Below are 51,591 nucleotides of genomic sequence, written 5' to 3' on the forward strand. Positions count from 1 at the left end.
AGTAAGCGAGAGCGGAGTGACAGTGAAGAGGATCACCGTTATCAAATAATCATCGAGTATGATTAAGAAGAGAAAGGGGACGCAACAGCGTCCCCTTTTTTGATGTCGTTAAAAAAGAAAATTTCTTATTTGAGATAAAAATCCATATCTTTGCATCATGATTTCAATACAGAATCTTAGCATACATTATACTGGAAAAGACCTTTTTAGCGATATCAGCTTTATGATACGTGAGAAAGACAGAATAGGTCTTGTCGGTAAAAATGGAGCGGGAAAAACAACACTCATTCGTCTTATTTGTGGTCTTGAGAAACCTACTAAAGGTGATGTCGTGATGTCGGATGATGTAAGTATAGGATATTTGCCGCAAGAAAAAAATATATATAGTTCCATGACCGTCATGGAAGAAGTGATGACAGCTTTCGATGAGTATCATGTAATAGAGAAGAAATTATTTGATATTCAACAGGATATAATAAGCCGTACTGATTATGAATCACAGTCTTATCAAAAACAGATTGAGATGATGAGCAGCTTGAACGAGCGTCTCGCTCTATTGGGAGGTCATTCCATTGAGGGGGAGGCGGAACGTATCCTTGTGGGTCTCGGCTTTGAACATGATGATATGACAAGATCAATGACGGAATTCAGCAATGGTTGGCAGATGCGTGTAGAACTTGCCAAGATACTGTTGAAGAAACCTAAATTGTTACTGTTGGATGAACCGACAAATCATCTTGATATAGAATCAATACAATGGCTCGAGTCGTTTTTGAAGTCTTATTATGGTGCAGTACTTATGGTATCACACGACCGTGCTTTCCTTGACCATATTACTATAAGGACAATAGAAATATCAGGGGCCAAGATATATGATTATAAATGTTCTTATTCGGAATTTGTAGAGCGTCGGGAGGAGCGTATAGATCTTCAAAAGGCAGCTCTTGACAATCAGATGAAGGAAATAAAAAATATTGAAGCTTTCATTGAACGGTTTCGTTATAAGGCAACAAAAGCAAAACAGGTGCAATCTCGTGTGAAATATTTGGAACGCATGGATATGGTTCAAGTTGACGATAGAGATAAATCTGCAATACATTTTCGTTTTCCACCTGCACCTCATTCCGGTAAGATAACATTGGAATTACAGCATGTCTCAAAGCGTTATGGAGAGAAACAGGTCCTTGATGATATTAATCTTATTGTTACAAGAGGTGAAAAGATTGCTTTTGTTGGACGTAATGGTGAAGGAAAATCAACTTTGTCGAAGATTATTGCCGGTGTTTTGGATCATGATGGCGAGGTTAAATTGGGACACTTAGTTTCTATAGGTTATTATTCTCAAAATCAGCATGAGATGCTTGACCCGGAGAAAACTGTTTTTGAGACACTCGACGATGTGGCAAAAGGTGATATGCGTGTCAAGGTAAAGTCCTTGCTCGGGGCTTTTCTCTTTAGTGGTGAGGATATTGACAAGAAAGTCAAAGTGCTTTCCGGAGGCGAGAAAGCTCGTTTGTCACTTGCCAAAATGTTGTTATTTCCAACAAATCTGTTGATTCTCGATGAGCCTACCAATCATCTTGATATGCTGTCGAAAGATATTCTGAAATCTGCACTTATTCAATATGACGGAACATTGATAGTAGTGTCGCACGACCGTGATTTTCTTCAAGGACTTACCAATAAAGTATATGAGTTTAAGAAACCTCATATAAAACAATATATTGGTGATGTTTATGACTTTATGGAGGCAAAGAAAATTTCAGAGTTGGAAGAGTTGAATAAAAGAAATAACATACCCAAGCAGTCTCCTCAGTCAATATCGCAGAATAGAATTGATTACGAAGCTAATAAACAAATTAACAAAGAGAAAAAACGACTTGGAAGAGAGGTTAAAAAAATAGAGGAAGAGATCGAGTCTATTGAAAAAGAGTTGGCGGAAATGGAGATGGTTTTATTAAATCCTCACTCTCATCCGGATATTATAACAGATGATAAATGGTATTTGAGATATTCTCAAAAGAAAGAATTTCTGCAGGAACTTATTGATAAGTGGAGCGAGAAGCAGGAAGAGTTTGAAAAATTCTGAGTTTATAGTGTCTCAGATAATATTTCTAAAAATTGTATCCAGTTAAAGTGACTGAAAGAGTCGCCGGTACGAACAATTACGATATTTTTTGATGGGACGATGAAAATGTATTGTCCTAAAAGACCGGTAGCTGCATAGTTACCTTTATCTGTAATTCTCCAACTGTAAGAATAATGATAGCCGTTGTTGTCTTTGGAATCGTTATGAATGGTCATGCATTCGGTTAACCAATTGTACGGAATCAGTTGTTGTCCGTTATACACGCCATTTTTCAAAATAAGATTGCCAAAACGTATTAGATCCATAGGAGAGGCGTTTAATCCTGTAAACCCTTTGATTTGTCCGGTGTCATCGACATTCCAAGTAGCCGGATTTGCCATTCCGAGAGGTTTCCAAATTTTAGCTTCCAAATAGTTTGCAGTATTTGTCGAAGTGGCGTTTTCTAATGCAATGGTTAATAATAATGTATTTATATTCAAGTAATTAAACTCAGAACCGGGTTTGTTTCTGAGATAATAATTATTTATATCTTTATTAAGGTCTTTGCTGAAATATATTCTTGGCACACCATTGATAAATCCGTGACAATCAAGCCCGGAACGCATGTCAAGTAGCATTTGTAAGGTGATATTCCTGTAATTGCTGTCTAATTCCGGAACGTAATATGTAATAGGTTCATTCAAACTATTAAAAAAAACTTCATCTAAAGCTATACCGATTAATGTGGAAACAAAACTTTTTGATATTGAGAAAGTTGGAATGACCGGATATTGAACGGTATCATAGTAATAACGTTCGAAAATTAAAGTGTCATTACGTAAAATCAAGAAGGAGAGGGTTCTTTTTTTTACCAAAAAAGATTCTAATGTATTGTTACTTGTTGCTTTGTGGTATATTTTGGGTAATAATGGCAAAGAATTTGTATCTTATGGAAAATATGAAGGGTTTTCACTGCAATCAATGTTGATTTTATCGAAATAAAATTGATCTTCTATGCTCGGTATTTTATATGAAAGAATGTTTTCTAAATAACAAGATGATAATAATAAGGGAATGAATATAAGAAATGATAAAGATCTCATAATGTATTATTCATTTTTCTGACAATTGTGGGTTTAACAACTTAAAATCACAAATTGAAAGAGAAATAAATCGTTTTAACATTAAAATTGCATGAAAAAAGACGCGTTAATGCGTCTTAAATGTTTGATTATATTGTAATGTAATATATTAATGTTTTTTAAATCTTTCACAATTATCGACGGGTGTAGCGTAAATCTTTAAAAATATTTGTTCCAGTTCATCATAATCTCCGTTAAGTTGGCTTAATCCATTGTTTTTATATTGTATGAAAGATTCTTTATCTTCTTTTGAATAATGATTTTCATAGCGATAGGATTTATTTAGCAGGTCATGTGCTATATAATTGTTCTTGAATAATTTATAATCTCTGTATATTCGATCGTCTATTATCTTTGCAAGTTGTATGAATTTTTCGTTTTTATCGAATCTGTCACAGTATTCAAGTTCTTCTATTATGATGGGAGGGCATATTGAAAGATGTATTTCGCCTTTTTTCTGACTGATGCCATTTAGGATGCTTTTCATATCTTCTCCGGGTTCTTTTTCATATTTTTGGTATTTTGTGATAAAAAGTTCTTGCGTTTTCATGAAATCGCATGGCTCATATTCGTATGATATTGAGATTGGCAAAATATTAATTTCATTGAAATTTTCAACGAAGTTGCTTTTACTACCAAGAGATAGCATTTTCAGTACGCCAAGTTCTGTTTTGTCGTCGCCGTCTTTGGTACGACCATTGCGTTGAGCGATCCAGATAGATTGTTTTTTCTCCAAGATGGTATAACGAATATATTGAGATACCTCGATTGACTGTTTGTAGAAGTCATGAGCATTGCCGCCTCGCATGATACGAAACATTTTGTTTATTTTACCAAAATCAATTATGAAATCACCTTGCATCAAATTGTTTCCGAATGTTATTTCGCAAGTATCGATGTTGTTCTCATAAAGGACACAATCGAACAATGCGGCATCGAGTGCTATGTCTCTGTGATTGCTTATATAAACATGACAGTCGTCTTTATCGATATTGTTTGCTCCTGAATAATGAAATCCTGTTGATGTATTTTTAATAATGGATTTCATTGCAGAATATACGAATTTTACTTGAAACTCTTTAACAGTTTTTATATTGATAAATTCATTGCGATATTCTTCAAAGTTCCTATCAGGGAAAAGATAATGGATTATTGCAGGAAACAGTTCATTATCAGCTAATCTTTTGATTGCGGCAGGGACATCTTTGTCGGAATATGGTTTTATGTTGTCAAATTCATTCATATATAATGATATTATTTGCGGTTATCAATTAGTTTCACAGGTTTACGACTTGTTGCCGGAAAGTTAATTTTTTGTATTATTTCAGCTGGGGTTATTTCTATCTCAGGAGCCACTCTTATACGAGCACGGAAACGGTCCTTGAGTTCTTTCACCACATCGAATTCAGGTGTATGACGTAATCCTATTTTTACTAATACTTCATCGGTACCGGTAGAATTATAGTCTATATAAACTACATAATTCTCAACATATTCGGTATTGTCGAGTACATCGAATATTGCAGGAGGATACAATGTGGTACCTTTCAATTTTATCATATTGTTCTTACGTCCTACCAAAGGGCTGATACGGAAAGACTTGCGACCACAGCGACAAGGTTCGGTATGAATGCTTGCCATGTCTCCGGTCCTGAAACGCAACAGTGGCATGGTTTCAACACCGAGAGTCGTTATTACCACTTCACCTACTTCGCCATCTTTGACGGGAGCATCGTTTTCGCCAATTATTTCTACTATTATTAGTTCTGGATGATGATGACCACCGCAGCCATATTCACATTCCGGGAAAGTGGCTGACATCTCTGTAGATGAATATGTGGCGAAGAGTTGTACATCCCATTTCTCTTTTATCTTCTTGCCGAGAAGATTGAGGTTGAAGTTCTGGTCTCGTAATCCTTCACCAATGCCTATGATACGACGGATAGTAGAGTTTTTATAATCTATGCCGTGTTCTTCAGCGTATTGTATCAGTCGTAATATAAATGACGGCACACATAATATGGTGTCCGGTTTGATACGACGTATGGTGTCCCATTGTAGTTCAGGTATTCCGTTACCGACGCGTATAATACTTGCTCCCAAATCCCTGATACCCAGGAAATAAGCCAATCCTGCCATAAATCTTTTGTCTATGGTAGTCATGAGTTGCATAATGTTGCCGGGTCTCAATCCTGCGCAAATAAATGATATTTTCTCATTATATGCCAATCGTTGTAAGTCTTTTTCACTACATGCAAAGGTAACAGGATCTCCCAAAGTACCGGAGGTGGTTATATAATCGATTATTTTTTCCTTTTGAACGCAAATAAAATCTTCGTTATATAGTTGCAGGTCTTTTTTTTCAGTGAAAGGTATTTCTTGTAACGATTCTATGGTTTTTATTTTTTCAATATCTATATGATTATCATTAAACATTTTGGAATAAAACGGTGATTTTGCGTTAAGATATTCCATTGTCTCACATAATCTTACTTCCTGATATTTCTTTATTACATCAAGAGGTTGATATTCAATAAGGGGATATTTGTTTGTCATAATAATTTTATTTCAAAACATTAATGGAAATCAACCATTCATAAAGTTTTTCTCTCCATTGTGAAGAAACGGTAAAATCGGTGTCTTTCATCCCATAACCATGTCCTCCGGTATCTAAGAGTAGAAAAGAATGACATATATTTTTGTTCGTTAAAGCTTTATCTAATGCCATGCTGTTGCGGTAATCTACCACGTCATCATCTTTGGAAGCCAATATAAAAGTTGGGGGCATATTATCAGGTATTTGTAATTCCATAGAGAAAAGGTCTTTATTCTTTTTTGTTATATTTTCTTTTCCTAATAATGATTTTCGAGACCATTGATGAGCAATGCTGTCTTGCATGGAAACAACAGGATAGATGGCAGCTATCCAATTGGGTCGAAGATTTGTTTCTGTTTGTATTCCAATGTCAGACAAATAGTTGTGATTGGAAAATGCTCCTGACATAGTGACAAGGTGACCGCCGGCAGAGAATCCTATTGCACCAATTTTATCGGTGTCAATACCATGTTTGTCGGCGTTGTCTCTAATCAATTGTATGGCACGCTGAATGTCTTCCATCATAGCAGGATAATGGTAACCTTTTCCTGCAGTACGGTAACACAGCACAAAGGCAGATACCCCTTTTTTGTTGAACCATTCGGCAACCATTTTACCTTCTCGAGTTATTCCGAGATGATGATAACTGCCACCGGGACATATCACAACTGCAGCACCAGTATTGTTGTTTGCTGCTGCCGGATATACCAACATCATTGTTTTATTGCCTTTCATGTTTTCAATATCTTTCCAAATGTCAATTTTAGATTGAGCATTAAGGCTGAAACATACGGTAAAGAATATCGATAATATTATAAATCTTTTCATTTTCATTCTTTTGGGAATAAGAATAATACTTCCTCCGGTGTTAGTTGATGGTAAGTTGGAATATCTCCGTCAAATGATACCAGAAAATATTCTTCATCATAGAAAGAAAGCTTTGAATTAGTGTCAGGGTTACATTCAACATAAACTATTTCGTTTATGTTCAAGTTTTTAGCTTTACATATCTGTTCTGCCAAAGATTTCCCTGCGTATGTCACCGAAGTTCCAGGATTATCTTGATATAATTCTGTTACAATGACATAAGTCTTGCCATTGATATTACGAATTTTCAATCCGCATGATGACGGCATGTCCCATTGTCCGTTAAAAGGAAAAATCTCATCATAATATGTAGGTGAAACTTTCATATTATTAATTTTTTTTAATATTTCTTATCACTTCTTTACCAAAAGACTTGTTGGCGAGTTGTCTGTTACGAGGATGATAAGTGCCGTCTTCCATTTCACGCAACATTACTTTGGTAAAAAGTTTAAACATTTTTTGTTCCTGAGACTCATTTTTATAAAATGTATCCCATGCATAGTCATACAATTCCTGCAATTTTTCTGCAGTCATGTTTTTAGGATGATAAACAACCTGACCGGCATTATAGTGATCCCAATCGAAATCAAAGATACGGCCCTGCCTTAACAGGTCGTCGTATGCTTTGGTATGAGGGAATGGAGATAGTATGGTAAATTCTGCCAAGTCGAGGTCAATTTCCAATAGGAAGTCTATCAAGTGTTTTATGTCATCTTCTGTCTGATTATCAAGCCCCAATAAAATAGTACCTTCCACACCTATGCCATAATCATGATAGCGTTTGACACGTTCTTTTATATAATCTGAGGTATCATATATTGCTTGATATACGTACCATGCACCGGCTTGAGCGGCAAGGTCGAGCACTTGAGAATCGTCTTCTATGGTGTGGCTGATCCATTTTTTCTTGAATGGAATCATCTCTCTAAAAAGTTCCATTTCCCATTCTTTATTTTGAGCTAATGAGTTATCGACGACAAAAAGTCTGTTATTGTCTATTGTTGCTAATTCTTCTATTATTTTATCCATAGGACGGGGACGAAAACATCTGCCTCCGAGATAAGAAACGGCACAAGGATAGCAACTGAAACGGCAACCTCTGGAAGCATGGAAAAGGTCAACCATTTGAACACCTTTGTGATTATACAGGTCTTTTTTATACAGGTCTCTGCGAGCAGGACCGACGAGTTCAATAGGAGGCTGTTTGCCCATGAAATTGTAAACTTTTTTCAATCTGCCATTACGTAAGTCGGCCATCACTTCATCCATACGACCTTCGCTTTCTCCTAAGAAAATAGAATCGGCATATTGAAGTGTTTCTTCTGCATGCAACATTGTGGATATTCCGCCAAACAATACCTTCTTACCTCTATTATGGTATTCTGTTGCTATTGCCCAGCCTCGTTTTACTTGTGTTGACAGCATCATGGAGATGCAAACAAAATCGCATTCTTCTTCAAAGTTAATAACTTCCACGTTTTCGTCGGTAAAAGATACTTCCACATAATCCGGTAGTGTTGCTGCAAAAACAACAGGTCCATGAGGTGGGAGGTTAAATGTCGTTTGTCCGGGAAGTTTATTCCATTTAGGATAAATAAGTTTACATTTCATTTTTTGATATTTTATGCAAATATATAAAAAAATAACACATTTTTTTAACAAGTCAGTCTGTATTGGCAAAGATAAAAATATGACAAAAAAAATCAGTAAATATTTTTTAATTCATTAATAAGAGTATTACGCCCGACAAGTTCTCCGGCAGTTATTATGGCGCTTATGATGACGCCGAGAATGCCATGTGAGTTGGTGTTTTGTCCGGTGAGAAACAAGTTGGGAATTTTAGTACGTTGTGAAATAAATGTTTGCATAGGAGATGTGACATCACGCAAGACACCGTATGTAGAACCTTCTTTTGTGGCAGTATAGTCTTGATACGTCAAAGGAGTTGATGTCCAATAGTTCTCTATGTTGTTTCTGATGCCCGGGAAATCTTCCTCCAATGCAGCCAATAATTTATCGGCTTTAATTGTTTTGAACGTTTCGTATTCGGTACCGCGTCTGCCTACAGTAGTGCCTTGCCATCGTAATACATCGGAGTATTTCATAAATGCAAATAATATAGCTCCTTTTGCCCATTTCTGATTTTTTTCATAACACTGGTGCATGTATAGATAATTTTTTGGCCAGATGTTGTCACTGTATGTTTCGCAATCCCAAACATTTCTGCTCCTATATTTGAAAAAATTACTGTTAAGATAAGGTACTGTGTTGTCTTTGAATTTTATATATACTGTAAAAGTGGATACAGTTTGTTGCATGTTGCAAATTCTTTGACGGTATGCTTTTCTGATAAGATGGGAATCAATCATGTCAAGTAATGTTTCAGGATGTATATCAGAAATAATGTATTTAGAATCAATTAGTTCGCCATTATTTAATCGTATCGCCACTGCTTTTTCGTCATCGCATATTATTTTATTTACAGTAGCATTGTTGTATAGGTCTGCACCCATCTTTTTCAACGATATTATCAATGATTTTGCAATAGTATCGCTGCTGTTGACTATTCTGTAGGCACTGTTGATATAAAAATCGCTGATAAGGGCATGAATATATAAAGGTGTCTTGTTTTTTACTCCGGCATAAAGAGGTGAGTTGCCGGCCAAAATGTTGTTAAGTGTTTCATTGTTGGATATTCCGTCTAAATAATTATTTACGCTTATCTTTACGTGTTCAGGGTCAATCAGGTTTATGTTGTCGAAATCTTTGAATGAGTAATATGGAGAATTATAGGTGATTTTGTGTAAAGTATCCACATAATTTTCTATGTCTTTTCTGTTTTGGGGAAATTTTTTTGAAAGAGTGTCTATGAAATTGCAATGACCATTGGCAAAATGATACAAGTCATCACGAAAAGATATGATATCATATCCTGTCGGGTCCAATGGAGACAATTCTATGTCATTGAGCAAAGAAAGATAATTAAAGTAGCGGTGCAATATCTGACCTTCTTTCATGCTGCCGATATAATGCATTCCCGTCTCAAATTTAACTCCCTGACGGACAAAAGATTGCAAGCATCCTCCAAATTGAGTGTTTTTTTCGAAGACTGCAACTTTGTATCCATGTTTTGCTAATATATATGCAGTGGATAATCCTCCAAGTCCACTGCCGATGATGACAACTTCGTATTTATTCTCCATGACAGTCAATGATATAATCGTATGTAACGTTTTCTTCTTTCCTTATATAATGTAAGTTATTAGGTACTGAGGCACAGTTTAGAGCTGTAAAGTAATATTCTTCCTCTTCTATCAAAGCATTGATGATGGTGTCTTTACAAACTAATGCGGCCAACAGTGACGCAGCTCCTATACCGCAGTTTGTCAACAGGACATTGCATTTTGGGGGTATCATGGCAATCTCCGTTTTATAATTGTCATGTTTCTTTAATGCTGTGATTACACGTTTTTCTATTTCCTTACCTTTATATAAATAATTATTTATCACTTCGTCGGCAAAGTAATCTGCTGTTTCAATCTCCTTGCATAAGAGAGAATACTTTTGGACATATAATTTACGGGTTTCTTTGCAAACATTTTGATATTCTTTACCTTTTAGTGATATTTTTTTCATTATCACAGTATTAAGGGGACCTTTTTTTAAAAGTAAATTTGTTTTTGGCAGATTATATCCAAACCCGTGCAACATGATTGGCTGAATGTCAAGGCCAAGTTGTTCTGCCAAATAGAAAGCACCTTTATGAAAGCGTAAAACAGACCTGTCTTCCGAACGTGTTCCTTCCGGAAAGATGAAAATGGAATATCCTTTGTTTACCATCTCTTTAAGATAATCAAGGTTCTCATAATCAAAGTCTTCTGTGGGTATGAATCCTGCATGGCGAATTACCCATCCGTAAAAAGGACAGTTCCATACCCAATGGTTTGTGAATACTATCACTTTAGGAGTCAGAGATAATATTGCCATCAAATCGATATGAGACTGATGGTTGCTTATTATTATGGACGGTTTGTCAAAAGGTTTTTCTTCTCCTGATTCATTTCTCAGAGAGAAGGAACTCATGGGTATTCTGTTAAGGACGAAATGACAAATATGTTGAAGATGAATACGATATGTTAGAAGATGCTTATCGGTTCTTCTTCCGATAGTGAGAAGAATGAATCCCAATATGTCGAGGTATAATGTGCCGATAATAAATACTGTGAAAGAATAAACGGTAAGGGACAGGTTCTTTAAGGTAATGGGATTTTTGCGAGGAACGCCTTTTTTTGTTGTCAACCATTTGAAGAAAAAAGGAGGTATCACAAAGGCTGTCATCACCACGGCAAACATGCCTAATATCACGACTTCTCCCAATTGTCTCATGGCCGGGTGTTTTGCCAAGATCAACACTCCTATTCCAATAAACATTATCAATGCTGATAATGCCACTGTGCTTTTATATGTGCTGAGCATTTTTTTGCCATAACGAAATTCGTACATGCAGCCTTCAGTCATGAATATCGTATAGTCGTCTCCCATGCCGAAAATAAAGGTTGCCAAGATGATGTTGACGATATTAAACTGCATGTTGAAGACAGGCATTAACGCAAGTATCCATATCCAACTGATTGCCAATGGTAAGAATGATAATAAGGTGAGCTCGATACGTCCGAACGACAGCCACAGGAAGAAAAATACTATACAACTGCAAATAATTAATACCAAATCGAAATCTTCTGATAAAGATTCTATTATTTGCGTCATAATGGATTGCTGATTAAATAAAAACACCTTGTCGGAAGAAAAACGGGTGTCGTTTTTCAGACTGTCCATAATTGCGGCACATTGTTCCGGTTTTACATGTAATACACTGAAAACCATAGCTCTATCTGCTTCGTTTAAAATGTAGTTTTCGGCAAGGTCATCGTATAATGGTGCAAAATAGTCCATATCCTTTACTTCGTAATCCTTGTCGATAAGTTGTTTGAAACCTGTAAATGCATCTTTTTTAAAGCCTTGTTGTACAGCAGCTTCTTCAATAATAGGATATATATTTTTATCATTCCAATATTCTTTCCATAATGCAAGTCGTTCTTTCTGTTTTTCTTTTGAAGGTATGTAAGACCCTATTGAAGTGAGTCTGATGTCTTTGTGTGTTGTTGTAAGTTCTTGTAAATCATTATATATAGATTCATATTCGCATAATGCCGAGTTTATGTCGTTACCTTCTGCAACAATAAACAAGGACATGTCGGAATCTTCAGTATCTTTTGTAAGTTTTTGCATCATGACACGTTGTTCATCAGTCATATAGTTTATTTTACTCATGTCGGCGTCAAATTTTGCTTTATCAAAGAATAGAAAAATAATTGTTAAAACAAAAATTATGAATATCAATGGTTTATAGTTTTCAAAAGATATATTTGTGAATCTTTTGAACAAACGTTTGGGATTTTTTGAATAGCATTTATGGTTTTCCGGTACTATGTGTGGAATGACGATAAGAACGAATAATATTGCTCCGGCAAGTAATAATGCAGAAAACAAGCCGAGATTCTTCATTGCAGGAGAACTGATGAACAGAAGACTGAGAAAAGCTCCTACCGTTGTGATGTTGCCTATAGTAAGAGGTTCTATTATATCGTTGATAGTCTGACGTGTAGAATAAAGATGATATTTATGGTCGAGAAAATGCAGCGGATAGTTGGCGGCAATGCCAATGATTACTGAGGAAATGCCGATAGCAATGAGAGATACTTCGTGATATACCAAAGAGGTTATCCCTAAAGCGAAAAGCATGGCAAAGCATATTGTCAAAGGCAAAGAGATGATGATTTTCAAGGAACGGAATGAATAAAACAAGATGATGACAATAAAAATTATGGCAATACTGACAGTTACTATACTGTCATGTTTGATTTGATCGGCATTGCCGACTGATATATATGCCGCTCCAAATGGCTTGACAGTGACATCATTGTAAACATCTTCAGTGTCTTTTGCACTTTTGTCGATAATATTGATGAGAACCTTGTTGTTGGCAGTCTCGCTCAATGGGAATCCGGATTCTATTCTTACAATAGCTTCTTTTCCATCGGCAGTATAAATATATCCATCTGATACTGTGAACTGTTCATTCATGCGGAAACTGTTTAATCCTGCAAGTAACTCCGACGATATGAGCAACGGGTCATTGCTTATGACACCTTTCATAATGCTTCCTTGTATGCTGCCAAGTATATTTCTGTCGTATCCTAATTGTTTAATAATGTTTTCTTTGATGATAATACTGTCAATACGTTCATAATCTGTTCTGTCGAGAAAATATGGAATGTTTTTTGAAAGAAAATTCATCTTTTCTATTATTGCAGATTCATCGACAGTGTATTGAATCTTTTTGCTATATTTATTTATGTCATTGTTGTTCAAGGTGTTGATGAAATATTCTATTGCTTCTGGTATAACATCGATTCCGTCTGTAAGACTGTCGCGCATGGAAAAATAAACTATTATTGTATTTGATGCACCAATATGTGTGTAAGCATAGTTGATTTGCTCGTTTTGTTTGTCTTTTGGAAGGAAACCTGATATGTCTTCATTGAAATTCATATTGAGTGCGCTTACAGTCAACAGAACAATAAGTGTTGTTACCAAACTAAAAAGCAGGACTTTTCTTGTCTTGAAGAAGTCAAAAAGACGAAGGAAGAATTTATTCATGGCGACCTCCGTTGAAAATATATCTGATTAATCTTGACGGATAACCGTAAACAATAGACAGCAGGCATAACACGGTATTCATCATAGAGATTCTTATGAAATCAGCACCTTTGCGAAAATGTGTCACTCTCTCGCCGGCAGGAGCGTAATAAACTTGTATTGGAATATTTACGAATTTGACATTTTGCCATGCCAAACGTACCAAATATTCCAATTCTGCCTCATAACGGCTTGTAAACAAATGCATGGAAGCAATCATATTAAGAGGATAGGCTCTGAAACCTGATTGAGTATCAGGAAGATATATGCCTGTCTGTAAAGCAAACCAAAAATTCGAGAATTTGTTGGCGAAAGTGTTTCCTTCCGGCATGTTTTCCTGTTTTAGGAAACGGTTTCCGATAATCATGGCACCATTGTTGTTTTTTATTGATTTTATGAATAGAGGTATGTCTGACGCAAAATGTTGTCCGTCAGCGTCAATGGTAATCATATAGTCGAAATTGTGTTGTATGGCGTATAGCACTCCGGTTTTTATGGCATGACCTTTACCTTTGTTCGGGGTGTATGAGATGCAAGTTACCTTGTCTTGAATCTTTAACACTTCAGCATCGCTGCCATCGGTACAACCATCGCAGACGACAACAACATCATCAAGGTATTGCTTAACAGCCAAGGCTACTTCGGCTATTGTCCCGACATTATTGTAACAGGGTATGACAATACATATTTTAGGCTCACGCAACATCTTTCAACGTTAATGATAATTTCGCAAATAATTGTTTGTTTTCCGTATCTGTTATTTGCACTTTACTTTCGGTTGTGTCATCTTTACAGTTTGAAATGTCAAAGTGAAACAGTATGTCGGGATTATTGACCGGCGTCACCATATTGGCAAATTTAAGATTTTTTATCTTTATGATATATAATGGTCTGCCTGTTATCGTTTCCATTAGTTTGCGTGTGATTTCGACCATACAAGCTCCCGGCAACACCGGATTGCCTTCAAAATGGACTTTGAAGATGATATTGTCTCGATTCAGATGGACTTTGAATACCGTTTCGCTCTCTTTTGTATATGTATATAAGGAATTCAACATGACATTTAAAATTTAAAATACCGCTCGTTTTCAGGAGCGTTGAATACAACATCCGACAAGATGATTTTCGCCATGTCTCCGTAAACGTCGGTTATTTCGATACTTTGGATTGTCATTGTATCATTGTCGATAATTATCAGGATGCTGTTAAACAATGATTTAAGGCGTTTCTTTTTAGGTGTCATTTGTACTGTGACGGCATCGGTATCTTTAGAGAAGACTGTTTCGAATGTGTTTTTGTCAAAAACAAAACCGTTTTCTTCACCTGACGATACTATTTTTGCTATTTCTTTAAATAACGGATGATTTTCTGTTGTTGTAACGTTACAGTTATCTTTATTTACAATCTTAATACTGTCATTTATCAAAAGAAAAGATGAGTTGTTGTTCTCAGAATTCCAGTAAAGTTTACCTTTTTTCATATATGCTACAGTGCCGGAACTTTGTATTGTCTCTTCAAGCATGGAAACGGATTTTTCATATTGATAATGACAAAGCATATTATCTATGTTATTGATATTTTCTGAGAATAGTGTTATGATATTTTCTATTTCAGAAACATCGGTAACAGTTTGATTTTGGGCAGACAATGTCAAGGATAAAAGCATAATCATCATTGAAAGTGATAATGTTTTCTTCATAATTTATTGTTTTACAAGGAAAAATACACCAAAAACTATTAAAACAACACCAATCCAGCGTGTGGCGGGAATGGATTCGTGAAACACTAAGGCTGCAGCTATCATGCCAAAGACATAACTTATGCTTGTGATGGGATAAGCAAGCGAGAAATCGAAATGACGCAACATGTAAAGCCATAATACGGTGGCGCCACCAAATCCTAAACCACATGCTGCAAGTGGCCAGTTGAGAAGTAAATTTTTAAAAAACACCCATGACCATTCAAAAACGTCGATTCTTTTCATTGCAAGTTTTAGAAAGACTTGTCCCGATGACAAAAATATGCTTTGCAATATCGCTATGACAATAAATCTTAACATCTTGATAATAGAATTAAAGAATGGTCAATGTTTTTATAATGATTGTAAATCAATATATTATTTGCATCTTTGCCTTGTGGAGACCTGCCTTTTCTAAGACATGCAAAGGCATAGTAAAAACCGTAGGCAGAAGATGTAAAAGACTCTCCGAATATATTTTTATATGTCTCAGATTTGTTTTCCAAACCGATTGACTTTTCAAAAGCTTCGTAAACGGCATTGTTTTCTTTGTTGTTGTTCTTGCCTGTTACTAACAAATCAATATTTTCTGTTGATATTCCTTTTTTATTGCATAACAAGTTTGTTCTATCGATTAGTAGTTGTTTTTCAGGTTTATATAAAATATCCAAATCTACAAGTTCGATGTCTCCATTCTTTTTCAACACAATGGCGACCGCTGTTTCAGATGCGAAAGTTCCATCCCACATATTTATCTTATCGAGTAGATGATAATAATCTTGAGTCATTTCGTCATAAGCTCCGACGAGAGCGTTTTCAATTTTGCCAAGTTCGAATTGAAGCATGGCATCGAGCAGGGCACTCTCGAAAGAAATGCCTTTGTGCACGTGAGTATTGTTGTATCCATGGCATTTTTTATGCAAGGCGATGGAAGAGCCTATGGTGTTGTGTGTTGAGTTGATGAAATAAGTAGGTTGAAGGCAGGATTCTCCTTCATAACACAAAGTCTTAAGAAATTTTTCCGTATTTTCTATGCAGCCGAGTCCTGTAGCTGTGACTATGGCATCAGGCTGTACCAAAGAAGCATCGGCGAGTGCTGTCATAGATGTAGCGATGGCACGTTTCATTATCAACCCCATACGACGACCTGCTATGGGATTGATAAAAGGTTTATAATCGGGGTCTATGGCTCTGACAAAAGGTTCATCATAATGTACAGGCATGTAGAACCACTCGTCACTGAGAGGTTTTTGTATCGATATTTGAGCACATGATGCTATGAATACACTCATTATTGTTCCTCCTTTAATTTGGAAAAAATACAAGAAGTGTCGTTGCCTCCGAAACCGAAAGAGTTGGACATTAAATGACGCAAAGGTCTGTGAGTCATGGTGTCGTCGTGCCAAGGCGTAAACGACAACTCATCTATCTTTTCTTTAAAGTTAAGATTAACAGGTAGATAGTTTTCAATGAGAGATAATATCGATATCACTCCTTCTATGCTGCCTGCGGCACTTGTTGTATGACCGATAAAAGCTTTTATAGATGCAGTAGGCGGAATCTTTTCACCGAATACCCTCATTATGGCAATGCCTTCACTTAAATCATTATGTATGGTACCGGTCCCATGTGCATTTATATAGTCTATATCGCCGGGTGACAACATGGCATCTTTAAGGGCATCAGTCATGGCGAGATAAGGACCTTCTCCGTCGGGTGCTGATGCTGTCTGATGGAAAGCGTCGCAATGGTTTGCTACACCGGAGAGCAGACATAGAGGCTTGACATTGCGTCTTTTGACAGATTCTTCCGATTCGAGTACCAAATATGCAGCACCCTCTCCGAGATTCAGTCCGGTACGACTTTTGTCGAAAGGGCGACAGTTGTTTTTATCCAATATCATCAGGGTGTTGAAGCCGTTGAGGTGAAACTTGGTGATACATTCGCTGCCTCCTACTATTGCAACATCTACACGTCCGGTCTCTATCAATTCTTTACCTATCAAGATGGCATTGGCGGCAGAACTGCATGCTGTTGACAATGTCGTCATCATATAAAAACCATTATATTGTCCGGCAATCATCTCGGTACATGTTCCGCAGTCATGAGTGCTGATATACATATTCTTACTGTCATTGGAGAGGAAGTCGGGATAATATTTCTCGCTTTTGTCCATTCCTCCAACTGTGGTGCCGGACACCAGGGCTGTTTTTTGTTTTTGAGGGTCGAGACTTGCCTCTTCCATGGCTTCTTTTAATGCCAACCTGCCCATCAATGCTGTTCGAGTCATTGGTATATTGTCGTTTATACCGAGAATATGCATCATCTCATCATTGCTGAAAGGCACCTCACTGACGGGCAATTCATGATGTATGGTATCGAGATATTTAATCTCGCAGACAGCACTTTGATGTTTGCGCAATGCCTCCATGGTGACACGTTTCCCGTATCCTAATCCGGTGACTATACCGGTCCCTGTGACATAGACTGCTGCCATTTTTATTTAGTCCTGTTTTTATTAATATAATCAGCCATTACGGCAATAGATTTGAAAATCTCTTTACCTTGATTCGGGTCTTGTAACTTGATACCGTAGTTTTTCTCCATTAATACTATGAGTTCCAATGCATCTATGGAGTCAAGACCTAATCCTTCTCCGAAAAGTGCAGCATTTTCATCGATATCTTCAGGTTTTACTTCTTCAAGATTCAGGACTTCGATGATTTCATTTTTTAATTTAAGAATTAATTCTTCCATATAAATTTATTTTTAAAAATTTAACGATAAACCACGACATCTATTTTTCGTCATTATTACGTTCAATGTCATTGATGTTGACTTGATGCAATGGTAATTATTATGTTCGTAACTGTATTTTATTTGTCTTTTTTCTATACAGTAGAAAAATATTGACGTTAATATCGAGACAGTAATATAATAAAACAGACATATCGAACTTATTAAAAATATAATGTTGTAATCGATGTCAATAAGATTGTTATTTAAAATGAAAGTGAATAATACTGGAGATGAAACTAAATATGAACCAAAAGTTGCCAAAATGTTAGCTGCTTTGATTCTTTTAAATCCGTATTTATATGAATCATACGATTTCAAACAGTCGCCGGTTTGGAATAAACCATACAATTCATATATACTTGATTGTTTATCTCCTTGATATGCATCAATTCCTTTCGTTCTTAATGGTAATGTCAAGATTTCGACATCCTGAGATTTTACCGTCAAACAGAATAATGTTGCAAATAATATTAGTATTGATTTCTTAATTTTCATAATATATTATTTGTGTTAAACAATATTCCTTTTTCTGAATCTTTTGTTACAATCATGAGTCTTACGTCATAATGTCCTTTAAAATATTCACACCAGCCGCATAGAATATATTTTGTTGACGGTTTTGACATTATGTTGCATACCTGTTGATATATCATCTGAGGATTATAGTTTTTTGAGATGAAAAACGAAGTTTCTCCGAGAATTTTGTTGCGTATTGCGATTTCTCCGGCCACAATATTGGGGAGCGTATAGACGAAAATTGACGGACTCGGATAATATGAATCTTTATCTTTGATACTTTCAAGATACGCTATGTCATCATCTGATGAGGCACTACTATTGAATAGAGCTATAGCCATTTCTTTTTTCTTTGTTTCGATATCGAATCCGGCATCTCTCAACATTAGTTCCGATACAATGAATCCTACTTTACTCAGCATGTCCATCTTGAAATATTTTGGATAAGAAATCTTCATGCTGCGGTAAATGCTGTCAGGAATATTGGGCGCCAAATTTTCTATATGTATTTCTTTATCATTGATAATCAATTTATTGTCAGATAATATTCCTGTTGATATTATTCTTAGATTCTGACAACGGCAGTTTTTGATTACCGGTTGATTGTCTTTATCTCTTACGTTTTCGAACAACAGAGCGGCGTTACTGCCGCCGAAGCCGGATATCATTTTGATAAAATATCGTTTGCTGCATTGAATTGTTGTCAAGACCGGGTGTATTTCATGTTTTGCACCGGTATTTATACAACCTTCGCTTTTCAATATTGTGCCTTTGTCTAAAGCCATTGCCGACAATATGGATTCTACAATGCCGGCAGCACCGAGAGTATGACCGAAGTAGGCTTTCAACGAATTGACGGGTATATGCTGCATTCCTGTCCTGTTGAGTGCCAATGCTTCCATCTCGTCATTGTATATTGTGGCTGTTCCGTGTGCGTTAATAAAGGAAATGTCGTTTATATCGATGTCTTCTGTTATGTCTGACAAGGCATTATATAAACCTTCAGCTTCTATTGACGGTGCCGAGATATGGCGAGCATCGTTACGTACAGAGGCTTTTCTCAAAGCTGTCGTTGCAGTCGGTGTCTTTTTTGCAGAAAATATCATTGTAGCTGAAGCCTCTCCGAGATTAAGTCCTTTTCTGTCGCGGTCGAAAGGTTGACAGCGTTCGGAAGATAAGGCTTTAAATGACTGAAACCCGGAAATTATGAATTTTGACAATACATCAGCACCTGTGACAACGACATTGTCATAAATGCCATTCTCTATCAGCCGTAGTGCTTCCATTTGTGCTGCTGCTCCGGAAATACAGGCATTGGATATCACAAGCGGTTCGTTGCAGTTTCCGAAAAATCTGCATACCATTTCGGCAGTATGCCATAAAAATATCTTGTCATCATTATTATTTTCAGAGAGATATGATACATTGCCTTTTGTTGTTGATATAACGAAAGCTGTACGTTTATCACACAAATCAATGTTCGCATTGTCATTGGCTTTTATTACCGACAATATCAACATCTTTTCTATTTTGGTAAGAGGAAAGATATTATTTTTCAGATAAGGAGCAATGGCATTTTCAAGACTGTCATCATCAATGACAGAACCGAAAAACGGTTCGGGCAAATCAAATGTACCTTCATGAAGTCTCAGTGCACTGTGCCCGTTTACGACAGCCTCATAGTTGGCTTCACTCGTGAATCCCAATGGCGATATGATGTTATGTCCAATGCAATATATCATTGTTCTATCAGTTTATTCTTGATTTTCCACTCCATGAAAAAATTTGGAGGATATAACACTAAATTATAATCTTTGTCTAAAAACACCTGTGTAGTACTGCCTTTCGCCACGAGTTTGTCGTTTCTGGCATTGAAAATTTCATATTCGAACTGTAACTTGGCAGCTTCACAATCTTTGTATGTTATCTTTATAATACCTTGATCACCATAAATGAGAGGACTTTTATACTCAATATGAATGTCAACCAATGGTGCATAATATCCGTTGCCAAATATGGTAAGATAGTCTATGCCGTATTCTTTGCCGAAAGCTTCTCGTGCATCTTCAAAAAAACTGACATACGAGCCATGCCATGTAATGTTCATGGAATCAACCTCGCTGAATCGTACTGTAAAACGAGTCGTTGTTTTCAACTCCTTCATAAAACCTCCTTGTCTGTTAACGATATCTTCATCTCACAATGTGCAATGACACCATCGTTGTCAGTTACTTCAGCTTCAATAAGTGTGATAGCGAACACCTCGCTCATTACTCTTATCTTGGTAAAGATGGTGCTGTTTGCAGCAGGCATTCTGTTGACGACAAAGTCTTTGACAGAGCCTATCAAGCCTATTTTGATTTTTTCATGTTTCTCATATTTGTTGATATATCCTATTCGTGCAGCGCATGTTTGTGCAATATTTTCCAGGATGCCTCCTTCTCTGAGCAATTCGTTTTCGCAAAAAATATTATCTTTCTTGATAAAAAAACTTGATGAGGTCTCAGTGTCGTTGTGATACTGCAATCGGTCTATCATCACGAAAGGATGACGTTGAGGAATAATAGTTAATATGTCTATATCTTTGATATTCATTATATTATACATTTAATTAAGGAATGACCCTTACCAAGACCGTCGGATATGTGTTCAATTTTCAGTCCGGATTTTTCTATGCAGGCAAAAAGGTCATCTGAATGGAACATCTTACTGTTGCCGTTTGCCAAAGCGGTGAAGTATAATGATATTTGAGTAAGACAATATGCGGCTGTTTCAAAACGCTGTCTGTCCCACAGTGTTTCCATAATATAAAGTGAAGATCTTTTTGACATTGACTTAGCTGCTCGGCTCAATATGCTTATAACCTGTTCTTCTGAGAAACAATCGAGGAATTGACTCATCCAGATGGCGTCGAAGCCGGTAGGGAAAGGTACTTTCTCATCGAGCAAGTCAACTCCATGTCCATTGATGCGTTCTGCACCTTCATGACCTTTTATATTGTTTTTCATCATCTCAAGTTGTTGAGGCAAATCCATTATAGTGACATTGACTTCTTTGTTGAATGCCACACATCGTAAGGCAAAACGTCCGGTATTACCTCCCACGTCAAGCAGTGTTTTAATATTGTCGTTAAATATAATCTTTAAAGCTTCGTCAAAAGAGTTGTCTGAATAATAATGGTCGAATCCGAACCAGCTTTTACGGATCTGTTCCGGCAGTTGTGACAAGCCTTCGTATATAGTCGGCCATGGGCCAAATACTTTAAGTCCCTCAGGTTTACCATTGAGTAATGATTCTTCGAGTTTAAACCATCCAAGATAATTTACATCGTGGTTAAAATCCATGTCAACACGTACCAATGGGTCGTTCTGCAGAAACCAACCGGCCTTCGATATTATGAAACGTCCGTCCTTATATAAAATAGTACCAATAGTCAGTGATGACTCCACTAAAACTTTGACGGCATATTCCGATAATCCGCTTTTGTCAGTAATTTCATTCATTGTCAACCCGTTCTCACTATCGATAAGCATTTGCAATATTCCAAATTTAACCATTAATCGTGACACCTGAAATATAATGGGACCGAAAGAAATCTCATGTGCAAGATGTTGAGCCTTCAAAGCACTCTGTTGGTCTTTGCCATATTTTTTTTCTAATGCAGGGAATAAATTCATCGTTCTACTCATAATCATTACCAATGTTTGGGTGATTAATACAGTACAAAAGTAACAAATATTTCTTAAGATTAGAAGAAATATCGGATTTTTATTACTGAGTATGATTTTTTATTTTATTGGACTTTATTGAATTGAATACATTAAATTATAAATGTAATAATTAGTATCTGCGACAATATAAATAATGTTTAATATTCATGATGACAAAACAATTATATTCAGATATATGATATCATTGTTATATTTTCCATATATCGAAGAAATTAAACCATTGGTCTGGATATTTATATAATATTTTTTCTAATTTAGAAGCATACGATAATGCTAATGAAGTGGCTTTTTCGCGAATATTATTACATTCATTATTTGGATTAATATTACATATATAAAGTTTGTAATTACGGTAACCATCGCGCATGGTGAATAATGCCAGCATATCGACCTCTGCCTGAGCGGCTATGATAAAAGGTCCTAATGGTAATGTTATTTTGTCATTGAGAAATGGGACTTTGGTGCTTTTATTGCTTCCGAAGATCCTATCACAGTGAATACTTACTATCTCGTCATTGTCCAAAGCGTTTTTTATTTTGAATATATGAGTCATATCGTTGTGAGCCGATATAATTTTTATATTACGTTGTTTTAGTATTTCTGCTCTTTTTTCTATTATTTTAGGATTTTCGTTACCGAAAATGACACTATTAATAGTTTTTTTATTTTGATGAAGTAAGAAGCCTGTCAATTCCGAGTTCCCTACATGAGAATGGCATAACATGAATCCCTTTTCATTGTTGATATGTTGTTCAAATACTTCATTGTTGATGATTTCAATATTGAAATTGTCGTCACCATTCATGACAGCGAGTCTGTCGAACATCATTTGAGAAAAGATGAAATTGTTTTTAAAAACTTTTAAGAATGAACATACAACAGAATTACCGCGTTTGCGGTAGTATTTCATTATGGCCCTTGTCTCTTTGTTGTTAACAATAACAAAAAAAGGTATGGACAGAGCACTGAAGAAATACATTGTGCGCAAGCCTAAAACACGGATAAGCAACCATAGATAACGTTGACCATTGTAGCCGCCTATTGTTGTTCCTTTCCATTCTTGTTTGTTATCTTTCATCAGTTGACTTTCGTGCCTATATAATCGTAAAACTGGTCAAGAGTTTTTACTTCCTTCATCTCTTCCGGTTTGATTTTGAAGCCGAAAGTGCGTTCGACTATTACCACTATGTCAACAAAGTCGAGACTGTCGATACCAAGGTCTTTGGTGAGTAAGGCATCGCCTTTGAGGTCGTTTTCGTCGATTTCAATTTCTTCAATAAGAAAAGCGTTAACTTTTTCAATGATTTCTTCCCTTGTCATAATGATTATTTTAATGATTTAATAACTAATGCACTGTTCGTCCCTCCAAAACCGAAAGAATTGGATAAATATGTATTAATTTCTTTCTCCACTGTAACAGGTGTGATATTCAACAGTCTGGAATATTCATCTCCTTCTTCGAAGTTTATGTTGGGTGCAACAAAAGAATGTTGCATCATGAGTGTGGAATAGACTATTTCACTGGCACCTGCCATCCAACATTCATGTCCTGTCATGGATTTTGTGGAAGTAATTAATGTCTTGGTTTCTGCGAACAATTTTGCCAATGCCATTGCTTCGAAGAAGTCTCCCTGTGGAGTAGATGTGGCATGGGCATTCACATAATCAATATCTTTTGGTGTCACTTCAGCTTCTGTCATGGCTTTTATTATTGCACGGTAACAACCTTCGTCGCTTGGCTGAGAGATATTGCCACCGTTTGAAGAGAAACCGTAACCGGCAATTTCGGCATATATCCCGGCTCCTCGTGCCACGGCATGGTCATAATCTTCTATTATGAGTGTTGCAGCACCTCCGGAGGGTACAAGTCCGTCTCTGTTTTTGTCAAAAGGACGTGATGCCCTTGTAGGGTCATCGATTCTTGTGGAAAAAGCACTGATGCCATCGAAACTGCCCATGGAGAGATAATTGGTTTCTTGTGCACCTCCACATATTATCATGTCTTGTAAACCATTGCGTATCAATAAAGTCCCTATCCCAATGGCATGAGAGCCGCTCGCACAGGCAGCACTGATAGTCATGTTGACACCACGAAGTTTGAATATTGTGGATAGATTCATTGTAACGGTAGAGTTCATAGACTGAAATATGGCAGATGAACCTATCAGAGTAGTATCTTTTTTCTCTTTTGCTACTTCGTGAGAATGTATAACTGCCTCAGCAGATGAGTCATTGCCGAACAATATTCCGACTTCGTTATTTTCAAAATATTGTTCATCGATGCCTGCATCTGCTATAGCTTCTTTAGTTGACATGTAGGCATATTCTCCCTCTTCGGCAAGATACATGCGCAGTTTTCTGTCCAAAAGACCTTTCAATTGAGGTTTTTCTACTATTCCCGTAAGTGGAGACCTGTATCCGTATTCTATTCTTTTAGAGTCAATACCTATTCCCGACCTGCCTTCTTTCAAAGATTGCAAAACCTCTTCCTTGTTCTTTCCCAAACAAGAGTAAATACCCATTCCTGTTATTACTACTCTTCTCATAATCAAGTATATAATCCTCCGTTAACTGATATTACCTCACCATTTATGTATGATGCTTTTTCTGAAGCAAGGAATGACACAACGGCAGCTACTTCTTCAGGTTTGCCAAAACGTCCTGCCGGTATCATGGATTTCAAACTGTCTTCGTCGAGGTCCTTTGTCATATCTGTGGCAATGAATCCGGGAGCCACGGCGTTGACTGTCACTTTACGTATTGCTACTTCCTGGGCAAGTGCTTTGGTGGCACCGATGAGAGCTGCTTTTGCTGCAGAATAATTGGTTTGTCCAGGCAATCCTTTTAGTCCTGACAACGAAGCAATGTTGATGATTCTACCATAACGTTTTGTCATCATGTATTTTACTATATGGCGCGTCACATTATAGAATCCTCCTATGTTTGTTTCCATTACTTTGTCCCATTGGTTTTTGTCCATAAAGACAAGGACAGAGTCCATACGTATGCCGGCGTTGTTGACAAGGACAGAGATATAATCGTCTTTATGACTGTCTTGCCATTGTGTGATGGCATTTTCTGTTGCTTGGGCATCAGCAACATCGAAAGGGAGGAGCTCGGCTTGCCCGCCTTTTGCTTCTATTTCTTTCTTTACTGTCTCAGCAGCTTTCCGGCTGTTGTTGTAATTGATAATTACGAAAAAGCCGTCGTCTGCAAGGGCTTTGCATATAGCACTGCCTATGCCTCTCGATCCTCCTGTCACTAATGCATATCTCATTGTTTGTTGGTTTTAAGGTATTCAATGACTTTTTCTATTTCTTCGTACTTGGGAGTATCCTCAACAAACAGAGGAACTATATTTCTCAGATCTTCATAAAGTTTCCTTGTGGCAGACGACATGGCGTTTTGTATCTTTAAGCAGTCCACAGCCTGTATTATGGTAATGAAATGTATGGCGAGTACCTGAAAACTGTTTTCTATGACTTTGCCCGCAAGTAGAGCCGAATTGGTGCCCATACTTACAATATCCTGATTATCATTGTTATTTGGTATGGAATGTATGGAATTGGGCATGGACAATGTCTGACATTCTGCTGTTGTTGAAGTAGCAGTGAATTGACAAGCCTGAACTCCATAGTTAAGACCTAATGTTCCCATATTGACAAAAGGAGGCAATATTTCGTTGATGCGGTCATGGCATAAATAATTCAATTGTCGTTCTGCCAACATTGTCAATTTAGTGATGCCGGTTTTCAATTTATCCATTTCGTATGAGATATAATCGCCGTGGAAGTTGCCGCCATGATATACGTTGTTGGTTCTGTAATCCACTATAGGATTATCACAGGCAGAGGAAAACTCTTTTTCAGTGACATCTATGGCATGTTGAATCTCTTCATATATCGGACCTAACACCTGAGGCACACAACGCAATGAGTAATAAGGCTGCACTTTGTGGTGGAAGGTCTTTTCTTCTGAATGCCCTCCGTCGTATAATGCTGTTTCTCTGTTTAAAACACAATGGCTGTCTTTCAATATCTCTTTCATCTTTTCGGCAACGATCTGTTGTCCTTCATGAAGTCTTGCTCCATTGAGTTCTTTTGACATGAAGTCATCGTACGAGGATGCTATTTCGTTTATCATAGATGATGCCATTATGCTGAAGTGCATGATGTTACGGCAATAAATCAGGTTTACAGCAGCAATTCCCGACATTACTGAGGTGCCGTTGGTGATGCACAATCCTTCCCTGACATACATTTGTATCGGCTGTAAGTTGTTTTCTTTCAACACTTCTGCTGTAGATCTCCATACTTTGTTATAATGTACTTCACCTTCTCCTATGAGAGCGAGGGCAATATGGGCAAGTTGCACGAGGTCGCCGCTCGCACCTACACTGCCATGGCATGGTATTTTGGGATATATGCCTCTGTTGATAAATTCCACTATGAGTTCTGCCACGCTGAGGTGAATCCCGGAATAACCTTGTATCAGGGTGCCAAGACGTGCTATCATGGCAGATTTTACATATTCGTCGCAAAGTGGTTCTCCGGCTCCGGTGGAATGACTCCTTATAATATTGTATTGCAGTTCTTTAAGAAAACGGTCATCGACACGGTATTGTGCCATGGGACCGAATCCGGTGTTGATACCATAAATCACTTTCTCTGTAGAGAATGTCTTTAAAAACTCATAACTCTTTGTTATTCTTTCTTTTGCCTCTTCAGACAATACCAATGTGGCATCATCATAAAGTAAGGCTTTTATATCATCAAGAGTTATTGTCTGATTTATTGTTATATTCATAATAGTATTGTTTCCTATTCTATATGGAAATTAAATGGCATGAGTGCATAAATGCCACTTAATCTGCTGAATTTTCCAATGCTTTCCAAATATGGATATGTCTCACCCAAAGTGGTTTTCATTATTTCTTTGGTATATTTTTCCTGGTATGGAGAATTTAACAGCAGTTCTTCATATAGAGACTTTGTCTTTGGATATTCTTTTATTGAATATGAGTCTGTTATATTGGCTTTATCGGCAGCGTAGGCTATTGCTTCTTCTATACCGCCTATTTCATCGACAAGACCTAATTCTTTGGCATCAATACCGCTCCACACTCTTCCTTGTCCTATGCTGTCAACGAAACTTTTTCTCAGTTTGCGTGAATCCGCCACCAAGGTGGTAAACTTGTCGTATGTCTTGCCAACACTTTGCTGTAGCATTTCTTTTTGATAAGGTGTCAAAGGCTGTGTCACAGTGCCGAAGTCGGAGTTCTCGTTTGTTTTTACGACATCAAAAGTGATGCCTATTTTGTCGTTGAACAGACCTTCCAAGTTAGGTATCATGGCGAATACTCCAATAGAACCTGTCAATGTCGTGGCGTCAGCGAAAATATAGTCCGAATCCGCAGAGATCCAATAACCGCCTGATGCTGCATAATTGCCCATTGACACTATGAACGGTTTGGCGTTGGCGGCGAGTTCTACTTCGCGACGTATCACTTCAGAAGCAAGAGCGCTGCCTCCGGGAGAGTTGACACGCATTACTATAGCCTTGACATTTTTGTCTTCTCTGGCTTCACGTATGGCCTTTGATAAGGTGATGGAGCCAATAGTGCTTTCATCTCCTTCTCCGTCTATTATAGAACCGGAAGCATAAACAATGGCTATCTTGTCGGATGATGCTTTCGTCTTTGGTCTGGAACTTGCGTATTGTTGATTGAATATCAGATTGATATCGTCATCAGCCGCAGAACCTGTCAGTTTGTGCAGTTCGTCAATGATTTGGTCTCTGTATAATAATCCGTCAACAAAATTATTGTTATACGCGGTTTCATCATCAAATACGAGTGTCAGATTATCAGCAAATTCATTTATCTTGGTAATATCGATATTTCTTGCGACACTTATGTCTTCGGTTATTTGTCCCCACACGGAGCCGAGCAGTTCATCGTATTGTTCACGATTGGCCTCACTCATCTTGTCAAGAAAATAAGGTTCTACGGCACTTTTAAATTTGTTGTTTGGACCTCTGATGATTTGTGGCTCTATATCGAGTTTGTCGAACAGATGTTTATAAAACATTATTTGTGATGCCATGCCGTGAATGTCGAGCATCCCGGAAGGGGTGAGGTAGATTTTGTCACCTGCTGTGGCAAGGTAATATGCACTTTGTGAGTAAGAGTCTGAATAGCTGATGACAAACTTACCTGATTTTCTGAATTCTATGAGTTGTTCTCTGATCTCTTGTATGTTGGCTGTCGATGTCATCATTGTCGATGTTTCAATGAAAATGCCGCTGATATTGGGATCAGTTGCAGCAGCCTTTATGTTATTTAAAATGTCGTTCATACCGGCTCTGTCACTGTTGCTGATATTGACATTGCTTAGACTTAATTCTAAATTCAATCCCAAATCATTTTTGTTGGTGCGTTCAGGTATATCGTAACTTAAATCCATGTACAATACCGATTTTGGCTTTATTTTCATGGTATTGTTTGCTGCATTGGATACGGCTGAACCAATTAACGATATTATTACTATCGTTACAACTATCAACATTAGGGCAGATCCCAAACATGATGCGAATAAAAACTTAAAAAATTGTTTCATTTCTATAATTTTATGGTTACAATTCAAATTTACAACTGCAAAGATATGTCTTATTACATTATTTTCCAACTGAAAGAGGAAAAATGATGTAGTAAATGAGAAAAATTTAATAAAGCCTTAGCAATAATAAGAAATGTAACAAATCTTTAACATTAGATCTGTAATATCTGACAATTTTTTTGACGTCATTAATATGTTTATTGATGTTTACAATGATATTATCATCATGCTATTGTTCTATTGAGGAATTCATGTATATTATCAATAAGATATCATGATTCGGAGATATGATGATGCTCTTAAACCTTTAATATTTAAGCCGTTCTTTTGAAATGGGGGAGGGAGATGTTTTTAATATTTACTTAATCTGTTTTTTAAATAGTGTTTGATAATTTTAGATTATTTTTATACGTGTTAATCATCGGAATATGTATTGTTCCCATTTATTGACGGTTCTGTTGTGATATTGTCGAAAATACTGTCCATCCTGGCTTTCACAATCTTGAATTCATCCATATACTCTTTTTTGACGGGTTCAGCGGCTGGGGACTTGAATTTCAGTGGGTTGATATATTTACCGTTTTTTATCATCCTATAGTCCAAATGCGGACCTGTTGACAATCCGGTACTGCCGACGTAACCTATCACTTGACCTTGTTTTACCCGTGTTCCTTTGTTGATTCCTTTGGCAAAACTGTTGAGGTGCATATATACTGTTGTATATGTGCTGTTGTGTCTTATTTTAAGGTAATTGCCTCCTCCGTTTTTCTGATATCCTTTTTCTATCACTGTGCCGTCGGCTACAGATTGCACCGGTGTTCCTGTTGGAGCTGCATAATCGACTCCATGATGAGGGCGAACTATCTTGGTGACGGGATGACGTCTTGCTTCGGAGAAAGTAGAACTTATTCTTCTGTAATTCAGTGGTGCTTTCAGAAATGTCTTACGAAGGTTTTCTCCGTCAGTGTCATAATAGTCTTCTTCATCATCATGACAGAAAAGATATGCGTAATATTCAACATTATTGTTGCTTAGATATGCAGCGAGTATTTTCCCCGTTTCTGTTATTCCTCCTTCAATATGTTTTTTTTCGTAAATGACTCTGTATTCATCCCCGGGTTGGATACCGAAAAAATCTATTGTCCACGCATAAATGTCGGATAACATCATTGTAAGATTGGGGTCCGCACCCTCTTCGGCAATGGCATTCCACAGTGATGATGTTATCACATTTCCGGATGTCTCTATTGTCGTTGTTATTTGTTTCTGATCGCGCCATGCCTGCAGGCTGTCAGTGAGACAGAATACTACAAAGTCTTTCTTGTTGATTTCATAAATCCAGTATTTTGCTTGTGGAATGCTGTCTCGTGTCATCATAAAGGTATATTTGTTGCCTCTTTTTATCTTTCTTACATCGAAAACTTTTTTATGATGACGGGCAATATAGTCAATTACATTGTATGAGACGTCTTTTTCCAATAATATGTTGGATAAGAACTCATTTTTTTTAACAACTCCATGTTCTACATCCAATGAATCTATACATATACCATACATATATTGTGGTTCTGTGATTTCTGTCTCCTCTTCGGCATTATTTTTGACTTTATCGTCATTAGAGCATGATATAAATAATAATGTGACAAAAAATAAACAGAAAAAATGTTTCATTGATGTAATTAGACTTTGTTATGTAAATTAAAAAATAATCCTGTTGAAGGGATTCATTAAAGATATGTACCAATAGCAGAATTTCGAGTTGTCATAAATTCACGGTTTGATGGTGCATTGTATGTTTATACATGAATCTCAATGTCATTTTTTGTATTATTACATATCTTAAAGAGGTGTCAATTTTTATGCTTGACACCTCTTTGAAAGATAAAACTATCTTTGCATGGCTTTCTCGTAGCCGGCTTTAACAGCTTTGAGGTTCAGGTCTATAACATCCTGACCTTTGTTGCCGAATTGTGTACGTATGCTGTTTTCCACAGTTTCCATGTCGAGACCGAGGAAAGGCACTGCAGCGCCAAATATCACCATGTTGGCAGCTCTCACATTACCACATTCTTTTGCTATTTTTTCAGCATCGACGACAATTGCGTTGTGTTTTTTCAACTCTGCATATATATCGTCAATGGCAGGATAGTTGGGAATGTTGATGAAAGGTTCCGATGCCGTTATTATGACTCCGTCTTTGGCGAGCATTGGAAGATAACGCAATGCTTCCATCGGTTCTATAGAGATGATGAGGTCGGCTTTGCCTTCAGGTATAAGGTCTGATGCTATTTCTTTTGATGACAGACGGAGGTGAGACTGTACGTCTCCTCCACGTTGACTCATGCCGTGTACCTCTGCCTGTTTGAGAAACAAGTTCTTTTCAACGGCAGCAATACCTATACATGATGCTATACTGAGAATTCCCTGTCCTCCGACACCTGCCAAAATAATATCTTTTTTCATGACTTTTCTGTATTATGTTATATTATTTCTTTTCTGCTGCTTTCTTGGCACGCATTCTTCTGTTAAGTGTTTGGATACATTCACGACGCGGAACAATGACGGACACACCCTTATAAGCAAGCTCTTCTTTTATCACATTCACGTTCTCTTCATGTTGATTCATCAGAGGTTTGATGACTCTGATATGGTCCGGGTCAACTCCTAATCCCTTGCAGATGCTTTCAATACGTCCTTCTGCAGATGATTTCTGTCCTCCTGTCATGCCGGTTGTAGAGTTGTCGAGTATCATCACGGTGATATTGTTGTTGTTGTTAACAGCATCCAAAAGACCTGTCATACCTGAATGTGTGAATGTAGAATCGCCTATCACAGCCACCACAGGGTCCAATCCGGCTTCTGAAGCACCAATGGCCATGGTTATACTCGCTCCCATGTCAACAGTACTGTTGATGGATTCCAATGGAGGTGTCGCGCTAAGAGTATAACAGCCGATATCACCGAATACTCTGCCTTTGCTGTAGCCTTCCAATGCCTCGTTCAAGGCTTTGAAAGAATCCCAGTGAGGACATCCGTCACAAAGTTTCGGAGGACGCGCTTTAACCAACTCTGGGATTGGCTCTCCTATTTCTACAGGTAAGCCTAATGCTTTGGCGACAAGGTTGGGGTTAAGTTCACCATCTCTCGGTAAAGTGCCGTCAAGACGTCCTTTAACTATTTTGCCTTCTGCCAACAATCCCTTGAGGAGTTCTTCTACAACAGGATATCCTTCTTCCATGACTAAGATTTCTTCACATTCGTCATAAATCTTTCTAATCATGTCAACAGGTAACGGATATTGACTTATCTTCAATACAGGATAAGGTATCACAGTATCGTTATAATTTTCTTTAAGGTAATTGTATGCCAATCCACAAGCTATGATGCCCAACTTCTTGTCGGTTCCTTCAAAATAGCGGTTATATCCACTCTCATGACTTTCTCTTAAGAAAACAGGTTGCTTTGCCAATAATTCTTTGTATTGTTTCTTGGCGATGGCGGGAAGCAACACGAATTGACGCAGATTTGAAGGCAGATGCAATTCATTTTGAGGCAATATCTCACTGCGGCATACGCCTGAACGCGAGTGTGCTAAACGTGTCGTTACTCTTAACAATACCGGCGTACCCATCTTCTCCGACAATTCGAAAGCATAACGTGTCATGTCGTATGCTTCCTGTTGATTTGATGGTTCAAGAATGGGGATGAGAGCAAACTTGCCATAAACACGAGAGTCTTGTTCATTCTGTGAAGAGTGCATCGAAGGGTCATCGGCAGATAATACCACCATACCTCCGTTGGTACCGGTAATGGCTGAGTTGAGGAACGGGTCTGCTGCTACATTCAAGCCTACATGTTTCATGCATACCATCGCTCTCTTGCCGGAATATGACATGCCTATGGCACATTCCATCGCTGTCTTTTCATTGGCCGACCATAATGCTCTAATACCTGATTCTCTTGCTTGCTTAGAGCCTTGAATAAATTCCATGATCTCGGTGGATGGAGTACCAGGATATGCATAAACACCTGACAAACCGGCATCTATAGCACTCTGAGCAATAGCTTCATCTCCAAGTAATAAGATTTTTTTCATCTCAATATTTTTATTATGTTTATAATTCTTTGAAAGATTCTATTTTCTGAAAATGCAAATTTACATTTTTTTTAAATCTGTCAGTAATTATTATGAAAATTATTTGCTTTTGATATGTCTTTTTAAACAGACCTTATTCTTTCGTTAAAGAAAAAATATTTTTTTATCTTGAAAAATACTGTAATTTTGCCACGGATATTGAGAAATATGAAAAAACTTGTCACTAAGTCTCAGATTTGTGATTTTTTAAAAGTCAGGAATCCATTGATGAAACCTTTTGTGGGTCTTGTAATGGGATTACTTGGAGTTAATAAAATCAACAGGTTATATTCTCCTTCAGCGGATCTTCATGGTGGAGAGTTTATTACTCACATGCTTGGAGTTTATAATGTTACCTATGATGATGTGCATGCCGAGTTGGCTTCGTTGCCTGATACAGGAGGTTTTATCGTAGTCAGCAATCATCCTTTTGGTGCCATAGAGGGCATCATCTTGTATGATGCCATTTCCAAGGTGCGTCCTGATGTCCGTATAATGGCGAATTTTCTGCTTTCATATATCCCTAATCTTAAAGGTATTTTTATTCCTGTAAATCCTTTTACTGAGAATCCCGAGTGGAGCAGTAGTGTGGGTGGCGTTAAGACAGTCATACGTCATCTCTCGGAAGGTAAGCCTCTTGGAGTGTTTCCTGCCGGTGAGGTGTCCCGTTATCATGGGCATGACTATCCTGAAGATATAGAATGGTCTGAATCTGTTTGTAAGATAATACGGAAGTTCAATGTCCCTGTCATACCTGTTTTTTTCGATGGTACCAACTCACGCAAGTTTTATTTGTGTTCTAAGATAAGTTCTATGCTTGCTACGGCACTTCTTCCGCGGGAATTGCTAAACAAACGTAATAAACATTTTACCTTTAAGATAGGTAAACCTGTTACTGCTGCGGAGTTGGAGGCTTTCGATAATCCTAAAGACCTCGCTGCTTTTCTTCGTAGCCGCAGTTATGCCCTTGAAGCCAATATTCTTGTAGGCAATGCAAAATACAGAAATAGTACACCTCAGTTGATTGACCATCCTCGACGATCTTCTTTGATGGTGAACGAACTCCGAAGGATACGAAAATCGTCATTGTTGTTTTCCTATGGAGATTACGAATGTTATCTCGCTGATTATGATAAGATACCTAATATTATTCATGAGATAGGTCGGCGTAGAGAAGAGTCTTTTAGGTCTATAGGCGAGGGTAGTGGAAAAAAACTCGACATCGATGATTATGATACCTATTATAAACATCTGATACTTTGGAATATTAAAGACAACACTCTTGCCGGTGGATATCGTCTCGGATTTGGGGATATGATAATGAGGGAAAAAGGCATGTCAGGTTTTTATGTCAATACACTTTTTGATATGGACGACATAATGTCAGAATACCTTAAATATACCATAGAATTAGGTCGCTCTTTCATATCTGTGGATTATCAGAAAGATGTATTTCCACTTATGTTGCTTTTTAAAGGTTTGATGATAATAGTGACACGATATGATAAGATGAAGTATTTCTTGGGACCTGTCAGCATTAGCAGTTGGTATCCTAAATTTTACCAGAGTCTTATGGTTCATTATACAGAGAAATACCATTCTTTCTCGGATATGGAAAATCTTATAAATCCTCATAATCCTTTTGTTAAAGATTTTCTGAAAGTCGATATCGATGCTCTGATGCCTAAATCCATCGTTGATACTGTCGATAAATTCGACCGTTATATGATGCGTCTCAGCAATGGTGATTATCGTATGCCTACATTGTTTAAAAAATATCTTAAATACAATGCCAAATTGATGTGTTTCAATATAGACCCCGATTTTAATGATACACTCGATGGTCTGTTCCTTCTTCGTTTTGACGACTTCCCTGCCGATGAGTTGCTTATGCTTATGCGGGATTGTAATGATGAAGAAAAAGAAAGATTTTTAAAACGTTTTGGAAAATCTTTAGATGATATTAAATAATCATTGTATTGATTTTTAGATATTTATATTGTAATTTTCAGAGAATATAGATTTTTTTGAACAAAATGCTAAATAGTATGTACTATTATAGTATGTTATTTTACTATTTTTTGTATATTTGCAAACTGTTAATATAAAAAATGAATTAAAATGTTTGAACCCACAGAATATGAGATAAAGTCTGTTGCTACAGGTAAAGTATGCAAAGATTTAGGTTGGATGCTTGATTTTCCGGAAGAGAAAAATCCGGGCATGATACGTACGCTATATGCCAAGAAACAGTTGAATGTTAAGAGTGATGTAGAATTGGGAATTTATCGTTATTCCGATTGGCTGCCTATAAATAATATTTTGAACAAAGCTTCTGCGCCTGTGACGTATAAAAGTAAAGCATTGGCAGAGAAATTGGGTTTAAGCAACTTGTATATTACTTTCAACGGATATTTTCCGGAGATAGGAGCGATGATGTGTACTTGTTCTTTTAAGGAGATGGAAGCATTCTCTGTATGTGCCAGACTTCCTGAAAACAAGAAAAATGAAGTTTTGGTAGTTTCGTCTGCAGGCAATACGGCAAGGGCTTTTGCTCAGGTGTGTTCAGATAACAATATTAAGTTATTGCTCACGGTGCCTCAAGACAATATTTCATCATTATGGTTTGAAAAGCCGTTGAATCCTTGTGTCAAACTGCTTACAACGGAACAAGGAAGTGATTATTTCGATGCAATAAGTCTTGGTAATGTGGTGTGTGAGATGGATGGCTTTTTTGCTGAGGGCGGAGCTAAAAATATTGCTCGTCGTGATGGCATGGGGACTACCATGTTGTCTGCCACCACGTTTATTGGACGTCTTCCCGATTATTATTTCCAGGCTGTGGGCAGCGGAACCGGTGCTATTGCCGCATGGGAAGCAAATTTACGTTTTATTGAGGATGGTCGTTTCGGCAGTAATAAAACACGTTTGTTCGTGTCACAAAACAGACCTTTCGTTCCTATGTATGAAGCATGGCGACAAAAATCACGTGCCATGCTGCCTTATGATCCTGATGCGGCCCGTCATGATGCCAATAGCATTTTCGCTTGTGTATTGTCGAATCGTAAACCGCCTTATTCTATTGTTGGAGGTTTGTTCGATGCTCTTGTTGATACCGATGGTGATATTCTCGCTGTCGATAATGAAGATGCTGTCAAGGCTGCAGCATTATTCGAGAATCTTGAAGGTATTGATATTCATCCGGCTGCCGCTGTGGCTACAGCTTCTTTGATTCAGGCTTTGAAAGATAACCGTATCGAGAAAGATGCTGTCATTATGCTTAATATCACCGGAGGAGGAGAACGCCGTTTTAAGGCAAATCATGATATCTGGTATCTGAAACCGTCTTTTACTTTCGATGTTAATGCTGATAAAGAAGAAGTGTTCAGAGCAGTCAGAAGTCTTCGCTTTTGAATGATTTGATTGTTCTATAATGATATAGACGTGTATGATTCTTGTTTATACACGTCTTTTTTCATAATGTGTGTCTGAAATAGGATAAAAACTTTATGATTTTTTTATGTTTAAAAAAGAGTATCCGGAAAGTATTTTGTTAAACTTCCCGGATACATATTGATATTGAATACTTTCAATATAGTTGTTTGTTTACTGTCCGATCTTATTCTGAAGTAATGGACAGATTTATATTAGTGGGTAATGACTAATTTCTTACTTGAGCTATATCCGTTTGTATTCACTATGTTCATGAAATAAACACCCGTGTCGTATTTTGAAGTGTTCAGTTCAATATTGTTTCCTCTTACTTGAATACGGTCAACTAAAACTCCTACACAATTGAATATGCTGATAGAACGTATTTCGGTATTGTTGACGATATTTACATGGTTGTTTGCTGGATTGGGATAGATGCTGCAATGGTTTTCAACCATATTGTCTTCCAAACTCAATGTGTTGAGTACTCCTACAACCGACCTTACGGATGTCATGTCATCTTCGTAAATTGCACATACTTCGGCTACGTAAAAAATACCGCTTTCCGAAGGGAATGTGTATTCAAGTTCAGTAGTGTTTTCTGCTACTAATTCAGAGTCGAGATATACATTATAACCTATAGGATTTCCTGATTCCGGAGCATCCCAGTGGATGGTCATAGTATTGTCATCGTTTTCAGCCATCTGCAGATTCTGAACAGGATGAGGATGTTCGGTGTATTCATACAGGAAGTGGCTGTTGTACATCTCTTTTGTTACATAATTTTGAAGCCATACGGAAACTTCGAGATCCTCCATCTCTTCCACATTTGTTGTTGACATGTCATAAGTAAATTCCAATCTTGTATATTCACCTGCATTGATGTCGATTGTACTGCCTTGGGCATCAGGCAACATCTTCATCATAATATGATGGAACTCGGTCTCTCCATTGCTTCCGACATTGTCATAAGTGGTTTTTTCATTGACAGAAACAAATGCTCTTACATCGTTCATTTCAACGTATGACATGATATCAGCAGTAATTGTAATAATGGAGCCTTCAACGGTAAATGCACCTCTGATATCAGCATAAGCCGGAGTATTGTACTGTTGGTCAAATGCATTTTGTGAAACTGCAGTATATCCCTGATCCATTCCATCGAGGAAAGTTTGAGGAACTGCCGATACTCCATAATAGGTTCTTCTTATTCCACCTTCGTTTGTGTAGTAAGGGTCTCCGCTGCCCGGCCAGTTCATAGGATATTTTGTATAAGTGAATTTGCCGGGATTGTTGCTGGTAAGAGTTGACATTAAGTTATTTGTATTTACGCATGGTCCACAAGTAGAACTGGAGAAATGCTCTATCATCGGTATTCTTTGTGTGGTGCCGAGAGATGTTGATAAAGTTTTAGTTAAAGTATTGTTGCTCATATCGTCATCCTCTTCACCATTTACCAAGGAGATGTTTAATGTAAGAGAATATGTTCCTGGATCAAGTCTCTGAGGAATTTCAAAACTGAGAGATTGGGATTCAAGACTTGCAATGTTTACATCGAAATTTTCTGTAACCATGTCGAATCCTTCAAATTGATAGTTTGCTTCAATTGAAGTTATCGGAGTTAATCCGTAATTGAAGACTTTGAAATTGATATCGACATTACCGGCTTCGATAATGTTGCCAATATCAATAGATCTGAGCGAGATGTCAAGATCTTCTTGTGTGAATATTTGTATGTCGTCGAAATACCAGTTATCCATATTGTAACTGTAACCACTGTAAAAAATACAGAACATTACATTAGGTTGTCCGATGTCTTCAGTACTGATGTTTTGAGATACTGTGTATTGACCGTCTTGAGAATATATTTCCGACCATGCTTCATTCCATGTTGTACCGTTATCTGATGATGTTGCTATACCTAAGGTGTGTGAACCGGAATAATTGTCTAAGTAGTGGTTGAACATGAAAACAACATTTGAAACACCGCTAAGGTCAACGGCTGGTGTTACTAATCTGGAAATGCCATTGAATGCTGGATCATACTCGAATTTCATTTCATTAGCAGTACCTCCTGCATAGTTGGATGGTGATACCGACCAGTTGGATGTCCCGTTTTCCATAATGCGCCATCCTACTGGCATTGTAGAATTGTCGAATGATTCTGAAATGAAGATCGCTCTGTTTTGTGCCATCATTGTTATTGAAAATAAAATGGCAAATGTTAATAGTAATGATTTCTTCATAGACTTTTATTTTAGATTATTTGTTCACAAATATAATATAAATTAATGGATTGTCAATAGACAATATTAAAAAAACTGCCGGAAAAATAAATTTCCGGCAGTTTTTTTATGACATATATCGATGTTTATTTTTCTATATAAGCTATAGTATCGCCTTTTTCTATGAGTTTACCTTGTTCGGCGACGGCTTCTACTATTTTACCCTGCCATGGCGTAATCACAGGTTCCATGCCGTAAGGTGCTTGTATATGGCAGATTGTGTCTCCTTCTTTATAGCTTTTACCGGAGTATGGTGCTATGGATTTGTCGTTGAAATCCACTTCCCACAACACTCTGCCGCTTACCGGAGCGACAATGGCTTCTGCATTCGGATGACGTAATGCTCTCAAATCAGGGATCTTGACTTCACCGCCGGCTTTCTCGAATTTTTCTTTCATCTTGGCTTCCAATTCTTGATTGAAACGACGTTTTGCCTCTCCTGATTTGTATTCGCGATATTGTTTTTCATGCATGGCGAACTCGAATAATTCCTCTTCGTCTTGTCCTAAGTCCCATCCGTTTTCCTGCATTTCTTTGCGGAAACGTGGCAATTCGTCCGGATAGTTATCTTGAGGGTTGCCTGTAAAGAAACTATAACCTTTTTTCTTTGCCAGTTCCACAATCTCCGGGTCTAAGGTACCTGGCAACTTGCCGGCCTTGCCCAAGATCATGTTCCATGCAGCAGGATCTATTGAGTTTTCGTAACGTGGTTCCCCTTTACTTAATGAATAAAGATTCATCAAGGCGATATTTTTTGTGTATTGGCTGAATGGAGTCACTAATGGCGGGTTGCCGAGTTTGGGCCATATATTTTGTACTTCTTCAAACAACTCGACTAAAAGTTCATCTTCGCTTAGCTCTGCTTTGCCTTGGTTTTTAAGATTCATGTTGATAGCGGCATGTACACTCTTGAGGTCTGCCATCAAAGAACCCATCATGCCTCCGGGTAGTCCACAACCAATCAGCAATGAATTGAGGAAACGGTTACGCGGGTCTATCCAATAACCGAGGAAGTCGTCTATGAAGCTTTGCGTCATGGAACGTGCTTCCATATAAGCCTTCATGTTGATGTCTTTTACAAGGAATCCAGCATCTTTCAACATTGCTTGTACTGCTATGACATCGGGATGTACCATACCCCATGACAACGGTTCCATGGCGACATCGAGATAATCTGCTCCTGCTTCAGCGACTTCTATCATGGATGCCATGGATAATCCGGGACCGGAATGCCCGTGATACTGTACCATGATGTCAGGGTGATTCGTCTTGATGCTCTTTACTATTTTATATAAGGATACCGGACGTCCTACTCCTGCCATGTCTTTCAATGCTATCTCTTTGGCTCCTGCTTCTATTAGCTTCTCCGCCATTTCAATGTAATAGTCGGAGGTGTGTATGGGAGAATAGGTGATGCTCATGGCTGCCTGCGATATCATGCCGGCTTCATTTGCCCATTGTATTGAAGGTATTATGTTGCGAACATCGTTGAGTCCGCAGAATATTCTTGTGATATCGACACCTTGTGCTTTCTTGACTTTATACATTAGTTTGCGAACGTCAGCAGGTACAGGATTCATCCTCAATGCATTAAGAGCTCTATCCAACATGTGGCATTCTATGCCTCCTTTGTGGAGTGCAGCAGTAAAGGCTCTTACTGAGGTGTTTGGGTTTTCACCGTATAACAGATTGACCTGCTCGGCAGCTCCTCCGTTGGTCTCTACTCTGTCGAAACAACCCATCTCGATGATGATAGGTGCTATCTTTTCTAACTGATCTTTGCGAGGCACGTATTTTCCGGAACTTTGCCACATGTCCCTGTAAACTAAACTGAATTTAATCTCTTTTTTCATGGTAGAATTAGAATTGGTTGTTAAATGAAACTTCTTCCACTAATACAAATTTATTTTGCAAAAATCGTAAATTTTTCTAAATGTTTTTTGTTTTTTGTAAAAAAATATTTTTTTGTAATTATACTTGTATGTCTTTGTGTATCTTTATATTGAATGATTTCTGCACTTTTTTTCTCTTCATCTCATCATATTGACTGTAAAAAATATGTGCAAATTGTTTACTTTTGCACAAATTGATTGAGATGATACGACAAAGACTGTTTCGCCTTGCCGATTCCTTCATCGATACGGTGAGGGAAATACGTCGTGACATTCACCGATTCCCCGAGTTGAGTTTTTGTGAATATCGGACCTCTGAAATTGTGAGGCGATTTTTGACTTCTCATAAGATAGATCATGTTACTGTTGATGGGTGTACTGCTGTCATTGCAGTCATCAAAGGTAAGCAGCCAGGCAGCCGTTGTGTGGCTTTGCGTGCAGATATGGATGCCCTCCCTGTCAAGGAGACTGCCTCGCATCCTTATGTTTCTGTTAATGACGGTGTGATGCATGCTTGTGGCCATGATGCACATACAGCTATGTTGCTCGGAGTTGCCGCCATACTAAATGAGATGAGGGATTGTTTTCGCGGTACAGTGAAACTGATATTTCAGCATGCTGAAGAGAAATTGCCGGGAGGTGCAGTAGCAGTGTTGTCGTCTCATCTTGTGGATGATGTGGATGTCTTTTTGGCTCAACATGTATATCCTGACCTGCCTTGCGGCAAAGTGGGCTTCTGTGAGGGACCTTATATGGCTTCCGGCGATGAGATAAATATCGATATTATCGGCAGAGGAGGTCATGCAGCTAAGCCGTGGGAACGTGATAATACCGTAATCGCTTCTGCTTCATTGTTGAAAGACCTGTATTCTCGTTTCCCTGAACCTGTTTGTGCAGAAGAGACATCATGTCTGTTGGCTTTTGGTGCTGTCAACGCCGATGGTAGTTATAACGTCATACCGGATAAGGTGTCTATGCTTGGCACTCTGAGGACATTCTCTCCTTCTTGCCGCAGCGATGCTAAGAATATCATAGAGTCGTTGTCTGATTCTGTTGCATCGAACTATGGATGTAAAGCACAGGTGCATATCAGTCAGGGATATCCTCCTCTTATTAATAATGTGGCCCTTACATGTACGTGTGCTTCTGTTGCTCGTTCTTTACTCGGTGATGATAATGTTGTGTCTTTGTCACCGTTGTTGACTGCAGAAGACTTTGCCGTGTATTCTCAGAGAAAACCTTCATGTTTCTATCGATTGGGGACCTCCAATCCTGAGAAAGGTGTAATTGGTAAACAGCATACGGGAAATTTCAATATAGATGAAGATGCCCTTGCTATAGGCGTGCGTCTTATGTCTTTCATTACTTTCAGTATCATGAATGACTGATGAAATCGTGAAAGTGTTTTTTTAGTGATTGTTGACAGAGAAGACAACGGAAAATGATGAGAAGGGAATAAGTGCGATATGGTTGTTAAGTAAATGATATTGTGTGGTTATGTTATATGGTGATATGTTGAACTGCTGTTTTGGCATACAGAGTCTTAAAATTGAGTGAGATGAATCTTTTGGAATGGCTTCCGATAACGAAGAAAGAAACGGATTTGCGCGGTTGGAGTGAACTTGACATTGTCATTGTTACCGGCGATGCTTATGTGGATCATCCGGCTTTTGGTGCTGCAGTGATAGGTCGTGTTCTTGAAAGGGAAGGCTTCAAAGTCGCTTTGATACCTCAACCTAACTGGCGTGATGATTTGCGTGACTTCAAGAAGTTCGGCAAACCACGTCTTTTCTTTGGTATTTCTGCCGGCGCCATGGATTCCATGGTTAACCATTACACTGCCAACAAACGTCTTAGGTCTAATGATGCCTATACTCCAGGCGGAGTCGCAGGTTTCCGTCCCGATTATGCCACAGTGGTGTATTCCAAAATATTGAAAACTCTTTACCCGGATATGCCCGTTGTAATAGGCGGTATTGAGGCTTCTTTGCGTCGCGTCACACATTATGACTATTGGTCTGATGCCTTGAAACCTACCATATTGCTTGATGCAGGTGCAGATATTGGCGTTTATGGCATGGGAGAACTCGCTGTTGTTGAAATAGCAAAAGCTCTCGACAATGGCATGTCTGTTTCTGAAATTACCGGTGTCCCGCAGACGTTCTTCTTGCGTCATAAAAACAATAAATTACATGATGGTCAAAATGATATAATACTCGCTTCTCATGAATGCTGTCTGAATGACAAAAAAGTTTATGCCTCCAACTTCCGTCATGTGGAGGAGGAGTCCAACAGAAAACATTCTGCCCGTCTTCTTCAAGAGGTGGAAGATTATATTTTGTATGTCAATCCGCCATATCCTACATTAACTTCACAGCAGATCGATGCATCTTTTGACTTGCCATATACGCGTCTTCCGCATCCCAAGTATTCCAAACGCGGTGTTATCCCTGCATACGAGATGATACGTCATTCTGTAAATATTCATCGAGGCTGTTTTGGCGGTTGTGCATTCTGCACCATTTCTGCACATCAGGGCAAATTCGTTGCTTCCCGCAGTAAGGAGTCCATAATGCGTGAGGTTAAGAAAGTAACAGAAATGCCTGACTTTAAAGGTTATATCAGCGACCTCGGCGGACCTTCTGCCAATATGTACATGATGAAAGGATATGATGAATCTTTATGTGACAAATGTTCGAGACCGAGTTGTATCCGGCCTTCTTTGTGCAAAAATCTCGATACAGACCACCATCCTCTTATAGATTTGTATAAAACTGTCGATGCCTTGCCGGATGTGAAAAAGGTGACTATAGGCTCAGGTGTACGTTATGATTTGTTTCTTTCTAAAGAAGATAAGGATGGAAAACTTGGATATGATGCCTATTTTGAACAACTTGTGCGTCGTCATGTCAGTGGTCGTCTTAAGGTGGCTCCGGAACACTGTAGCGATACAGTGTTGAAACTTATGCGTAAGCCTCCTTTCTCGATGTTCCTGAAATTGAAAGATAAATTCGATGCTATTAATAACAAATATCATCTTAATCAACAGTTGATACCGTATTTCATTTCAAGCCATCCCGCCTGTTCTTTGCTCGATATGGCAGAACTCGCCGTGAAAACCAAAGAACTAGGTTATCATCTTGAACAGGTACAAGATTTTACGCCGACCCCTATGACACTTGCAACAGAGATATATTACTCCGGATATGACCCTTATACCCTGAAACAGATATTCGTGGCGACAGGTAAAGATGAAAAACTTAATCAACAGAGGTTCTTTTTCTGGTATAAACCGGAAAACAGGGCATGGGTGAAATCGATGTTGCGTAAATTGGGTAAAAAAGACTGGATAGATATTTTGTATGGCAGAGATTCTTACAGAAGATGACTCGTTTTTATATTTAAAACATTATTCGTTCTTGTGTTGTTTTGATTTTTGTGTTGCAGATTCTGTTTTTGATAGCGAAAAAATAAATGAATTATTGCAGATGTTCAGTGTAAAATATTGATTGTCAATATAAAACAAATTATGCAAACTAAAATACTTGACACGAATTGTTATTTTGACTATTTTTGCACCGGATTTTATGATGAAAAATCGCATAATTTTGAAAACGAGATGCCGAATTTGTTTATCATAGCAGGTTGCAACGGAGCAGGGAAGACTACGGCTTCATATACTGTGTTGCCGGAAGTTTTGCATTGCGCTGAGTTCGTCAATGCTGATGAAATAGCAAAAGGCTTGTCTCCTTTTAATCCCGAATCTATGGCTATTCCGGCAGGTAAAATAATGCTTTCTCGCATTAAAGACTTGCTGTCCGAGAAACTCGATTTTGCCATAGAGACAACCTTGACAACAAAATCATACAGGAATTTTATTAAAAAGGCTCATTCTAAAGATTATAGGGTCAGCATAGTGTTTTTCTGGCTCAATAGTCCGGAACTCGCCATTAATCGTATTGCTGAACGTGTACGTAACGGCGGTCATTTCGTACCTGAAGATGTTGTAAGACGTCGTTATGTTGAGGGTATCCATAACCTTTTTGATATTTTCTGTAAAATAGTAGATGAATATATTATCATTGACAATTCGGCTGTACCTAGTGAGGTGATCGCTGAGTTTAAGGATAATACTTTAAAAATTTTTAATCAGGGAAAATATGAGAAGATTCAGAAAATATAAAAATAACAAACAGTCAACTACAATGAATGCTAATATTTCGGAAATGTCAGACTTCGGTCAAAAAGTGATGTTCGGAGTACAACTCTCTTGTGAGAGACTCGTTCGTAAAAGAAGTATTGAAGGTGCTTTGATGTGCTTCGGCGATGATAAGGGAAGAGTTTATAAAATGCCTGCAAAAGAAGTGGAAAAAACGTTGATAAGATAAATTCTTTTAATTTAAAATAGAAAAACACCTCGTTGATATTCAATATGAAGAGATTATCAACGGGGTGTTTGTCTTTTTATACTATCTTGCTTATACTTTATGTGATTTTATTTTTTCATAACATCAAAACCTTTTCCGTAAACACCCATTACAGTGTTAACCGATACAAAAGCTTTCTCGTCTTCTTGTTTTACTATTCTTATAAGTTGTTGTGACTCTGTCTTTCTAACTACTACCATCAAAATGTCGGATTCTGTCTTGTTGTACCAGCCTACTCCTTTGATGAATGTAGCACCTCGTTGCATCTCATTGCCTATGCGGTCTGCAATGACATGAGCCTTACTTGAAAAAATAAACATCTGTACCGATTGTTTGTTGCCGGTCATCGTGAGATCCATGGTATAGCTGCTTATCATTAAAACCACATAACTGTATATCAGAGTCTCAATGTCTTTGAATACGAGATATGAACATGATACCACTACTACATTTATAAGTAATGTAAGACGTCCTAATGTTATGTTCCTGTATTTGTTGATGAGCATGATAATGATATCGGTGCCTCCTGTGCTGCTGCCCTGTAAAAAGATGATTCCTATGGAAACACCCGACAATCCTGCTCCTAATGTGGCAGATAGAAATTTGTCTGCTATTAGTGGCGTATCACCGAAATAATTTTGTAAAACAGAGAAAAATATTGACATGACTACAATGGAATATATTGTCCTTATACTGAATTTCCACCCTAAAGACTTTATGGACAATAAGATAAGTATTCCATTTAGAGCAAATATCATGACACCAGTAGAAATACCGGTAAGCCAGTATATTATTGTCGCTATTCCATTGACACCTCCTCCTAACATGTGATTGGGAATAAGAAATCCTGTCCAGCCTAATGAGAAGAAAAACAGAGATATCGTGACAATGACATAACTCCTGAAATCTCTCCAAAATGATTTGGTCTGTTTCATAGTACTTGATTTTTAATAAGTTGATTTAAAAGAATCTTTGTTCTTAACTGTTGCAAAATTATAAAAAATAATTTAGTTTTGAAATATAAAATATATGTAACAGAGTTGTTGTTATGTAGGTTTGATTTACAGCGAAATTTTATTATTGCTTACAGCAAATCATTTGATGCTATAATAATATAAAAATTGTAAAATATTGATGATCATGTATTTTGATAATATTTTATTTTTTGAGATTTTTTAAAAAAAATTGACATTGTTCTGAAAAAGGTTTAAATTTGAAGCGACTAATGAATGCGACTATGACAATAATGTGAATCATGAAGAAAAGTAAATAAAAGACATATAAAATCTGATTAAAGAAATCTAAAAATCAATGTTATGAAAAAATTTTATACAACTAAGAAAGTGATAATGCTATTGATAATGGCAATGACAGCAACTTCGGTTTTGCAGGCACAGACAATGAAAGTAAAAAAGATTGTCAGTGAAGCAAAAGATGAAAAGAAAGAAGTTTATGAAGATGTAAATCAGCAGAGAGACAGGAATCCCGTCACGGATTTGGAGTTGGAGAGGAAGGAGAACAATGCTGTATTGTTGACATGGAACTATCCCGAGGGATTTATTCCCAAGGAGAGGGCAACATTGTCGTGGAGCGGAGATTTTAGCAGTATGGTTGCAGCAGGACAGTCAGAGGGAGATATAGCCCACAGATATGAAGTCTCGGATTTGCAGGACTATATAGGATGGAAAGTAAAATACATAGGGATTGTGCCAATAAGTGACGGACATTATCATTCGGTGAGGATATGGGAAGGACCGGAGGGAGACAGTCTGGAACAGGTGGCGGACAACCTGACACTGATATACGAAAAATCAGCAGAGAATCTGTCGTATAATGTAAGAAACTACATTCCGATAGATAGTGAAATAACGATAGAGGAAGGGAAAGAGTTTTGGTTTGGAATACGGACAGTACCTATTTACATGACTTTTCAATATACATGGCCTATTGATGGAGGTCCTGTAGTGTCAGAAAAAGGAGATCTTTATCGGTATGTTGATGGATATTATGAGTATGAATGGGAATCTTTGTTACTATATGGTGGTATTAATTCCAATTTCTGCATAGAAGTTATATTGGAGAATCCTGATGGCAAGATGGTAAGAATGGGATACGGGAATGGAGACGATGAGACGGAAGAGCTTGAGGGTTATGAGATATATGCCGATGAAGAACAGATAGCAGTAATAACGGACCCTCATTTTCTGGAATATGAGGACTATCGTTTTGTGAGAGGAGAAGTAAACTATTGTGTGGAGGCGGTATATACGACAGGCAATGCGGAGGCTGTATGTGGAGGCATAGAGATATTGACAGTTGAAGAAGGAGGGACAGAGGGAGGAGAGATAAAGATATATCCGAATCCTGCAAGAGAATCGTTTAAGATAAGATATGAAAAGGGGGACAGTGAAGAAAAATCCGAGATAATGATAACAGACATGATGGGAAGAACGATAAAGAGAGTAGAGATGGAAGGAGAGGGAGAAATAGTGATTGGGACGGAAGGAATGCCGAGTGGAATGTATTTTTATACGATAAGCATAGGAGAAAAGAGTCGAAGCGGGAAATTGATAATAAACAGGTGATAATTTATTGAAGATAATAAAATTAACTTTGAAGGCAGTTTGTTGTCATTGACTTTAAAACCTTTATTTCAAAAACATGAATTTATCAGCAGAATAGTGATGATTTGGTGAATCAAAAAATAATAGCGTGTCGGCACCGATACGCTATTATTATAATTAAGGTGTACCCAAGGCCGGGATCGAACCGGCACGTCCTAAAAGGACACAGGATTTTAAGTCCGGCGCGTCTACCAATTCCGCCACTTAGGCATCCTGAAAAAAATCCCGATCATGAAACCGGGATGTTGAGCGGAAAACGAGACTCGAACTCGCGACCCCGACCTTGGCAAGGTCGTGCTCTACCAACTGAGCTATTTCCGCGTCTTGCATTTTGGAGCGGAAAACGAGACTCGAACTCGCGACCCCGACCTTGGCAAGGTCGTGCTCTACCAACTGAGCTATTTCCGCTTGATTTGCGGTGCAAAATTAGTTATTTTTTTTCTTATGTCAAGATTTTTTTTACTTTTTTTTGAAAAAGATGATTGTCAATATGTTATATATATTTCGTTTATTTGATTACTTTTATTGTTTTTTTATTATTGTTCGACAAAATTTTTATGTTTATTTATAATATCTTGAAAATCAAATTTATATGTTATCAAATCATAAGAAGGCTTATATTGCGGTTTTGTTTTGATGATCAATGATTTATAATAATTTGCCGGATTCCAAAGAAGTAGAGACGTCATATCATGGCGTATCTACATTATGTTGATAATATGATTCGTTGTCTAAAGCGATTGTCTTTTATATAGATACTAAAGAACAACCTTTATCGGACTGCAATGATTGTTTTTTATTTGAATATAACAAAATTTACATTGTAAAGATATCAGTTTTTTAATAACCGTTTTATCTCATTAAGCTTCATCAATGCCTCTACAGGTGTCAAGGTGTCTATGTTGATGTTCAATATGTCTTCTTTTATCTGTAAAAGCAATGGGTCGTCGAGTTGTATGAAACTCAACTGCATGTCGTCGCCTTTTTTGCTGTTTGCTGTCGCTTCATTGAGTGAGTCATGTGAATGTGTCTTTTCCAACATGGATAGTAATTTGTCGGCGCGGTCGATGACTTTTCTCGGCATTCCCGCCATTGCTGCCACATGTATTCCGAAACTGTGTGCACTGCCGCCTCTCTTCAATTTGCGCAGGAATATCACTTTGTTACCAACTTCTTTGACGCTGACATGGTAGTTTTTGATTCTTGAAAATGAAGCCTCCATCTCGTTAAGTTCATGATAATGCGTGGCGAACAACACTTTCGGTCTGTAATATTGATGTTCATGAAGGTATTCCGTTATCGCCCATGCTATGCTGATGCCGTCGTATGTACTTGTTCCTCTGCCTATCTCATCGAGAAGTATGAGACTTCTGTTTGACATGTTGTTCAATATGCTTGCTGTCTCATTCATCTCTACCATAAATGTTGATTCTCCGGAAGATATATTGTCGCTTGCGCCTACTCGTGTGAATATCTTGTCCACTATTCCTATGCGTGCCGACTGTGCCGGGACAAAACATCCTATCTGTGCCATAAGTACTATGAGAGCTGTCTGCCTCAGCAATGCGGATTTGCCCGACATGTTTGGTCCTGTGATGATGATGATCTGTTGTTTCTCACGGTCAAGGTATATGTCGTTGGCTATATAGTCTTCTCCGGCAGGCAACATCTTTTCTATAACGGGATGACGTCCATCCTTGATGTCTATCACGAATGACTCGTCAATATCAGGTCTTACGTATCCATTGGTTATGGAGATATCGGAAAAACTTACGAGGCAATCCAACCGTGCCGTCACGGAGGCATTTATCTGAATTGGCGCCACAAATTCAGCAGTGTCGTTTATCAGTTGCATGTAAATTCTCTCTTCAATGGCTTGAATTCTTTCTTCAGCGCCTAATATCTTCTGCTCATATTCTTTGAGTTCTTCAGTGATATAACGTTCCGCATTTGCCAATGTCTGTTTTCTTATCCATTCTGAAGGCACCTTGTCTTTATGAGTATGTGTTACTTCAAGATAATAACCGAAAACGTTGTTGTAACCTATCTTTAAAGAAGATATGCCAGTAGCCTCACTTTCTCTTTTTTGTATGGTCATCAGATATTCTTTACCTGAACGCGACAGATTGCGTAACTCGTCGAGTTCGTTGTCAATGCCATCGGCTATGAAGTTGCCTTTGGATATCAGTGCCGGGGCATCGTTTTTCAAACTTCTTTTGATACGTTCGCGCAGACTGTCGCAAGGGTTGAGTTGTTCTCCCATGGCTTTCAGAGAATCGTTGTCCGATGCCTTACACAAATTCTTTATTATGACGATCTGTTCAAGAGCTCTTGAGATCTGCAACATTTCCCTTGGATTGATTCTTGCCAATGAAACCTTGGATATCAGTCGTTCCAAATCGCCTACTAACCTCATGGCTTCCTGATATTCAGAAATCAATTCGTTATGTTTTACAAAATATTCAACTATGTTGAGACGCGATGTTATCTGTTCTTTGTTTTTTAAAGGCAATGACAGCCATCGTCTCATGAGTCGGCTCCCCATTGGGGATACCGTTTTGTCTATGATATCTATGAGAGTTTTTGCATTGTTATATGACGAGTTCAACAATTCCAGATTTCTTACAGTGAATTTGTCGAGCCACACATACTGTCCTTCATCGATTCGAGACAGAGAATTGATATGGTTTATTTTGTCATGCTGAGTCTCATGAAGATAATGTATTGCAGCACCGGCAGCTACAATACCTTTGGGGAAATCATCGACACCGAAACCTTTCAATGATGTAGTGTTGAAATGCTTTGTCAGAATATCGTTGGCATAGTCATCCGTAAACACCCAATCGTCGAATAGTGTCAGATAATGTTTGTCTCCGAAGTTGTCTATGAAGTCTTTGCGTTTGTTGCGTTGGCACAAGACTTCCGATGGATTGAAATTTTGCAACAGTTTGTCTATGTATTCGTTGTTTCCCTGTGTCAGATAAAACTCGCCTGTTGATATGTCTAAGAAAGCAATGCCTGATTCTTTGCCATCTATATGTATGGAAGCAAGAAAGTTGTTTTCTTTTTGCTGCAATACGTTGTCGTCGTAGGTAACGCCGGGAGTTACAAGTTCTACTATGCCGCGTTTCACTAATTTTCTTGTCGTTTGTGGATTCTCAAGTTGGTCGCAAACGGCGACTTTGATGCCGGCACGTACTAATTTTGGAAGATATGTGTCCAAAGAATGAAACGGGAATCCTGCCATTTCAGAGCCTGTGGAAGAACCGTTGGACCTGCGTGTAAGTGTTATTCCCAACACATTAGATGCTTTTAGTGCATCGTCTCCAAAAGTTTCATAAAAATCTCCAACCCTGAAAAGTAACATGGCTTCAGGATATTTTGCTTTGAATGAATAATATTGTTTCATCAAAGGGGTATCATCTGCCTTTTTCTCTGTCATCGTATGTCTTGCCTTATTTTTTCGCAAATTTACATTTTTTATCCTGACTTTTATTCCATATTGGGTGTTTTTCTTTTAAAAATTTTTTACACTGCATTCTATTTTGATATGAAAATATTTTTAGTACATTGTTTCTTATGATTTTAAAAGCAATATTGTTAATATTTTTTAACATTTTATAAAAGAAGAAAAATATTAATATTTATTTAACATAAAGTTGTAATATTAATATGTTTTTAGTACTGAAGATAATGAAATAAGACATGCAAAATGTTTTTTATTCGTATTATTTTCTGACAATTTACCATAATATATGGATTTTCACCCCTGAAAACGGCATCTTTACCCCTGAAAACGCTACTTTTATCCCCAAAGGTTGAAATTTCACCACATTTGTTCAATTTTAAGATACAAATAATGTATAGATTCAAGATAGAAGTGCAACCATCCTCCTCCGTCCTTGGAGCGTAGCGGAAAGGGAGGAGGAGGATGGCAAGCAACTCAGAAGGGTCATTCAGCAA

At 37.7% G+C, this 51,591-nt stretch carries 41 protein-coding genes and 3 tRNA genes; 8 read left to right on the forward strand and 36 right to left on the reverse strand.

The window, feature by feature from the left end:
* Window positions 1-157 precede the first annotated feature (157 nt).
* Complete coding sequence (locus ACZOVS_RS08680; protein ID WP_483996836.1) at window positions 158-2,089, forward strand: ABC-F family ATP-binding cassette domain-containing protein; 1,932 nt, start codon at window positions 158-160, stop codon at window positions 2,087-2,089.
* Between the two features lie 2 nt (window positions 2,090-2,091).
* Here ACZOVS_RS08680 and ACZOVS_RS08685 read toward each other — a convergent pair whose 3' ends face one another.
* The 28 genes from ACZOVS_RS08685 to ACZOVS_RS08820 all read right to left on the reverse strand — a co-directional run bounded on the left by ACZOVS_RS08685 (window position 2,092) and on the right by ACZOVS_RS08820 (window position 32,929).
* Window positions 2,092-2,916 (reverse strand): serine hydrolase domain-containing protein, encoded by an 825-nt coding sequence (locus ACZOVS_RS08685; protein WP_483996837.1) that lies wholly within the window; start codon window positions 2,914-2,916, stop codon window positions 2,092-2,094.
* 403 nt (window positions 2,917-3,319) lie between these two features.
* A complete protein-coding gene (locus ACZOVS_RS08690; protein ID WP_483996838.1) occupies window positions 3,320-4,453 on the reverse strand; it encodes a 1-acyl-sn-glycerol-3-phosphate acyltransferase in 1,134 nt (377 codons plus the stop codon).
* Between the two features lie 11 nt (window positions 4,454-4,464).
* Entirely contained in the window at window positions 4,465-5,766 is a 1,302-nt protein-coding gene (gene flxY, locus ACZOVS_RS08695; protein ID WP_483996839.1) for a flexirubin biosynthesis putative acyl-CoA ligase FlxY, read from the reverse strand.
* A 7-nt stretch (window positions 5,767-5,773) separates the two neighbouring features.
* Window positions 5,774-6,634: an alpha/beta hydrolase gene (locus ACZOVS_RS08700; RefSeq protein WP_483996840.1), complete on the reverse strand. Its 861-nt coding sequence runs from the start codon at window positions 6,632-6,634 to the stop codon at window positions 5,774-5,776.
* Window positions 6,635-6,636: 2 nt separating this feature from the next.
* Window positions 6,637-6,999 (reverse strand): hypothetical protein, encoded by a 363-nt coding sequence (locus ACZOVS_RS08705; protein WP_483996841.1) that lies wholly within the window; start codon window positions 6,997-6,999, stop codon window positions 6,637-6,639.
* A 4-nt stretch (window positions 7,000-7,003) separates the two neighbouring features.
* A complete protein-coding gene (locus ACZOVS_RS08710) occupies window positions 7,004-8,284 on the reverse strand; it encodes a B12-binding domain-containing radical SAM protein (protein ID WP_483996842.1) in 1,281 nt (426 codons plus the stop codon).
* Between the two features lie 92 nt (window positions 8,285-8,376).
* A complete protein-coding gene (locus tag ACZOVS_RS08715) occupies window positions 8,377-9,876 on the reverse strand; it encodes a phytoene desaturase family protein (protein ID WP_483996843.1) in 1,500 nt (499 codons plus the stop codon).
* On the reverse strand, window positions 9,866-13,393 hold the full coding sequence (locus ACZOVS_RS08720; protein WP_483996844.1) for a 1-acyl-sn-glycerol-3-phosphate acyltransferase: 3,528 nt from the start codon (window positions 13,391-13,393) through the stop codon (window positions 9,866-9,868). Before ACZOVS_RS08720 ends, ACZOVS_RS08715 begins: the two co-directional genes overlap by 11 nt.
* Window positions 13,386-14,138, reverse strand: a complete 753-nt coding sequence (locus tag ACZOVS_RS08725) for a glycosyltransferase family 2 protein (protein WP_483996845.1) — start codon at window positions 14,136-14,138, stop codon at window positions 13,386-13,388. Before ACZOVS_RS08725 ends, ACZOVS_RS08720 begins: the two co-directional genes overlap by 8 nt.
* Window positions 14,128-14,490: an ApeI family dehydratase gene (locus ACZOVS_RS08730; protein WP_483996846.1), complete on the reverse strand. Its 363-nt coding sequence runs from the start codon at window positions 14,488-14,490 to the stop codon at window positions 14,128-14,130. Before ACZOVS_RS08730 ends, ACZOVS_RS08725 begins: the two co-directional genes overlap by 11 nt.
* A 5-nt stretch (window positions 14,491-14,495) precedes the next feature.
* A complete protein-coding gene (locus ACZOVS_RS08735; protein ID WP_483996847.1) occupies window positions 14,496-15,131 on the reverse strand; it encodes a LolA family protein in 636 nt (211 codons plus the stop codon).
* Between the two features lie 3 nt (window positions 15,132-15,134).
* Window positions 15,135-15,491 carry an EamA family transporter gene (locus ACZOVS_RS08740; protein WP_483996848.1) on the reverse strand — a complete coding sequence of 119 codons (357 nt, stop codon included), beginning with the start codon at window positions 15,489-15,491 and terminating at the stop codon, window positions 15,135-15,137.
* Window positions 15,485-16,462, reverse strand: a complete 978-nt coding sequence (locus tag ACZOVS_RS08745; protein ID WP_483996849.1) for a beta-ketoacyl synthase chain length factor — start codon at window positions 16,460-16,462, stop codon at window positions 15,485-15,487. The genes ACZOVS_RS08740 and ACZOVS_RS08745 overlap by 7 nt, the downstream gene beginning before the upstream one ends.
* The gene (locus ACZOVS_RS08750) at window positions 16,462-17,667 is read right to left on the reverse strand and encodes a beta-ketoacyl-[acyl-carrier-protein] synthase family protein (protein WP_483996850.1); all 1,206 of its coding nucleotides are present in this window, start codon (window positions 17,665-17,667) and stop codon (window positions 16,462-16,464) included. Before ACZOVS_RS08750 ends, ACZOVS_RS08745 begins: the two co-directional genes overlap by 1 nt.
* A 2-nt stretch (window positions 17,668-17,669) precedes the next feature.
* Entirely contained in the window at window positions 17,670-17,927 is a 258-nt protein-coding gene (locus ACZOVS_RS08755; RefSeq protein ID WP_483996851.1) for a phosphopantetheine-binding protein, read from the reverse strand.
* A gap of 533 nt (window positions 17,928-18,460) precedes the next feature.
* Window positions 18,461-20,227: a beta-ketoacyl synthase N-terminal-like domain-containing protein gene (locus ACZOVS_RS08760; RefSeq protein ID WP_483996852.1), complete on the reverse strand. Its 1,767-nt coding sequence runs from the start codon at window positions 20,225-20,227 to the stop codon at window positions 18,461-18,463.
* The gene (locus ACZOVS_RS08765; protein WP_483996853.1) at window positions 20,224-20,649 is read right to left on the reverse strand and encodes an acyl-CoA thioesterase; all 426 of its coding nucleotides are present in this window, start codon (window positions 20,647-20,649) and stop codon (window positions 20,224-20,226) included. The genes ACZOVS_RS08760 and ACZOVS_RS08765 overlap by 4 nt, the downstream gene beginning before the upstream one ends.
* Complete coding sequence (locus ACZOVS_RS08770; protein WP_483996854.1) at window positions 20,646-21,080, reverse strand: hotdog family protein; 435 nt, start codon at window positions 21,078-21,080, stop codon at window positions 20,646-20,648. Before ACZOVS_RS08770 ends, ACZOVS_RS08765 begins: the two co-directional genes overlap by 4 nt.
* Window positions 21,080-22,162, reverse strand: a complete 1,083-nt coding sequence (locus tag ACZOVS_RS08775; protein WP_483996872.1) for a FlxJ family methyltransferase — start codon at window positions 22,160-22,162, stop codon at window positions 21,080-21,082. The genes ACZOVS_RS08770 and ACZOVS_RS08775 overlap by 1 nt, the downstream gene beginning before the upstream one ends.
* 241 nt (window positions 22,163-22,403) lie before the next feature.
* Complete coding sequence (locus tag ACZOVS_RS08780; RefSeq protein WP_483996855.1) at window positions 22,404-23,294, reverse strand: LpxL/LpxP family acyltransferase; 891 nt, start codon at window positions 23,292-23,294, stop codon at window positions 22,404-22,406.
* Window positions 23,294-23,536 (reverse strand): acyl carrier protein, encoded by a 243-nt coding sequence (locus ACZOVS_RS08785; RefSeq protein ID WP_483996856.1) that lies wholly within the window; start codon window positions 23,534-23,536, stop codon window positions 23,294-23,296. Before ACZOVS_RS08785 ends, ACZOVS_RS08780 begins: the two co-directional genes overlap by 1 nt.
* 5 nt (window positions 23,537-23,541) lie before the next feature.
* On the reverse strand, window positions 23,542-24,762 hold the full coding sequence (locus tag ACZOVS_RS08790; protein ID WP_483996857.1) for a beta-ketoacyl-[acyl-carrier-protein] synthase family protein: 1,221 nt from the start codon (window positions 24,760-24,762) through the stop codon (window positions 23,542-23,544).
* 2 nt (window positions 24,763-24,764) lie between these two features.
* Window positions 24,765-25,493, reverse strand: coding sequence for a flexirubin biosynthesis SDR family reductase FlxB (gene flxB, locus ACZOVS_RS08795; protein WP_483996858.1), 729 nt, complete (start codon window positions 25,491-25,493; stop codon window positions 24,765-24,767).
* A complete protein-coding gene (flxA, locus tag ACZOVS_RS08800; RefSeq protein ID WP_483996873.1) occupies window positions 25,490-27,016 on the reverse strand; it encodes a flexirubin biosynthesis tyrosine ammonia-lyase FlxA in 1,527 nt (508 codons plus the stop codon). Before flxA ends, flxB begins: the two co-directional genes overlap by 4 nt.
* 20 nt (window positions 27,017-27,036) lie before the next feature.
* On the reverse strand, window positions 27,037-28,833 hold the full coding sequence (sppA, locus tag ACZOVS_RS08805; protein WP_483996859.1) for a signal peptide peptidase SppA: 1,797 nt from the start codon (window positions 28,831-28,833) through the stop codon (window positions 27,037-27,039).
* A gap of 414 nt (window positions 28,834-29,247) precedes the next feature.
* Window positions 29,248-30,504, reverse strand: coding sequence for a peptidoglycan DD-metalloendopeptidase family protein (locus tag ACZOVS_RS08810; RefSeq protein WP_483996860.1), 1,257 nt, complete (start codon window positions 30,502-30,504; stop codon window positions 29,248-29,250).
* A 216-nt stretch (window positions 30,505-30,720) separates the two neighbouring features.
* Window positions 30,721-31,296 carry an indolepyruvate oxidoreductase subunit beta gene (locus tag ACZOVS_RS08815; protein WP_483996861.1) on the reverse strand — a complete coding sequence of 192 codons (576 nt, stop codon included), beginning with the start codon at window positions 31,294-31,296 and terminating at the stop codon, window positions 30,721-30,723.
* A 22-nt stretch (window positions 31,297-31,318) separates the two neighbouring features.
* Window positions 31,319-32,929, reverse strand: coding sequence for a thiamine pyrophosphate-dependent enzyme (locus ACZOVS_RS08820; protein ID WP_483996862.1), 1,611 nt, complete (start codon window positions 32,927-32,929; stop codon window positions 31,319-31,321).
* 207 nt (window positions 32,930-33,136) lie between these two features.
* Between ACZOVS_RS08820 and ACZOVS_RS08825 the strand changes: the two genes are divergently transcribed.
* Both ACZOVS_RS08825 and ACZOVS_RS08830 read left to right on the forward strand, forming a co-directional pair.
* A complete protein-coding gene (locus tag ACZOVS_RS08825) occupies window positions 33,137-34,939 on the forward strand; it encodes a lysophospholipid acyltransferase family protein (protein WP_483996863.1) in 1,803 nt (600 codons plus the stop codon).
* Window positions 34,940-35,083: 144 nt separating this feature from the next.
* Window positions 35,084-36,382 carry a cysteate synthase gene (locus ACZOVS_RS08830; protein ID WP_483996874.1) on the forward strand — a complete coding sequence of 433 codons (1,299 nt, stop codon included), beginning with the start codon at window positions 35,084-35,086 and terminating at the stop codon, window positions 36,380-36,382.
* A 233-nt stretch (window positions 36,383-36,615) separates the two neighbouring features.
* Here ACZOVS_RS08830 and ACZOVS_RS08835 read toward each other — a convergent pair whose 3' ends face one another.
* Window positions 36,616-38,646 carry a T9SS type A sorting domain-containing protein gene (locus ACZOVS_RS08835; RefSeq protein ID WP_483996864.1) on the reverse strand — a complete coding sequence of 677 codons (2,031 nt, stop codon included), beginning with the start codon at window positions 38,644-38,646 and terminating at the stop codon, window positions 36,616-36,618.
* A gap of 125 nt (window positions 38,647-38,771) precedes the next feature.
* Window positions 38,772-40,538 (reverse strand): oxaloacetate decarboxylase, encoded by a 1,767-nt coding sequence (locus tag ACZOVS_RS08840; protein WP_483996865.1) that lies wholly within the window; start codon window positions 40,536-40,538, stop codon window positions 38,772-38,774.
* Window positions 40,539-40,780: 242 nt separating this feature from the next.
* On the opposite strand from ACZOVS_RS08840, the gene ACZOVS_RS08845 reads away from it, so the two are divergent.
* The 4 genes from ACZOVS_RS08845 (at window position 40,781) to ACZOVS_RS08860 (ending at window position 44,965) form a co-directional block, all read left to right on the forward strand.
* Window positions 40,781-41,965, forward strand: coding sequence for a M20 metallopeptidase family protein (locus ACZOVS_RS08845; RefSeq protein WP_483996866.1), 1,185 nt, complete (start codon window positions 40,781-40,783; stop codon window positions 41,963-41,965).
* Window positions 41,966-42,126: 161 nt separating this feature from the next.
* On the forward strand, window positions 42,127-43,965 hold the full coding sequence (locus ACZOVS_RS08850; protein ID WP_483996875.1) for a YgiQ family radical SAM protein: 1,839 nt from the start codon (window positions 42,127-42,129) through the stop codon (window positions 43,963-43,965).
* Window positions 43,966-44,106: 141 nt separating this feature from the next.
* Window positions 44,107-44,760 (forward strand): ATPase, encoded by a 654-nt coding sequence (locus ACZOVS_RS08855; protein WP_483996867.1) that lies wholly within the window; start codon window positions 44,107-44,109, stop codon window positions 44,758-44,760.
* The gene (locus ACZOVS_RS08860; protein ID WP_483996868.1) at window positions 44,738-44,965 is read left to right on the forward strand and encodes a hypothetical protein; all 228 of its coding nucleotides are present in this window, start codon (window positions 44,738-44,740) and stop codon (window positions 44,963-44,965) included. Before ACZOVS_RS08855 ends, ACZOVS_RS08860 begins: the two co-directional genes overlap by 23 nt.
* A gap of 107 nt (window positions 44,966-45,072) precedes the next feature.
* Here the strand turns inward: ACZOVS_RS08860 and ACZOVS_RS08865 are convergent, their stop codons facing one another.
* Window positions 45,073-45,939: a YitT family protein gene (locus ACZOVS_RS08865; protein ID WP_483996869.1), complete on the reverse strand. Its 867-nt coding sequence runs from the start codon at window positions 45,937-45,939 to the stop codon at window positions 45,073-45,075.
* A 381-nt stretch (window positions 45,940-46,320) separates the two neighbouring features.
* On the opposite strand from ACZOVS_RS08865, the gene ACZOVS_RS08870 reads away from it, so the two are divergent.
* Entirely contained in the window at window positions 46,321-47,589 is a 1,269-nt protein-coding gene (locus ACZOVS_RS08870) for a T9SS type A sorting domain-containing protein (RefSeq protein ID WP_483996870.1), read from the forward strand.
* A gap of 164 nt (window positions 47,590-47,753) precedes the next feature.
* Here ACZOVS_RS08870 and ACZOVS_RS08875 read toward each other — a convergent pair.
* The 5 genes from ACZOVS_RS08875 to ACZOVS_RS08895 all read right to left on the reverse strand — a co-directional run.
* Window positions 47,754-47,838: transfer RNA gene (locus ACZOVS_RS08875), tRNA-Leu, on the reverse strand.
* 38 nt (window positions 47,839-47,876) lie between these two features.
* Window positions 47,877-47,949 (reverse strand) — tRNA-Gly (locus ACZOVS_RS08880).
* An 11-nt stretch (window positions 47,950-47,960) separates the two neighbouring features.
* A tRNA-Gly gene (locus ACZOVS_RS08885) sits at window positions 47,961-48,036 on the reverse strand.
* Window positions 48,037-48,460: 424 nt separating this feature from the next.
* On the reverse strand, window positions 48,461-51,070 hold the full coding sequence (mutS, locus tag ACZOVS_RS08890) for a DNA mismatch repair protein MutS (RefSeq protein ID WP_483996876.1): 2,610 nt from the start codon (window positions 51,068-51,070) through the stop codon (window positions 48,461-48,463).
* 236 nt (window positions 51,071-51,306) lie between these two features.
* A partial coding sequence (locus ACZOVS_RS08895) for a hypothetical protein (protein ID WP_483996871.1) occupies window positions 51,307-51,591 on the reverse strand: 285 nt, incomplete at its 5' end.

The organism is Candidatus Limimorpha avicola (assembly GCF_056978975.1).

What these genes read in the sequence shown, in the direction of transcription:
- ACZOVS_RS08855 (WP_483996867.1), top strand. Translation starts at nt 44,107, where the DNA reads ATGCAAACTAAAATACTTGACACGAATTGTTATTTTGACTATTTTTGC.
- ACZOVS_RS08680 (WP_483996836.1), top strand. Translation starts at nt 158, where the DNA reads ATGATTTCAATACAGAATCTTAGCATACATTATACTGGAAAAGACCTT.
- ACZOVS_RS08690 (WP_483996838.1), bottom strand. Translation starts at nt 4,453, where the DNA reads ATGAATGAATTTGACAACATAAAACCATATTCCGACAAAGATGTCCCT.
- ACZOVS_RS08765 (WP_483996853.1), bottom strand. Translation starts at nt 20,649, where the DNA reads ATGAAGGAGTTGAAAACAACGACTCGTTTTACAGTACGATTCAGCGAG.
- ACZOVS_RS08845 (WP_483996866.1), top strand. Translation starts at nt 40,781, where the DNA reads ATGATACGACAAAGACTGTTTCGCCTTGCCGATTCCTTCATCGATACG.
- flxB (WP_483996858.1), bottom strand. Translation starts at nt 25,493, where the DNA reads ATGAGATATGCATTAGTGACAGGAGGATCGAGAGGCATAGGCAGTGCT.
- ACZOVS_RS08755 (WP_483996851.1), bottom strand. Translation starts at nt 17,927, where the DNA reads ATGGAAGAATTAATTCTTAAATTAAAAAATGAAATCATCGAAGTCCTG.
- ACZOVS_RS08825 (WP_483996863.1), top strand. Translation starts at nt 33,137, where the DNA reads ATGAAAAAACTTGTCACTAAGTCTCAGATTTGTGATTTTTTAAAAGTC.
- ACZOVS_RS08750 (WP_483996850.1), bottom strand. Translation starts at nt 17,667, where the DNA reads ATGGCAGCAGTCTATGTCACAGGGACCGGTATAGTCACCGGATTAGGA.
- ACZOVS_RS08770 (WP_483996854.1), bottom strand. Translation starts at nt 21,080, where the DNA reads ATGAATATCAAAGATATAGACATATTAACTATTATTCCTCAACGTCAT.
- ACZOVS_RS08715 (WP_483996843.1), bottom strand. Translation starts at nt 9,876, where the DNA reads ATGGAGAATAAATACGAAGTTGTCATCATCGGCAGTGGACTTGGAGGA.
- ACZOVS_RS08820 (WP_483996862.1), bottom strand. Translation starts at nt 32,929, where the DNA reads ATGAAAAAAATCTTATTACTTGGAGATGAAGCTATTGCTCAGAGTGCT.
- flxY (WP_483996839.1), bottom strand. Translation starts at nt 5,766, where the DNA reads ATGACAAACAAATATCCCCTTATTGAATATCAACCTCTTGATGTAATA.
- ACZOVS_RS08815 (WP_483996861.1), bottom strand. Translation starts at nt 31,296, where the DNA reads ATGAAAAAAGATATTATTTTGGCAGGTGTCGGAGGACAGGGAATTCTC.
- ACZOVS_RS08785 (WP_483996856.1), bottom strand. Translation starts at nt 23,536, where the DNA reads ATGACAAGGGAAGAAATCATTGAAAAAGTTAACGCTTTTCTTATTGAA.
- ACZOVS_RS08870 (WP_483996870.1), top strand. Translation starts at nt 46,321, where the DNA reads ATGAAAAAATTTTATACAACTAAGAAAGTGATAATGCTATTGATAATG.
- ACZOVS_RS08725 (WP_483996845.1), bottom strand. Translation starts at nt 14,138, where the DNA reads ATGTTGCGTGAGCCTAAAATATGTATTGTCATACCCTGTTACAATAAT.
- sppA (WP_483996859.1), bottom strand. Translation starts at nt 28,833, where the DNA reads ATGAAACAATTTTTTAAGTTTTTATTCGCATCATGTTTGGGATCTGCC.
- ACZOVS_RS08745 (WP_483996849.1), bottom strand. Translation starts at nt 16,462, where the DNA reads ATGAGTGTATTCATAGCATCATGTGCTCAAATATCGATACAAAAACCT.
- ACZOVS_RS08835 (WP_483996864.1), bottom strand. Translation starts at nt 38,646, where the DNA reads ATGAAGAAATCATTACTATTAACATTTGCCATTTTATTTTCAATAACA.
- ACZOVS_RS08865 (WP_483996869.1), bottom strand. Translation starts at nt 45,939, where the DNA reads ATGAAACAGACCAAATCATTTTGGAGAGATTTCAGGAGTTATGTCATT.
- ACZOVS_RS08740 (WP_483996848.1), bottom strand. Translation starts at nt 15,491, where the DNA reads ATGTTAAGATTTATTGTCATAGCGATATTGCAAAGCATATTTTTGTCA.
- ACZOVS_RS08780 (WP_483996855.1), bottom strand. Translation starts at nt 23,294, where the DNA reads ATGAAAGATAACAAACAAGAATGGAAAGGAACAACAATAGGCGGCTAC.
- ACZOVS_RS08775 (WP_483996872.1), bottom strand. Translation starts at nt 22,162, where the DNA reads ATGAATTTATTCCCTGCATTAGAAAAAAAATATGGCAAAGACCAACAG.
- ACZOVS_RS08810 (WP_483996860.1), bottom strand. Translation starts at nt 30,504, where the DNA reads ATGAAACATTTTTTCTGTTTATTTTTTGTCACATTATTATTTATATCA.
- ACZOVS_RS08735 (WP_483996847.1), bottom strand. Translation starts at nt 15,131, where the DNA reads ATGAAGAAAACATTATCACTTTCAATGATGATTATGCTTTTATCCTTG.
- ACZOVS_RS08700 (WP_483996840.1), bottom strand. Translation starts at nt 6,634, where the DNA reads ATGAAAAGATTTATAATATTATCGATATTCTTTACCGTATGTTTCAGC.
- ACZOVS_RS08840 (WP_483996865.1), bottom strand. Translation starts at nt 40,538, where the DNA reads ATGAAAAAAGAGATTAAATTCAGTTTAGTTTACAGGGACATGTGGCAA.
- ACZOVS_RS08705 (WP_483996841.1), bottom strand. Translation starts at nt 6,999, where the DNA reads ATGAAAGTTTCACCTACATATTATGATGAGATTTTTCCTTTTAACGGA.
- ACZOVS_RS08720 (WP_483996844.1), bottom strand. Translation starts at nt 13,393, where the DNA reads ATGAATAAATTCTTCCTTCGTCTTTTTGACTTCTTCAAGACAAGAAAA.
- ACZOVS_RS08860 (WP_483996868.1), top strand. Translation starts at nt 44,738, where the DNA reads ATGAGAAGATTCAGAAAATATAAAAATAACAAACAGTCAACTACAATG.
- mutS (WP_483996876.1), bottom strand. Translation starts at nt 51,070, where the DNA reads ATGACAGAGAAAAAGGCAGATGATACCCCTTTGATGAAACAATATTAT.
- ACZOVS_RS08730 (WP_483996846.1), bottom strand. Translation starts at nt 14,490, where the DNA reads ATGTTGAATTCCTTATATACATATACAAAAGAGAGCGAAACGGTATTC.
- ACZOVS_RS08760 (WP_483996852.1), bottom strand. Translation starts at nt 20,227, where the DNA reads ATGATATATTGCATTGGACATAACATCATATCGCCATTGGGATTCACG.
- ACZOVS_RS08790 (WP_483996857.1), bottom strand. Translation starts at nt 24,762, where the DNA reads ATGAGAAGAGTAGTAATAACAGGAATGGGTATTTACTCTTGTTTGGGA.
- ACZOVS_RS08710 (WP_483996842.1), bottom strand. Translation starts at nt 8,284, where the DNA reads ATGAAATGTAAACTTATTTATCCTAAATGGAATAAACTTCCCGGACAA.